Origin of the sequence: Streptomonospora arabica, from assembly GCF_039531585.1 — a bacterium.
GTDB classification, from domain to species: Bacteria; Actinomycetota; Actinomycetes; order Streptosporangiales; family Streptosporangiaceae; genus Streptomonospora; species Streptomonospora halophila.
This window is the reverse complement of sequence record NZ_BAAAQI010000029.1, coordinates 1-40,580: the sequence shown is the minus strand read 5'-3', so window position 1 is coordinate 40,580 and position 40,580 is coordinate 1. Positions and strand designations below refer to the sequence as shown.

The 40,580-nt window shown below is 74.1% G+C and carries 31 protein-coding genes and 1 pseudogene; 17 read left to right on the top strand and 15 right to left on the bottom strand.

The genetic code is table 11. The features are described 5' to 3' along the window. Positions 1–201 (top strand): annotated as a pseudogene (locus ABD284_RS25200) (IS982 family transposase); the annotation flags it as partial. A 213-nt stretch (positions 202–414) separates the two neighbouring features. Beyond that, positions 415–1,617: an MFS transporter gene (locus tag ABD284_RS25195; protein ID WP_344148798.1), complete on the top strand. Its 1,203-nt coding sequence runs from the start codon at positions 415–417 to the stop codon at positions 1,615–1,617. Positions 1,618–1,751: 134 nt separating this feature from the next. Here the strand turns inward: ABD284_RS25195 and ABD284_RS25190 are convergent, their stop codons facing one another. The 4 genes from ABD284_RS25190 to ABD284_RS25175 form a co-directional block, all read right to left on the bottom strand. Continuing rightward, complete coding sequence (locus tag ABD284_RS25190; RefSeq protein ID WP_344148795.1) at positions 1,752–3,116, bottom strand: hypothetical protein; 1,365 nt, start codon at positions 3,114–3,116, stop codon at positions 1,752–1,754. A 128-nt stretch (positions 3,117–3,244) separates the two neighbouring features. Continuing rightward, positions 3,245–5,320 (bottom strand): hypothetical protein, encoded by a 2,076-nt coding sequence (locus tag ABD284_RS25185; protein ID WP_344148792.1) that lies wholly within the window; start codon positions 5,318–5,320, stop codon positions 3,245–3,247. Then, positions 5,317–6,405 carry a hypothetical protein gene (locus ABD284_RS25180; RefSeq protein ID WP_344148789.1) on the bottom strand — a complete coding sequence of 363 codons (1,089 nt, stop codon included), beginning with the start codon at positions 6,403–6,405 and terminating at the stop codon, positions 5,317–5,319. The genes ABD284_RS25185 and ABD284_RS25180 overlap by 4 nt, the downstream gene beginning before the upstream one ends. Before the next feature lie 143 nt (positions 6,406–6,548). Then, complete coding sequence (locus ABD284_RS25175; protein ID WP_344148786.1) at positions 6,549–7,247, bottom strand: Crp/Fnr family transcriptional regulator; 699 nt, start codon at positions 7,245–7,247, stop codon at positions 6,549–6,551. Positions 7,248–7,647: 400 nt separating this feature from the next. Between ABD284_RS25175 and ABD284_RS25170 the strand changes: the two genes are divergently transcribed. Both ABD284_RS25170 and ABD284_RS25165 read left to right on the top strand, forming a co-directional pair. After that, complete coding sequence (locus tag ABD284_RS25170; RefSeq protein ID WP_344148783.1) at positions 7,648–8,403, top strand: dienelactone hydrolase family protein; 756 nt, start codon at positions 7,648–7,650, stop codon at positions 8,401–8,403. 522 nt (positions 8,404–8,925) lie between these two features. After that, a complete protein-coding gene (locus tag ABD284_RS25165) occupies positions 8,926–10,530 on the top strand; it encodes a glucuronyl esterase domain-containing protein (protein WP_344148780.1) in 1,605 nt (534 codons plus the stop codon). 83 nt (positions 10,531–10,613) lie between these two features. Here ABD284_RS25165 and ABD284_RS25160 read toward each other — a convergent pair whose 3' ends face one another. Then, on the bottom strand, positions 10,614–11,741 hold the full coding sequence (locus ABD284_RS25160) for an MFS transporter (protein ID WP_344148777.1): 1,128 nt from the start codon (positions 11,739–11,741) through the stop codon (positions 10,614–10,616). Between the two features lie 779 nt (positions 11,742–12,520). Here ABD284_RS25160 and ABD284_RS25155 point away from each other — a divergent pair. Continuing rightward, positions 12,521–12,724 carry a cold-shock protein gene (locus ABD284_RS25155; RefSeq protein WP_311547695.1) on the top strand — a complete coding sequence of 68 codons (204 nt, stop codon included), beginning with the start codon at positions 12,521–12,523 and terminating at the stop codon, positions 12,722–12,724. A gap of 137 nt (positions 12,725–12,861) precedes the next feature. Here the strand turns inward: ABD284_RS25155 and ABD284_RS25150 are convergent, their stop codons facing one another. Next, complete coding sequence (locus tag ABD284_RS25150) at positions 12,862–13,254, bottom strand: VOC family protein (protein ID WP_344148772.1); 393 nt, start codon at positions 13,252–13,254, stop codon at positions 12,862–12,864. A 427-nt stretch (positions 13,255–13,681) separates the two neighbouring features. Between ABD284_RS25150 and ABD284_RS25145 the strand changes: the two genes are divergently transcribed. Both ABD284_RS25145 and ABD284_RS25140 read left to right on the top strand, forming a co-directional pair. Beyond that, positions 13,682–16,339: a PEP/pyruvate-binding domain-containing protein gene (locus ABD284_RS25145; RefSeq protein ID WP_344148769.1), complete on the top strand. Its 2,658-nt coding sequence runs from the start codon at positions 13,682–13,684 to the stop codon at positions 16,337–16,339. A gap of 182 nt (positions 16,340–16,521) precedes the next feature. Further along, complete coding sequence (locus ABD284_RS25140; RefSeq protein WP_344148766.1) at positions 16,522–17,127, top strand: TetR/AcrR family transcriptional regulator; 606 nt, start codon at positions 16,522–16,524, stop codon at positions 17,125–17,127. 508 nt (positions 17,128–17,635) lie between these two features. On the opposite strand, the gene ABD284_RS25135 is transcribed toward ABD284_RS25140, so the two are convergent. Together ABD284_RS25135 and ABD284_RS25130 are read right to left on the bottom strand one after the other, a co-directional pair. Continuing rightward, positions 17,636–18,826 carry a cytochrome P450 gene (locus ABD284_RS25135; protein ID WP_344148763.1) on the bottom strand — a complete coding sequence of 397 codons (1,191 nt, stop codon included), beginning with the start codon at positions 18,824–18,826 and terminating at the stop codon, positions 17,636–17,638. 221 nt (positions 18,827–19,047) lie between these two features. Beyond that, positions 19,048–19,800: a MerR family transcriptional regulator gene (locus ABD284_RS25130; RefSeq protein WP_344148760.1), complete on the bottom strand. Its 753-nt coding sequence runs from the start codon at positions 19,798–19,800 to the stop codon at positions 19,048–19,050. Between the two features lie 173 nt (positions 19,801–19,973). Between ABD284_RS25130 and ABD284_RS25125 the strand changes: the two genes are divergently transcribed. From ABD284_RS25125 to ABD284_RS25115, 3 genes are all read left to right on the top strand, one after another. Beyond that, positions 19,974–20,726: an SAM-dependent methyltransferase gene (locus ABD284_RS25125; RefSeq protein ID WP_344148756.1), complete on the top strand. Its 753-nt coding sequence runs from the start codon at positions 19,974–19,976 to the stop codon at positions 20,724–20,726. A 287-nt stretch (positions 20,727–21,013) separates the two neighbouring features. Next, positions 21,014–21,346: a hypothetical protein gene (locus ABD284_RS25120; RefSeq protein WP_344148753.1), complete on the top strand. Its 333-nt coding sequence runs from the start codon at positions 21,014–21,016 to the stop codon at positions 21,344–21,346. A gap of 655 nt (positions 21,347–22,001) precedes the next feature. Further along, positions 22,002–23,366 carry a GntP family permease gene (locus tag ABD284_RS25115; protein ID WP_344148750.1) on the top strand — a complete coding sequence of 455 codons (1,365 nt, stop codon included), beginning with the start codon at positions 22,002–22,004 and terminating at the stop codon, positions 23,364–23,366. A 63-nt stretch (positions 23,367–23,429) separates the two neighbouring features. Here the strand turns inward: ABD284_RS25115 and ABD284_RS25110 are convergent, their stop codons facing one another. Then, a complete protein-coding gene (locus ABD284_RS25110; protein ID WP_344148747.1) occupies positions 23,430–24,596 on the bottom strand; it encodes a pyridoxal-phosphate-dependent aminotransferase family protein in 1,167 nt (388 codons plus the stop codon). Between the two features lie 208 nt (positions 24,597–24,804). On the opposite strand from ABD284_RS25110, the gene ABD284_RS25105 reads away from it, so the two are divergent. The 4 genes from ABD284_RS25105 to ABD284_RS25090 all read left to right on the top strand — a co-directional run bounded on the left by ABD284_RS25105 (position 24,805) and on the right by ABD284_RS25090 (position 30,535). Continuing rightward, positions 24,805–27,795, top strand: a complete 2,991-nt coding sequence (locus ABD284_RS25105) for an FAD-binding and (Fe-S)-binding domain-containing protein (protein WP_344148744.1) — start codon at positions 24,805–24,807, stop codon at positions 27,793–27,795. 156 nt (positions 27,796–27,951) lie between these two features. Then, positions 27,952–28,596 (top strand): TetR/AcrR family transcriptional regulator, encoded by a 645-nt coding sequence (locus ABD284_RS25100; protein WP_386699008.1) that lies wholly within the window; start codon positions 27,952–27,954, stop codon positions 28,594–28,596. A gap of 675 nt (positions 28,597–29,271) precedes the next feature. Beyond that, positions 29,272–29,967 (top strand): type 1 glutamine amidotransferase domain-containing protein, encoded by a 696-nt coding sequence (locus ABD284_RS25095; RefSeq protein WP_344148738.1) that lies wholly within the window; start codon positions 29,272–29,274, stop codon positions 29,965–29,967. Between the two features lie 4 nt (positions 29,968–29,971). Beyond that, a complete protein-coding gene (locus ABD284_RS25090) occupies positions 29,972–30,535 on the top strand; it encodes a TetR/AcrR family transcriptional regulator (RefSeq protein WP_344148735.1) in 564 nt (187 codons plus the stop codon). Positions 30,536–30,557: 22 nt separating this feature from the next. On the opposite strand, the gene ABD284_RS25085 is transcribed toward ABD284_RS25090, so the two are convergent. From ABD284_RS25085 to ABD284_RS25070, 4 genes are all read right to left on the bottom strand, one after another. Beyond that, positions 30,558–30,950, bottom strand: a complete 393-nt coding sequence (locus ABD284_RS25085; protein ID WP_344148732.1) for a nuclear transport factor 2 family protein — start codon at positions 30,948–30,950, stop codon at positions 30,558–30,560. Between the two features lie 75 nt (positions 30,951–31,025). After that, positions 31,026–31,814 carry an SGNH/GDSL hydrolase family protein gene (locus ABD284_RS25080; protein ID WP_344148729.1) on the bottom strand — a complete coding sequence of 263 codons (789 nt, stop codon included), beginning with the start codon at positions 31,812–31,814 and terminating at the stop codon, positions 31,026–31,028. 12 nt (positions 31,815–31,826) lie between these two features. Then, the gene (locus ABD284_RS25075) at positions 31,827–32,411 is read right to left on the bottom strand and encodes a PadR family transcriptional regulator (protein ID WP_344148726.1); all 585 of its coding nucleotides are present in this window, start codon (positions 32,409–32,411) and stop codon (positions 31,827–31,829) included. Positions 32,412–32,502: 91 nt separating this feature from the next. Continuing rightward, positions 32,503–33,159, bottom strand: coding sequence for a TetR/AcrR family transcriptional regulator (locus ABD284_RS25070; RefSeq protein WP_344148723.1), 657 nt, complete (start codon positions 33,157–33,159; stop codon positions 32,503–32,505). 116 nt (positions 33,160–33,275) lie between these two features. On the opposite strand from ABD284_RS25070, the gene ABD284_RS25065 reads away from it, so the two are divergent. Beyond that, positions 33,276–34,361 carry a hypothetical protein gene (locus tag ABD284_RS25065; protein ID WP_344148720.1) on the top strand — a complete coding sequence of 362 codons (1,086 nt, stop codon included), beginning with the start codon at positions 33,276–33,278 and terminating at the stop codon, positions 34,359–34,361. Positions 34,362–34,517: 156 nt separating this feature from the next. Here ABD284_RS25065 and ABD284_RS25060 read toward each other — a convergent pair whose 3' ends face one another. Next, a complete protein-coding gene (locus ABD284_RS25060) occupies positions 34,518–35,954 on the bottom strand; it encodes a sulfatase family protein (RefSeq protein ID WP_344148717.1) in 1,437 nt (478 codons plus the stop codon). Between the two features lie 316 nt (positions 35,955–36,270). Between ABD284_RS25060 and ABD284_RS25055 the strand changes: the two genes are divergently transcribed. Continuing rightward, on the top strand, positions 36,271–37,191 hold the full coding sequence (locus tag ABD284_RS25055; protein WP_344148714.1) for a LysR family transcriptional regulator: 921 nt from the start codon (positions 36,271–36,273) through the stop codon (positions 37,189–37,191). Between the two features lie 59 nt (positions 37,192–37,250). Here ABD284_RS25055 and ABD284_RS25050 read toward each other — a convergent pair whose 3' ends face one another. Beyond that, positions 37,251–39,611 (bottom strand): arylsulfatase, encoded by a 2,361-nt coding sequence (locus ABD284_RS25050; protein WP_344148711.1) that lies wholly within the window; start codon positions 39,609–39,611, stop codon positions 37,251–37,253. 827 nt (positions 39,612–40,438) lie between these two features. Here ABD284_RS25050 and ABD284_RS25045 point away from each other — a divergent pair. Beyond that, a partial coding sequence (locus ABD284_RS25045; RefSeq protein WP_344148801.1) for a lycopene cyclase family protein occupies positions 40,439–40,580 on the top strand: 142 nt, incomplete at its 3' end.

Here is a 40,580-nt window from a genome sequence, read left to right as displayed (position 1 = left end):
CTGGCCCGGTTCCGCCAGTGGATCGAAGCCGTCATCGACACCCTCAAGGGCCAACTCGGCCTGGAGTCCCACGGCGGGCGCACCCCGGCCGGAGTCTATGCCCGCACCGGACAGCGGCTGCTGGCCCTGGCTGCGGCGATCCGCCACAACTGGGAGACCGACGCACCCGTCAAACGGTCGCTGATCGCCTACGACCACTGAAGACATCGGACTCACTCATCTAGGAGTGCGGCGTGCGGAGTCCTTGCGCGTCTTCGCTATGGGCAGGCGCGCACCACCGGCCGTTCGGGGGCGGGGTGGAACCGAGGGGCGCTCGCCGGGGCCGTGGCGCGTGGTCCGTAGGATGACCGGACCTACGGTGCCGCGCTTTTCAGGAGGACCCATGGCCGCCTTGCCACCGCACCGGAACCGCCCGTGAGAGCTGCGCCCCGCGCCGCACCGCGGGACCGCTGGCTGTGGTGGCTGCTGGTCACCGTGGTCGCCTCCCAGACCACGCTCAACCTGTGCCGCCCGCTGATCTCCTACCGGTCCGTCGCACTGGGCGCCGACGCGTTCGCGGTCGGCCTGATCACGGCGGCGTTCGCGATCCTTCCGCTGGTCGTCGCGGTCCCCCTGGGGCGGCTCAGCGACCGCCTCCGGCGCACCGCCTGGATCGTGGCCGCGGGCATCGTGCTGATGGCGCTGGCTCCGCTGCTGCTGGCCGGGTCCCAGCGGTTGGCGACCGTCGCCGCGGGCAGCGCCGTCCTGGGGCTCGGGCACCTCACCTTCATGGTCGCCGCGCAGCGGCTCGTCGCCCAGCGGTCGGCCGAAGCACGGCTCGACCGCAACTTCGGCCTGCTCACGGCGTCGGCGGCTCTCGGCCAGCTGGTGGGGCCGCTCCTCACCAGCCTACTGCTCGCCGACGCCTCCTCCGACGCCGGCCTGGAGTCCGCCACCCAGCGGGCCCTGCTCGTGGCGGCGCTGACCGCGGCGCTGGGACTGCCGGCGGTCCTCGGACTCTGGTCGGCCACCCGGCCGCGGACCGGGGACGGAGGCTCCGCGCCGCTGCCGATCGCGAACCTGCTGCGCCGGCCCGGCGTGCCCACCGGCCTGTTCACCAGCCTCGCGCTGCTGGCGGCGGTGGACCTGCTGACCGCCTACCTGCCGCTCATCGCCGAACAGCGCGGGATCACCCCGGCGGTCGTCGGAGCCCTCCTGGCGACCCGCGCGGCCGCGTCGATCCTGTCGCGCCTGCTGGTGGACCGGCTGGTACAGCGCTGGTCCCGCCGCCTGCTGATCATGGCCAGCACGCTCGGTTCCGCCGCCGCTCTCAGCGCCGTGGCGCTGCCGGTGTCGGGGACCGCGGCCATGGGGATCGCGCTCGCCCTCGGCGGCTTCCTCCTGGGCCTCGGCCAGCCGCTGACCATGACCATGGTCGTGCGCGCCGTCCCGCCCGAGACGCGCGGCACCGCCCTGTCCCTGCGCCTGTGGGGCAACCGCCTCGGCCAGGTCGCGATCCCCGCGGCCGCGGCCACCGTGGCGGGAGCCGCCGGCGCGGCCGGTGCCCTCTGGTTCGTCAGCGCCGTCCTCCTCGCGGCCACCAAGGCCGTCCACGGCTCCGCCGGCAGGCAACCGTGAGCCGGCCCCCGCCCAGGCGGTGAACACAGCGGCCCCCGCCTCGCCTGAAGACGCCCGATAGAACGCCGACCCCCACCCACCCCACCCACCCCGCCCACCACCCGCCGCAGCCCCACACCCCCGGCCGCTGACCGTCAGTGAGGAGGCTCCGACCACGGCCCTGCATCGGATCCCGTGCGGTCGGAGCGCTCTGCAAGGCCCTCGGCGGCGCCGCCCGCCGAAACCGGGCCCGGCGGGCCGTCCGGTGCGGCCCCGGTGCGCCCCGGCGGGGTGACGACCGCGTCCGGGCCGACCTCCCAGGCATGCGAGCCGAACCAGCCGCTGTCGGCCCGGTGCTCTTCCCCGGCCACGGGCTCCGCACCGTCCGGTTCGTCGCCCGCTCCCTGATACCGATCTGCGGCGGATGAGTTCGGCGCTTCCTCGTCGCGATCGGCTGCCGAGTCTTGGTCGGAGGGGACGGGCGGGCTGCCGCTCGGGTCAGCCGCTCCCGGCCCACCGTCTCGGTCGCAGTCAGCGGCCCGCAGATACCGGGCGACGTCGCCGCGTCCGGCCTCTTCGAGGAGCCTGGCGAGATCGTCGGTGAAGGCCGTGCGCGCGTCGGGATCGTCCTCTCCAGCAAGCAGGTCTAGGAATCTCTGGGCGGTGCCCCTGGGGCCCGCGTCGCTGCCGTCCTGCCGGTCGTTCACCGTGCCGACGGACGCGGCATTCGGGCCGGTTCCGCCTTCATCGCCGGTGAAACGGTCGAACATCGGAGGGCTGTGGTCCATTTCCTCCGGCCGCGGAGCCGGGTCCCACGGCGGTTCGGAGACGCTGGCACTCGGGACGCCGCCAGCCAGGTCGAGGTAGAGCCGCGGGATCTCGGTGCCGCCGACCGCGGCCGCGAGACGCGACAGGGTGCCGATCTCGCTCACCGTGTCATGGAGGTTCTCAGGGTCGCGGGCAAGCCACCACAGCACCGCCTGGCCGGGGTCGGAGAGCATATCGCTCTTCAGATACCGCCGCAGGCTGCGTTCGGCGGTGCGTTCGAGTCCGCGGATCTCCTCGTCTTTGCGGAGGTCGCGGATCCGCTGGAGACGCTCGGCGTCGTCCTCGCGCAGCTCCAGCCTCACCTCGTCCGCCCATACCTCGATTCCCGACTCGCGGTCGCGGTGCACCTGGCCCAATTCGGCGGCGAGTCGATGGCGCGTCAGCTCATGATCCTCGGGCGCCTCCTGGGAGGTGAGGGCAGCGGACATCTCCACGATCAGGCTCTTGGCGCGGCCGTCGGTGCCTGGGCCCGTGTCGCGCACAGAGCGCCAGCTGACGACCGCCGACAGCAGCACCTCGTACTCCGGGTGCGAGCTGGGCAGCCCCACTTTCGCCAAGTGCGTCCGCCGCGGCGTGACCGGCTCTTCCGCGACAGGGCGCCGGGCCGGTTCATCCCGTTCGGCGGCCCATGTCACCCCCGTCGGCGGTTGCCGACGCGAGTGGCCGCCGCCGACACCGTGCATCAGCAGCACAGCGGCTCCCGCCAGCGCGAACAGCAGGGCGACCCACAGCAGGGCCCACCAGCCCATCAGTGCTCCGACTCCGGCCGTCACCGCAGACGCGACCAGTCCGGCGGCACCCCATACGCGTCCGTCCACTGTCATCGCCCGGCCTCCCCAGCACTACCGCCGGTGCCGCGGGATGGCCGGGGACGGCGCCCCCGTGCAGCATCCAGTTTCGCGGACACGCGCTCGTACACCCGTCGCGGCGCGTCCTCCGGTGACGCGTCGCATTTCCGGCTCCAGCGCACGGCGGTGGCGGCGAGCGTCTGCCAGCGTTCCGCATCCACCGCAGCGCCTACGAGGCTGACGATCGGTTGCGGCAGTGGCGGTGCGCCCGCCCGCTCGACGTTCCGCACGCACTCGTCGAGCCACCGCACCGTGTGACGGCGCACCTCTTCGGCGTCGGCGGCCATCGCGGCGGCGAGGGCGGCGCGCTCGCGGTCGCCCGTCCCGGGCCGGTCCGCATCGTGTGCGGACAGCAGCTCCGGGGCGGTCGCCTCCCAAAGCAGATCGCGGTCCGCCTGGCGACGCTGATGCATGCGCTCCACCAGCACATCCAGCAGTGTCCGGTACACCTCGCCGGTCCTGTCTTCGCGGATCAGTTCGGCAACGGCTTCCCGCGCGGCCGCGGCGACGTCCTCGGCGGAGTTGTTCGAGAGATGTCGCAGGCGAACGATCGCCTGTCGCGGGTGCGAAGGGGCCAGGATCCGCTGGCAGACCTGGATGAGCGGGTGCGCGAAGGGGGAAGGAAGCTTGGGGAGGCTGGCCCATTCGCGGATGCGGCTGCGCGCCATCGGCGCCGCGGCCTCGTCGGTCAGGAGCACCTGCAGGACGCCGAGTGCGAGGCCGGGGCCCGCCTTCGGCTGCGCGACCCCGGTCCAGGTGAACACGGCGTCGAGCAGGCGGCGGGGTCCGCGGGTCCGCAGCTCCTGTTCGGCGAATCGTTCCACGAGCGTGGCCACTGCGGCGTGATCCAGCGTCGTACTCCCCGCGCGTGCCTGCTTGTCGCACGCGAGCACCCACGTCCCGAACGCGTCGCGCATGTCGGGGAAGTCGTCCCAGAAACGGCTGCGCAGCGCTGCCGCGTCGTCCGCGCGCCCGAAATCCACCCTGCGGTCGGGGGAGACAGAGACCGCGCGGTCCCTGAGTTGCTGGGTGAAGCCGCGCCGCGCCAGCGACGGCGAGGACGTTCGTTCAGCTCCGTCTGCACGCGGCATCAGCAGCTCGACCGCATCGAAGACCGCATCGGCGGGGCAGCCCTCGAGCATCGCGGCGGCGAGAAGGACGGCGCGCTGGCGCAGGTTCGTGCACCCGTTGATGCGCTTGCCTGCCGTGTCGTCCCGGTGCTTGATCTCGTTCACGGCTCGATCGAGGCGGGAAGCGTGGTCGGACCGGGAAGGGGAGCCGGCCCGCTTCTCGTCGTCCGCCACGCGCTTCGCGAGGTACGCGATCTCCCGCGCTGCGCAGGACGCGAGCCAGGTGTGCGCGTCGTCGCTCAGCGGCGAGGACGCGACGGTGGAGCCGTAGTACACCAGGTGGCGGTTGAGGAGTGCCGTGGAGTCAGGGCGCTCGATCTCCTCCAGGTGGTATTGATGCCGCAGCTGCGGCTCGTCGCGCTCGGAGCACACGACGACGAGCAGTCCGCCCTGCTTGGCCACCGCCTCGCGGTAATAGGGGAGTTCGTCGACGACCTCGCGAGCGACGGAGCTTTCCACCCGTGTCAGTTCCAGAAGCAGGTGCTTGTGCTCTTCCAAGGCGGTCGTGTCGAGATACGGGTCGCCGTCCCCGTCAGGGAGCAGCCGGATCGACGGAGGCGTACCGGATGCACCCGCGAGCAGCCGGATCGCCGCAGTCCTGCGGCCGCTGCCCGGGCGGCCCGACAAGACCACGGCCCCGCGTTCCGCCAAGCCCCGCTCTGCTTCGATGAAGCGGTGCGGAGGGACGAACACCTTCCGTACGTGCCCGGTCTCGTCGCGATTCACGATTCCTACGACGCGTCTGCGGGGCCGGCGCCGGTCGCGTAGTTCCTGAGCTATTTGCAGGTAGGTGTTGATTTGATTGCCGTCGCCGGTGTGCATCGGAGCGTCGGCCCCGACGGCGACGGTGCGGGCGTCGCCCGCGATCGTGCCGACCTCGCCTGACGGGGGCGGGCCGGTGGTCGGGGGAGTGGTCACCGGCCCACCCCTCCATCCTCTCCCTGCTCCTGGCTGCGGCCGCGTTCTGCGGACCCGCCCCGGTCGGCGCGGGCGCGCCGACTGCCATCGACGTCGTCGTTGTACTGGTCGCCGTCGCCCGTGTGCACCGGCCCGCTCGCGCCTGTGACCAGGGTCCGGACTCCGCCGTCGATGTTCCCGACCCCGCCGTAGCGGTTCCCGCTGTGGTCCCCTGTGTGCAGGCCGCTGTGCACCGTGCCGGCCTGGACCCCGCCGCCGGAGACCGAACCCGCCTGGTTCGCGGTGGAGCCCCGGTCGGCCGATGCGGCCTGTGCCGCTTCCGCGGCGCCGCGGGCCTCGGGAGCTCCCGACTCCCCGTCGTCGACCGGTCCTTCCGGATCCGGTTCCGACTTCCCCGCGGAGGCGCCGCTCACCGGCCATTCACCGGTCAGAGTGGAGGGCCGCGGAATATAGACATAGGCTTCACTGCGGTACTCCTTTTCCGCGATCTCGGCCCGGACGGGACTGAAGTGGCGCGGGTTCAGGGCCGCATACTCGCTCAGCACAGCGTCCTCGTACACACGGCGGGAGACGATGGTGCTGAGCAGCGTGATGTCGGGGACGGACTGGCTCAGCCCGGCGCGAACCGGCGGGGAGTCCAGCAGCCGGTGCACCTCCGTCATCGGGTTGCCCACCCCGTCCAGATGGTCGGCACCGCCGCTGTCGTGCAGCGGTCCGACCTCGACGGCGGCGCGCAGGCGCAGCCGCAGGTCCCGGTCGCGAGCGGCGAGCGGACCCTGCATCTGCTCCAGGGTGTCCTGCAGGTAGGCGAAGAACGGATGGATCAGCAGCGGCAGGTACTCGGGGGCGATGCCCAGCGCGAAGCCGTCCCCGGTGCCCTGCGGGAACCTGGCGTCGTTCCACTGGTCGGCCATGCCGGCCCTGTGGAAGGCCTCCTCCAGCGCGGAGCGGACCGAGCCGCTGATCAGGCGCTGGTCCAATGAGGAGGCGCGGCTGTAGCGCTCAGCGTCCACCGCCAGGATTGCCTGGTACGGCGGCAGCATCGGGCTTTGCGCCGGTGCGGCGCGGCGGAGATCATCAGGCATGGCCGATCGTTCCCTTCGGTCGACGCCGGGTCGGCCGGGACCCAACCGGAGCGGCTCCGGTCCCGCGCACCGACCTTCACAGGCTGGTCCGCGCTACTGTGTTCGAGACCGGACACTGGGCGCCGAATGCGGTGCGGGCTGCGTCACACCGCGCCTTCCGCGATCTCCCGGAGGCGGCCCACGTCCAGGATCGCCACGAAGCGGCGCCCCGTTCGCACCACGCCGATCGATCTCAGGCGGGCGAACTCGGCGGCCACCGATGTGCGGGACAGGCCCACCGAGTCGCCCAGTTCGCGCTGCGACAGCCCCAGCCGGATCGTCACCGCATGCCGACCTCCGTGTCCGGCGGGAGCGGGATCGACGTCGTGTCCGATGAGCGCGACCGTACGGAGCAGCATCGCCGCAAGGCGCTGGGCGGACGGCAGAGTCGCCATCTCCGCTCGCAAGGCCTCGCTCTCGGCCTGCCGGGTAACCACGTGCTGCCACAGAGCGCCCTCGGTGCCCATCTCCCGCGCCAGCGCCCGGAACCTGTCGCTGCTGAGGACCCGCGTGAGGCACGCGCCGCCCGCGGCCACGACGGTAGCGGTGCGAGGCAGACCCGACAGCGCCGAAAGCTCGCCCAATGCCTCACCTGGCCCCCGCAGCGCCAGCAGCACCTGTTCACCGTCGGGGCGCACTGTGGTGATCTTGACCGTTCCCGAGGCGAGCAGGAACACGGCGGTGTCGCGATCGCCCTGGCTGATGATGGTCTGCCCGTCGCTGTAGCGGCGGGTGGCGCCCGCTTGAAGGAGCTTGCGCCACGCGTCGTCCGGCAACCGGCCGCCGAAGCCCTGTCTGGTCAATCCGTTCCCCCTCCGCGCGTCCGGGGACTTCCGTCGGAAGCGTTCCCGTGGCGCGGTGGCGCGGTCACGGTGCGTTGGTGGGTGGCCGGATCCGGACGTGGCGGCCGGTCCGCGGTGGTCGGGGGACTGGGCGGCACGGGGAGCGGGTGGTGTCGGTGGGGTTCCGGCTGTGCCGCGTGCCGGCAGGTGCCGCTCGGCGGCTCGGGGAGGCGGCGGACCGCTTCACGGCCTCGGCGGGAGTAGCCTCCTTGCCGGTGCCGGAGGAGTCCCGCCGGCGCATCCGCGGCGGACGGCGGCCGCGCTCGTGCGGCGAGCTTCCCGCCGTCCGCGCCGGAGCGCGCGCACCGGGGACCGGCCCGGCCCGCCCGCAACCGTCTCCGCGTCTTACCAGGGAGCGCACATGGCCACCGTGTACGGCACCGCCGTGGACATCACCACCGAGGACGGCGTCGCCGACGCCTACCTCGCCCACCCCGACGACGGCGGCACCCATCCCGGCGTCCTGCTCTACATGGACGCGTTCGGGCTGCGCGCTCAGCTCAAGCGGATGGCGACCCGCCTGGCCGCGGCCGGCTACACGGTGCTGGTGCCCAACGTCTACTACCGCCACGGGCGCTCGCCGGTCGTCGAGATTCCGGAGTTCATCGACCCCTCCAACCGCCCGGAGATCTTCGAGAGGCTCGGTCCGATCATGCAGTCGCTCACGCCCGAGCAGGTGGTGCGCGACGCCGGCGCCTACCTGGACCGCCTGGCCGAGGTCCCCCAGGCCACCGCCGGGCCGGCGGGCGTCGTCGGCTACTGCATGGGCGCGATCCTGTCCCTGCGCACGGCCGCCACCCACGCCGATCGAGTGGCCGCGGCGGCCGGATTCCACGGCGCCAACCTGGCCCCCGACGCTCCTGACGGCCCGCACCTGCTTGCCGACCGCATCACGGCCGAGCTGTACTTCGGCCACGCCGACAAGGACCACGCGATGCCGCCCGAGCAGATCGACCGCCTCGACCGGGCCCTGACCGCGGCGGGCGTGTGCTTCACGTCCGAGGTCTACGAGGGCGCGCAGCACGGCTACACCCAGGCCGACACCGCCGCATACGACGAGGCGGCGACCGAGCGCCACTGGAAGGCGCTGCTGGACCTGTTCGGCCGCACCCTCTGAGCGCCCGCTCCCCGCGGCGCCCGCCCCCGGCGGCGCCCGCCCCGGGACCCCGCGCGCCGAGTAGCCGGCGTGCGTGTGCGTCCCGGGGCGGCCGTGTGCCGTCCGCGGCGTGCCGCGGGAGGGGCCGGCCCCGGCGCGACCGGCCGCCCCGCACCGCCGCGTGTTCCGGGTAGGGGAGTGGAGGAGGCGCCCAGCCCGTCCACCCCGGCTCCGGGGCAGGCCAGAGCGCTTTCCAAAACATTCCGGAAATTGAGCCGCGAAAGTTCTGGAAAGCGGCCGAAATTTTTCATTACCATGGAATCGCTTTCAAGCCTGATTCCGGCCCGTGCAACGCACATCCACCCCTACCGGGAGTCAGCATGCGCCTACACACACCCGGCCGCCGCCCTCGCGGCGGTGCCGCGGGCGGGTCGGAACGGCGTACATCCCCCAATCCGGTGCGAACCGGCGGGTACGCGGCCCGGCGCGCCCTTGGCCGCCGGGCCGCCGCTCTCGGCTGCGCGCCATCCCATGGAGGTCCGAATGCGCTTCCGCCGATACGGGCCGCGGGCCTGGGCGGGCGCGGCCTGCGTCACCGCCCTGACCCTGGCCGCCACCCTCACGCCCCAGGCCGGCGCCCTCGCCGACGAGGACGACGGCGCCGACTGCCCGGTGCCCGATCCGGGGCAGACGTCCGAGGCCCTGCTGCCCGACCCCTTCACGAAGCTGGACGGCACCCGGATCAGCACCACGTCCGAATGGCGGTGCCGCCGCGCCGAGATCAAGGAGCTGGCGGAGAGCTCCGTCTACGGCCAGAAGCCCGCGCCGCCGGACAGCGTCAGCGGCACCGTCTCCGGCTCCGGCATCACCGTGAACGTGACCGACCAGGGCCGCAGCACCAGCTTCTCGGCCGGCGTCGACCTGCCGAGCGGCTCCGGCCCGTTCCCCGCCGTCGTCGTCCTCGGCGGGCTCGGAGCCGACACCCAGACGATCACGTCCTCCGGCGCCGCCGTAATCGACTTCGACCCCTTCGCGGTCGGCGCCGAGGGCACCTCGCGAAACAGCAAGCAGGGCGCGTTCTACGACCTCTACGGCTCCTCCAGCGGCACTGGGCTGCTGATGGCCTGGTCCTGGGGCATCAGCCGGATCATCGACGTCATCGAGCAGTCCGGCGGCAGCGTCCTGCGCGCCGACGGCACCGGTGTCACCGGCTGCTCCCGGTTCGGCAAGGGCGCCTTCGTGGCCGGCGCGTTCGACCAGCGCATCGACCTGACCATGCCCGTAGAGTCGGGCACCGCCGGCGTCCCCGCCTTCCGCTCGGTCGCCCAGGAGGACGGCGCGCAGCCGCTGAGCAGCGCCTACGGTGAGCAGCCCTGGCTGGGCGACGCTTTCAGCTCCTACACCGGCAACCCGGCCGCCCTTCCCGTGGACACGCACGAGATCGTGGGCATGGTCGCGCCGCGGGGCCTGCTCATCATGGAGAACCCGCACGTGGACTGGCTGGGCGCCACGTCCGGCAGCGTGGCCGCCCTGGGCGGGCGCGAGGTCTACCGGGCGCTCGGGGCAGGGGAGAACATCTCCTACATATCCGACGTCCAGGACGGCACCCACTGCGCCACCAGGTCGCAATGGCAGGGCCCGATGCGGCAGAGCATCGAGCGGTTCCTGCTGGACTCGGGCAGCGCGCCGGGCGCGTTCCGGATCTCGCCCAGCGAGTCCGGCGACCTCTCCGCCTGGCGGAACTGGCAGACGCCGACACTCACCGACGACGGCGGCGACCCCGGCGACGGGGGAGACCCGGGAGACGGGGGAGACGACCCCGGTGACGGCGGCGATCCGGGCGGCAGCGGCACCTGCACCGCCGCCTACCAGACGGTCAACTCCTGGTCCGGCGGCTACCAGGGCGAGGTGACGGTGCGCAACGACACCCCCGGTGCACTCGACGGCTGGAGCGTCGACATGTCCCTGGCGCCCGGGCAGTCCCTCAGCAACATCTGGAACGGCGAGAGCTCCGGCACCAGCGGCGACATCACGGTGACCAACACGCAGTGGAACGGCGCACTCCCCGCCGACGGCAGCGTCACCTTCGGTTTCGTCGCCTCCGGCTCGACCACCGAACCCAGCGGCCTCAGCTGCTCCGGTTCCTGACCGGCTGCGACCGCGACGGCGGAGTCCCGACTCGGCGCCGCACCGGCCGCCGGGGCGGGACCCCGGTTCGCACCCGCCCGCGGCTACCGGGCGGGTGCGCGCCGGGCCGCCGACACCCCTGCGACCGCGCCCCAGAACAGCACCGCGACACCGGTGAGCACGGCGGCGACCGCCGGATAGCCGGTGTCCGCCGCCAGCCAGGCGGCGCCGACCGGCCCGGCGAGGCCCACGGCGCCCCACCCGCTGAACACCAGCCCGTAGGCGGCGCCGAACCTGTCGGCGGGCACGGCTTCGGCGACCGCCATCGGCGTGAGGACCGAGACGGCGCCGTACTGGGCGCCCAGGACCCCCAGCGCCGCGAGCGTGCCGCCGGGACCGTCGGCCAGGGCCAGCGTCAGGCACGCCCCGACGAGCACTGCCGCCGCGGCGTGCAGGGCCGGGACATGGCCGATCCGGTCGGCGATCGGCCCCGCGGCCAGCCGCCCGGCGAAGTTGCCCGCGTTGAGCAGGGCCACCGCCGCCACCGCGAGCTCCGGCGCCCCGGCGAATCCGCCCGCGTGCCCGAACGCGACCAGCGCCGGCGCACTGCCCAGCCAGAACATCGCCCACGCCGCGAGGATCGGTCGGCTGTAGGGGCGCAGCGCCGGGGGCCGCGGCGCGCCCGGTGCTCGCGGCGGCGCGGAGCGGGCCGGCGGCACCGCTCCGGGCAGCAGGGCGCTCGCGCACGCCGTCAGGCAGCCGAGCAGGACCGCGAGGGCCGCGAACATCCCGGTGCGCCCCACCGTCTCCAGCAGGACGCCGACGACCGGGGCCAGCACGACCGCGCCGGCGGCGTAGGCGCTGACCACCACCGCCACCGCACTCCCGCGCCTGGTCGCGGAGGTCCCGGCGACGCGGACGGCGGTGGCGTAGCCGAGTCCCGTCGATCCGCCCAGCACGACGCCGAAGCCGAGCACGAGGACCGGCAGCGACACCGCCAGCCCGGCCGTCGCCAAGCCCACGACCACCCCCGCGCCGACGGCCAGGGCGAGCCGCCGCGGCGCCACCGCGTCGGCGACCCGCCCGCCCGCGAGCACGCCGGCGGTGAAGGACGCCAGGCCGACGGCATAGGCCAGGCTCAGCTGCGGGCCCGGCACGCCCAGCTCGGCGGAGAGCGTGCGGCTGAAGGCGTCCCAGAGGAACAGCGGGCCGACCGCGAAATCGAGCAGCACCGCTCCGGCCAACGCCCGCCGCGCCGGGCTCACCACGTCCCACAACCCATCCGTCGCTCCGGCCCGCCGCTCCCAGTCTCGGAGCCGCCGTCCCAGGCCGCAAGGATGCCGCCGCGCGGCGTCCGGAGAACAGGCCGGCCCCGGCCGAGTCCGGGTGGAGAGGTGAGAGGCCCGCGCGGATGGTCGGCCACCGTCGGCGGCGGTGTCCGCGGGGCGCCGCCCGCGGACCGCCCACCGCGGCCGGCCGGCGCGCGGTCTGGAGACGAAGGACACATTCCCGGGGGGTACGCGGGCGTTTAGCGCGCGGTTCCCGCGGTCGCGGCGCCGGAGAAGGCACGGCACACGGGCCCCGGACCGCTGCGGCCCGCGGCCCCAGGCGACCGCCCGGCGGCCGCCGCTGTGGCGGCCGGTCCGTCCGTTCCGCGCAGGTCGGAGCGGGTGCGGGGTGGTTCCGGGGTGCCGGTGCGGGCGGTGCGCCCGGCGCCCGGCGAGAAGGCACCGGTGCCCTTCTGCGGCCGCCGGCCGCTCCGAGCGGCGCCGCCCCTCCGGTGCAGCCCGGACACTCCGGATGCGAAGAACCGCGCGGGGGGAATACCTGATGCTGTAGGTTGTTCTACTGAGCGATCGTGCGTTTTCGTTGTACGAATTTGACTTCGTGTATTGCGCTCGCAGTCTTCAACGCGAGTGATCCTGCAGCCAGGGATGGTGGGTGGGCGCTCTGAAAGCGATCGCGGATCCGGAAAATCGGATTCGACCCGTCGACCTGCCAGGAGGCAGTCATGGCTCAGGGAACAGTCAAGTGGTTCAACGGCGAAAAAGGCTTCGGCTTCATCAGCCAGGATGAGGGCGGCCCGGACGTCTTCGTCCACTACAGCAACATCGACGGCAGCGGCTTCCGCAACCTCGATGAGAACCAGCGCGTCGAGTTCGACGTCACGCAGGGCCCCAAGGGCCCGCAGGCCGAGCGCGTCCGCGCGGTGTAGTGGCGGCGCGGCCCCGGTAGACCGGACGCTCCGCGCCATCCAGCACTGACACTGCCCCCGCCGTCCGCGGCGGGGGCAGTCGTCGTTTCACCGGGCCGCCGCACCGCTTCGCGCTCTGCGCGGGGGCGGCGGCACGGTCAGCCGGACTCGGGGGCGAACGGCTGGAACAGCTCCACCGCGTTGCCGGCCGGGTCCTCCACGAGGACCTGCGTGCCGCCGCGGCCGGTGACGACGTCGCCGCGGAACCGCACCCCGGCGGAGCGCAGCGTTTCGACCACCGCGGCGAGGTCCTCGACCCGCAGCTGGATGCGGTTCCACCCGCCGGGCCGGGGCGTTCGGCCGTCGGGCACCGGCTGGGCCGCACCGCCCGGACCGGACGCGGCGCTGGCCAGCAGCCGCAGGTCCCCGCGCGCGAGTACCGCGAAGCCGGGCCCCGGCCTGGCCTCCACGGTGAACCCCAGGTGCAGGCGGTAGAACTCGACGGCGGCGTCGACGTCGTCGACGATGTAGCGCACGTGGACCGTCGCCATGGCGACCCCCTCCCACTCGCAGCCGCGGAGCGCGCGACGGTCACGCACCTACCCGGCCTGTGCTCAGGCGAACCGGCGGCGGTGGGTGATCCTCCGCCCGCTCCCGCCCCCTCGCCCGCCTTCCCCGCCGCCCCCGCCCGCGGGAACCGCGGAGGACGCGGCGTGCGACGGCTCCCCTCGTGCATCCGCTGCGGTGCCGCGGGCGCGCACGGGTGCGGGCATTGCGCGGAGCCCCGGTGACGCCTACGCTCATTAGAGGACGGAACGTGCTCTAAGATTCGGCGAGTCCCGGCGGGGCCGCTCGCGGCCACCGGCGCGGTGCTCCCGCCGGGCGAGACCCCTCGCCGAGGTGGCGTCCGCCCCCGCGGGGGAGTTCGGGGCCGCGAGGGCGCCCGAGCCGGACGACCTCCCGACCGAGGAGTGGATGATGACGACCCCGCAGCAGGACCGCGCCACGCAGGGGGGCGAGCCGCGGCGCGCCGCCGGGCAGGCTGCCGGGCAGCAGCGGCCGCGCCCCGCTCCGCGGGACGGCGCGCGCGGCGGGCGCGGTGACGTGCCGGGTGGGGTCCGGCCGCTGAGCGCCTTCGGCGCCGCCGATCTCGACAGCGCCGGCGGCAAGGGGGCCAACCTCGGCGCGCTGCTGCAGGCCGGATACCCGGTGCCCGACGGGTTCGTGGTCACCACCGCCGCCTACGCCCGGGTGCTGGAACGCGGCGGCCTGGCCGACCGCATCGCGGCCCGCCTCGCTGAGGCGCAGACCGCCGACGGGGTGGACGCCGCGGCGGCCGGGGCCGCCGTCCGCGCGGAGATCGCCGCCGCGCAGGTCCCCGCCGAGCTGCGCGCGGCCGTTACCGCCGCCTACTCCGCCCTCGGCGGCGGCCCGGTGGCTGTGCGGTCCAGCGCGACCGCGGAGGACCTGCCCGGCGCCGCATTCGCGGGGCAGCAGGACACCTACCTCAACGTCGCCGGCGCCGACGCGGTCGTCGACGCGGTCCGCGACTGCTGGGCGTCGCTGTGGACCGACCGCGCCATCGCCTACCGGCACCGCCTGGGTCTGGAGTCCGCGCAGGTGCGCATCGCGGTGGTGGTGCAGGCCATGGCCGAGGCCGAGGCCGCCGGGGTCATGTTCACGGCGAACCCGGTCACCGGGTCCCGGGAGGAGCTGGTGGTCGACGCCAGCCCCGGCCTGGGCGAAGCCGTGGTCTCCGGCGCGGTCACCCCCGACCACTACGTCCTGGACCCCGGCGGCGCCGTCCGCACCTTCAGGCCCGGCCGCCGCGAGGTCGTCGTCCGTGCGGCGCAGGGCGGCGGGACCGTCGAGGAAGCCGGGACGGGGGCCGCCGACGGCCGGCGGAGCCTGCCGCAGGAGGCGCTCACCGAGCTCGCCGCCCTGGGGGCCTCGGTGGCCGGCTTCTTCGGCCGCCCGCAGGACACGGAATGGGCCTACGCCGACGGCCGGATCGTGCTCCTGCAGTCGCGGCCGCTCACCGCGCTGCCGCCGGCCCCCGTCCGGATGAACCGCTTCCAGCGCTTCATGGCACCCACCCTCTACGAGATGTTCACCGTGCGCCCCTACCCGCTGGACGTGACGGCCTGGATCCTGCCCGGCCCCGGGCGCATGGTGCAGGAGATGATGACCGAGCTGCCCGGCGCTCGCCTGGACTTCGCGGCCATACTGCCCGAGGTGGACGGCGTGGTCGACCGCTTCGCCCCGCCCGCGCCCCGGCCCACGTGGCGCACGCTCACCGCCCCGGTCCGCCTGGCCTCGCGGATCCGCCGCTACGACCCCGCCGCCTGGCGCGGCGATCCCCGGCTCGCGGAGTTCGAGCGGCGCGTGGCCGACCTGGAGTCCGACCGCCTCGCGGACCTCGCTTGGCGCGACCTGATGCGGATCCCGCACCGCGTGGCCGCCGCGGTGGATCTGGCCACCGCCCTCCGGGTGGACTACCTGCCGGCCGCCGGACTGGCGCTGGTCCGGCTGCGGCTGGCGCTGCGCCGCCTCGGCCTGAGCGCACTCTTCGCCGACCTGGTCGCGGGCTCGCGCACCCGCACGACGGACTGCAACCTCGCGCTGAACGAGCTGGCCCGGCGGGTCGACGCCGATCCCGTGCTGGCCTCGTCGTTCGCCGCCGGAGATCCGCAGGCCCTGGTGGAGCGCGTGCGCGAGGCCCCGGAGTTCGCCGGGTTCCGGGAGGCGCTGGACGGCTTCCTGGCGGAGTACGGCCACCGCGAGACGGCGAGCGCGCTGCTGCTCTCTGCCCCGACCTGGATCGACGCCCCCGCGGTCGTCCTCGGCGCCGTCCAGGGCCTCGTCGGCGGCGGCGCGGACCCGCGCCCCGTCGATCCGCCGCGCCGGGCCGTGGAACAGGTGCTCGACCACCCGCGCCTGCGCGACCGGCCGCGCGCCCGAGCGCGGATGCGGCGGCGCGTGGAGGCCGCCCGCACCGGAACAGCGTTCCGGGAGGACACCCACTTCGAGTTCACCCGGGTGCTGCCCGTGCTGCGGCGCGCGGTGCTGGAGGCGGGCCGGCGCCTGGCCGCGGCGGGGGTCCTGCCCGCGCCCGAGGACGTGTGGCATCTGCGCCTGGAGGAGCTGGAGCGGCTGGACGCGCCGGAGCGTGTCGCCGCCGACAGGGCCGGGGCGCTGCGCGAGCGCGTGCGGCTGCGTGCGGCGCGCCGCTCGGAGTACGCCGGGGCGCCCATGATCGCGGCGACCACGCTGTTCCCCGACTCCGCGGACCCCGGCGACGCCCTGGCGACGGGCACGCCCGGCGGAGGCGGCCGGGCGACCGGCAGGGTCCGGGTCGTCCTCGACGGTGACGCGTTCGGGAGCCTGCAGGCGGGGGAGATCCTGGTCTGCCCCTACACCAACCCGTCATGGACGCCGCTGTTCCAGCGCGCCGGCGGGGTCGTGGTCGACACCGGAGGGCCCGCCTCCCACGCCGCGATCGTGGCCCGGGAGTACGGCATACCGGCGGTGCTCGGCACCGGCTCGGGGACCGCGGCGCTGGCCGACGGGCAGGCGGTGGCGGTGGACGGCGACCGCGGCCGCGTGACGGCGGCCGGCGGGCGGGAGTCGCCGTGACGGTGCTCCGGCGCCGGTGCCGCACGCGCCCGGCTGAGCGGCGGGCGCGCGGGTGCGGCGCCCGGGGGCCGGTATGCGAGCCGCCGCCCGCGGCGCGCCGCGACGCCGGGGCATGGTGCAGGATGGCGGTGATCCGGCCCCACAGGCCGACCGCGCCGTCCCGCACGGAAGGAGCGAGGAGCATGGAGTCCGCGGCCTCCGGCACCGACCACCGCAGGCGCCCGCGGCGCCGCGGCGCCGCGCTGCACGACGCGATCGTCCAGGCGGTCGTGGCCGAACTGGCGGAGGTCGGCTACGCGGGACTCACCATGGAGGGCGTCGCCGAACGGGCCCAGGCGAGCAAGGGCTCGCTGTACCGCCGCTGGCCCGGGAAGCTGCAACTGGTGATGGACACCGCCTACCACCTTCTGCCCGAGCCCGCCGACGTCGCCGACACCGGCACCCTGCGCGGCGACCTGCTCGCGATGCTGCGCCTGGTCAACGACAACCTCGCCGGCCCTGCGGGCCAGGCGATGCGCGGAGTGATCAGTGAGGTGCTCCAGGACGACACCCGCGCGGCGCAGGTGCGCGCCCGCGCCCGCGGCACCAGCGTCGCCGCTGTGCGCGAGGTGGTCCGGCGCGCCGACGCCCGCGGCGAGATCGACGGCCGGGCGGTGACGGAGCGCCAGCTGGAGACCGGCCACGCCCTGTTGCGCTACCACTTCCTGTCCCACGGCGGCCCCGTCGCCGACGAGGTCGTCACCGGCATCGTGGACGAGGTCCTGCTCCCCCTGTTCCGGGCCCGGTAGCGTCCGCGCGTCCGCACCTCCGGCGGGGTCATCGGGCCGGCCGGCGTCGCCGCGCGCACGGGTGCGCCGCCGTGGGAGCGCCGGGACCACGCGCACCGGCGCGCCCGCCTGGCAGGTCTCGGCGCCGGTCGGCCACGGCTTCGCGCGAGGGCGGCCGGTGCGGCCCGCATCCGCCGCTGCGGGACCCCTGTGCCAGGGGTGCGCCGGAACGACCACGACGGCGGACCGATGAGGACCGGTGCGCATCCGGCGCGGCTTCGCCACGGTGAGCGGCGCGCCGCTCCCGCCGAGCGCGGCCACCGCCCCCGTGCTGATGGGGCGCGCGGTTTGTGCTCGTGCCGGGCCTGTCACCGGCGCGGGCGCTGCGCGGCCCCCTTTGTGGACGGGCGGGGGCGTCTCGTCTTTCTTCGCTTGTTGTGCGCTTTGCGGAGTCGCTGCATGGTGGTGGCGGCTCGGTTCGCCGGGTCGGCGGTGCCGCCACGGGGCGGCTGGTGTCCTCTGTGGCGTGTCACCAGGTGACGGGCACCGTGGCGGGGCCGCCGTCGGTCTGGCCGCGGACCCAGACCAGCTCCTCTACCGCGGCTCCCAGCCGGAGGCCGGGCAGGCGCCGGGCGAGGGAGGCCAGCGCCGCCCCGAGCTCGATCCGGGCCGGCGCCGCACCGAGGCAGTGGTGCGGACCGCGGCCGAAGGACAGGTGCGGGCTCGCGGACCGCCGCTCCGGCAGGAAGCGGTCCGGGTCGGAGAAGTGCGCCGGATCGCGGTTGGCCGCCTCCAGCCGGACCAGGACCGCGTCTCCCGCCGCGATCGCGACGCCGTCCAGTTCGAGGTCGGTGTGGGCCCAGCGCGGGAACGGCTCGGCGATCACCCCGGCCTCCAGGCGCAGGATTTCCTCCACGACGGCGGCCACCTCCTCGGCCCCGGCATCGGCGAGCCCGGCCAGCCGCCCCTCGGTGAGGAGCTGGATCACGCCGACGGAGATGGCGTTGCGGGTCGTCTGGTAGCCCGCGGCGACGAGGGTGGTGGCCATCGCGGTGAGCTCTTCGCCGCTGAGCCGGCCGTCGTCGGCGTCGCGTACCGAGATCAGGGCGCTGAGCAGGTCGTCTCCGAGATCCTCGCGTTTGGCGGCGACCAGCCCGGAGGCGTAGCCGGTGAGGTCGTCCCACGCCTTCATCGCCGCGGCCGCCTGCTCCTCGTCGTCCAGGGAGAAGAAGTCCACGGAGCCGGCCGCCTCGGCCAGCGCGCTGAAGCGCTCGCGCTCCCCGATCTCCACGCCGATCAGTTCGCCGATCACCGCCAGCGACAGCGGGGATGCCAGTCCCGCGACGAGGTCCGCGGGCGGGCCGGCGTCGGCGAACGCGTCGACGTGCGCGGCGGCCAGCTCCTCGATGCGCGGACGCACGGCCGCGACGCTGCGGGGCGTGAAGGCCTTGGCGACCAGTCGGCGCAGGCGGGTGTGGGCATCGCCGTCCTGAAACAGCGTGTCGTTTCCGGGTTCGGCGGCGCCGGACGGGGTCATCCCCAGCCGCGGGTCGGCCAGCGCCGCGGCCACGGCCTCGTAGGAGGTGACCAGCCACGCGCGCCGCCCGTCGGGGGCGGTCACCCGGGCGACGGGCTCGCTGCGGCGCAGCTCGGCGTAGGCAGGCGGCGGGTCCAGCGGGCGGGGCCGGTCGAAGGGCAGCCTGCGGTCGGTGTCAGACATGGCAAAAGCCTCTCTGGTGACGGCACGGGTGATAGGCGGGCGCGCTCGGCGATGCCGCGGCACCGCCGCACCGCCGCACGCGTTGGGGATTCTGGCGCCGGTCCCCGGCGGGGCGCGGCGCACGGGAGGTGGGCCGGCCGGGGCCTGCCGCGAGCGGCGGCGGGAGGCTCCGGCCCGCGCCCCGAGGACCGCAGGAGGTGTCCCGCGCACGGTTCGCGGGATCACACCCGCTCCCGCAGCAGGGCCACGACCTGCCGGAACACCTCGGCCTGGGCGGCGGGCAGCTCACGCGAGAGCGCGTCCAGCCACCGGCCGTGCTCGCTGTCGTCGAGGCTCGCGACCATGGCCGAGGCCAGCTCGCCGGGCAGATGGGCGGCCAGGTCGCGGGCGAGCGCGGCGACGCGGGGGTCGTCGGTGTCGGCCTCGGCGATCTCGTCCAGCCGCGTGTAGATCGCACGCGTCCGCTCGGCCGCCTCGGGCTCGGCGAGCAGGCGGAACAGGTCACCGAGCGCGGCCCGGTCGGCGGGGTCGGCGCCGGTGTCGACGACCCCCAGGAACCCGCGGTCGAACTCGGCGAAGTCCGAACCGCTCGCGGGCAGCCCGCGCAGCACCTCCGCCATCCGGGGCGACACCGCGGAGTCCGGACCCAGGTCCGCCTCCTGCAGCAGCTCCGCCAGCCGCTCCCGCTTGGCCGCGATCGCCCGCTGCTGGCGCGCCAGGTCGGCGTCCAGCTCCGCGAGCACCTCCCGCAGCTCACGGCCGCGGTCGTCGGCCAGGACGTCGCGGATCTCGTCCAGGGACAGGCCCAACTCGGTCAGGCGGCGGATGCGGGCGAGGGCGACCGCGTCGCGCAGGCGGTACTCCCGGTAGCCGTTGGACAGCCGCTCGGGCTCGGGAAGGATTCCCTGGTGGTGGTAGTGCCGCACGGTCCGGGTGGACACCCCGACCAGCGCGGCGAGCTCGCCGATTCGCATGCGTCCATTAGAGGCGTTGACGCCGCGTCAAGGTCAACGCGCGACGCGGCCGGGGGAGGGAGGCGGGCGCGCCGCCGCCCCGCGGCGGCCGGCAGCGCCTGCCGGCCGCCGCGGCATGAGCCAGGCGGGAGAACCGGTTGGACGCCCGCCCGCGGGTGCGGCAGGCTCGGCGGATGGTCTCTCCCGAGGTGCCCGCCCCGTACCGCCGTCTCGACTTCAACGGCCCGCTCTCCGGCGAGCGCGCCGGCCGGTTGATCCGCTCGCTCGGCCCCCTGGCCGGCTGCCGGGTTGTCGACCTCGGCTGCGGGTGGGCGGAGCTGCTGCTGCGTACGCTGGAGGCCGAGCCCGCGGCTACAGGGGCGGGGGTCGACCTCGACACGGACCTCGTCGCACGCGGCCGGGCCAACGCCGCGGCGCGCGGCCTGGCCGACCGCGTCGAGCTGACCGCAGGCGACGCGGCGGCGTGGACCGGCCCGCCGGCGGATGCGGTGTTCAACGTCGGCGCCGCCCACGTGTGGGGCGGCGAGCCCGAGGCCCACACGGGCAACGCGCTCGCCGCGGTCAGCCGACTGCTGCGGCCCGGCGGGCGGCTGCTGTTCGGCGAGTGCTTCTGGCTGCGGGAGCCGACCGCCGCCGAGCTGTCGGCGATGCCGGTCCCGCCGGGCCAGTACCGTACGCTGCCCGACCTGGTCGACCTCGCCCTCGCGCACGGGTTCCGGCTGCTCGCGCTCTCCCAGGCGAGCCTGGACGAGTGGGACGACTTCGAGTCCGGCCATGCGCGCAGGTGGGAGGACTGGCTCGGGGAGAACTCCGCCTCACCCGACGCGAGCGAGGTCCGGGAGAAGGCGGACTCCCACCTCAGGGCCCGGCTGCACAGCATGCGCGAGACGGTGGGGTTCGCCTACCTCACCCTCGTGCGGGTCTGAGTCTCGGACGGGCCGGGCGTGGAAGGGGCGGTGGCCAGCTCGGCCGATGCCGATGCAAGGCCGCCGACCAGAAAATCTACATCGTAAAGGCGATGGCTTCGCACTCGGGTGAACACAGACGCGATCCGGTCACGGATCACCCGCACCTGCATTTCGACGTCCCCACCTCCACAAGGCCGTGTCCGATGAACGCCTTGACGAGAGCGCGGTCGGGGTTCGCGCAGAGCACCGGTTTTGGCCCCGGCCGAAGAGGTCTCCCGTCCCGCGTGGTCGAGGAGGTCTGCGAGATGCACGCGCACGACCGGGGCTTCACCGACGCCTTCATGACGGCGTTCCCCGACGCGATGGACTTCGCCGGCGACCGCGAACGCGCGCTGAGGTCGATCGCCGAGCTGGCCCGCCGCGCCAAGGACGCCGGCCTCCTGCGCCGCGACTTCGTGCTGGACGACCTGGTCCTCGTGCTCATGGCCAACCGGGGCGTCCACGCCGCTTCGGCCGCCGGGCGGGTCGCGGCCTCCCGCCGCTTCGCCGCGCTCGCGATCGAGGCGTTCCGCGCCTCCCCTGATCACGCGCCGCTGCCGCCGGCGACCCGGTTGGCGCCCGCGCCGCCCCGCGCGTAGGCCGGCTCGCAAGGTGTCGTCGCGCGATCGCGCGGCCGGATGTCGATCCCGCGGTGTGGGCCGCGGCCCATAGCGCAGGGCGAGCCTGGCGAACCGGATGGCCGGCGTGTGATCGCCCCGGTGCGTGTGTTCACCGGAGACCTCGCCTGTGCGCGGCCCGTATGCCGGGCAGTCCCCGACCGACCGGGGCTTCTCGGACCGGGCCTCGCCGCAGCCGTCCGGGAAGCGTCCGTCGCGCCTCAGGGGAGTGCCGGGTCGGCTCGGCGGGCACTCCGGGTCCGGTCGGCGGGGCGGTCGTTCCTGCGCCGACGCCCTTTGTACTGTGCGGCCCTATTTCGGTCGTCGTATTCGGGTCGAAAAGAGGGGTTGACGTGGACCGGGTTCAACTTTAGTGTCATATGTCGCGATGCGAATTAGAAATTTCGCAATACGAAATACAGATAATTCCCGATATCTGGTCGCCCTCCATTCGCCGACCACTTAGCGCTGCCCTGCCTTCGGTCGATTCCCCAATCTCGCCTCCCGGGGCCACGGGGCGCCGTCCCGTCCGCCGGCCCCCGCATTCCCCCGAGGTTTCGGGCTCTGATCCGCGCGCCTAAGACCAGTCAACCGACGCGGTGCTGACACCGCTCGGCTCCCCGAGAGGACTGGACAGTTGGAAGAAGCGATCACGGACCGGCCGGTCGTCGCTCTGGTCGGATTCGTCGCCGTAATCGTCGTCCTGCTTTTCCTTATCGCCCGGTACAAATGGCACGTGTTCGCCGCGCTCCTGGTGCCGATCGTGCTGCTGGGTTTCGCGCCCACCATCGACCGGACCGTCTTCATCGAGGCGTTCGAGAAGGGGTTCGGCAGCACCATCCAGTCGATCGCGGTCGTCATCGTCCTCGGGACCCTGATCGCCGAAGCCCTTCGCAACACCGGCGCCGTCGAGCGCATCACGCGCTCCATGCTGCGCCTGGTGGGCAAGCGCAACATGTCGCTGGCGCTCACCCTCGCCGGCTTCGTCATCGGGCTGGCGGTCTTCTCCGACGTCGGCTACGTCATCCTGAACCCGCTGGTCCACGTGGCCGCGCTGGAGACCGGCGTCACCATGAGCGCCATGGCCACCGGCCTGGTCGGCGCCATGCAGCTGACCCACGCCGTCGTGCCGCCGACGCCGGGGCCGCTGGCCGCGGCGGCGGTGGTCGAGGCCGACATCGGGGTGATCATCCTCTACGGGTCCGTGGTCACCCTCTTCGGCTCGCTCATGGGGTGGCTGTACGCGCGCCTGGTCGGCCCGCGCATCACCTCGCCTCCGTCCGAGGAGTACCGCGGCCGGGGAATCGACGCCGACAGCGAGCGGCGGCTACCCCCGCTCGGCTGGTCCTACGCCCCCATCCTGGTCCCCCTGGCGCTGATCGGCGGGAGCAGCGCCGCCGACTTCGCGCTGTCGGAGGACAACCCGGTCCACGGCCTGGCCGTGTTCCTGGGCTGGCCCGTCTTCGCCCTCGGCGTCGGCGTCGTGCTCGCCTATGTGCTGGCGTGGCGGTCCGGCAGCATCGAGGACTCCCGCACGCTGCGCGAGACCTGGGTGGAGAACGCCCTCAAGGGGTCGGCGATGATCATCATGGTCACCGGTCTGGGCGGTGCGCTCAGCGAGCTGCTGCAGGCCACACCGACGGTCGACGTCATCGCCGAGAACACGCTGGACCTCGGTATCCCCTCGATCCTGCTGCCGTTCATCCTGGGCGTCCTCGCCAACGTGATCACCGGCTCGACCACGGTCGGCGTGATCACCGCGTCCTCCCTCACCGCGCCGATGCTGCCCACGCTCGGCCTGTCGCCGGAGGCGGCCATGCTCTCCGCCGCGAGCGGGTCGGTGATCATCAAGTACTTCAACTCCAGCTACTTCTGGGTCTGCACGACGCTGTCGGGCATGTCCCTGCGCGCCGCGCTGCTCTCCTACGGGGGCGTGACCCTGGTCGGAGGGGCCTCGTCCATGGTGGCCGTGGTGATCCTCTGGAGCCTCGGGCTGATCTGAGGCGCCACCGGGCGCCCGGGGCACGGCCTGTGCCCCGGGCGCCCCGCCGGTCGCACCGGGGCGCTACCCGGAGGTGTCGGCCAGATACTCCGCCGCAGCCGTGACGCCGCCGGGGCGGTGGGCCGTGCCGGTCAGCCGCAGCCCCGCTTCGATCGCGCCCAGCGTGCCGAGCAGCCCCGGCTCGTTGAGGTGGCCCAGGTGGCCGATGCGGAAGACGCGGCCCCGCAGCCTGCCCAGCCCGGCGCCGAGCGAGACGTCGAAGCGCTCCAGGATCGCCGCGCGGAGCTTGTCGGCGTCGTCCCCCTCGGGCATCGCCACCGCGGTGAGGACCGGGCTGTACTCCTCGGGCACCCGGCACACCAGCTCCAGGTCCCACGCCTCGACAGCGGCGCGGGTGGCCGCCGCGAGCCGGCGGTGCCGGGCGAAGACCTGTTCCAGGCCCTCCTCGTGCAGCATCGCCACGGCCTCGCGCAGCCCGTAGAGCAGGTTGGTCGCCGGCGTGTAGGGGAAGTAGCCCCCGGCGTTGGACTCCAGCATCGGCGCCCAGTTCCAGTAGGAGCGGGCGAACCCGGCCGACTCCGACGCCCGCCGGGCCTTGGCGCTGATGCCGTGGAAGGACAGCCCCGGCGGCAGCATCAGGCCCTTCTGCGAGGAGCCGATCGTGACGTCGGCGCCCCACTCGTCGTGCCGGTAGTCCACCGACCCCAGCGAGGAGATGGTGTCGACGAGCAGCAGCGCGGGGTGCCCGGCGCGGTCCATGGCCGCGCGGACCTCGGGGATCCGGCTGACGACCCCGGTGGAGGTCTCGCTGTGGACCACGGCGACGGCCGTGATCCGGTGGCCGGGGTCGGCGCTCAGCCGCTCCTCGACCACCGCCGGGTCGACGCCGCTGCGCCAGTCGCCGGGGACGAACTCGACGTCGAGCCCGAGGTCGCGCGCGAGGTTCGCCCACAGGGTGCCGAACTGGCCGGACTCGAACATCAGGACCCGGTCGCCCGGCGAGAGGGTGTTCACCAGGGCCGCCTCCCACGCCCCTGTGCCGGAGGACGGGTAGATGACGGCGTCGGCCCCGGTTTTCAGCACCGACTTCAGCTTGTCCAGGGCGTCGAGCCCGAGGTCGGCGAACTCCGGGCCGCGGTGGTCGATGGTCGGGTAGCTGATGGCGCGCAGCACCCGGTCGGGGACGTTCGTAGGTCCCGGGATCTGCAGGAAATGACGGCCGCTTGACATGCCCCTCCATTTTTCCGCATTCCGGAATTCACTTACCGAATTGTGGAATCGTGGTTTTCGCTGTCCGTTCTTCAGGCAACGGAGCTTTCCGAAACCTGGCGTCAGTGTACGTTCGTGGTTTCGCATTACAAACTCTTGATATCGCCATATGGAAGTGCCTAGGGTCGAGGCGCCCCTCTCTCCGGAGCGTGGAAGGTGGAGTGCTGCCGTGGCCGAAACCCCGGAAACGATGACGCCGGAACGCGGAAACAGCGATGATCTCGAAGCGGAACTGCGCCGGGCCGTCAGCGGGGAGGTGCGGTTCGACGCCTACACGCGCCACATGTACGCCACCGACGCCAGCATGTACCAGATCACCCCGGTCGGCGTGGTCGCGCCCCGCGACGCCGACGACGTCGCCGCCGTCGTGGAGACCGCCCGCCGGTTCGCGACACCGGTACTGCCCCGGGGCGCGGGCACCAGCCACTGCGGGCAGACCGTGGGCGAGGCGGTGGTGCTCGACTTCTCCCGCCACATGAACCGGGTCCTGGAGATCAGCCCCGAGCAGCGCCGGGCCCGCGTGCAGCCCGGACTCGTCCAGGACGAGCTGAACGCCGCGGCCGCCCCGCACGGCATGTTCTTCGCCCCCGACACCTCGACCGGCAACCGCGCGACCCTCGGCGGGATGATCGGCAACAACTCCTGCGGGTCCCGCTCCGCCGCCTACGGCATGACGATCGACCACGTGCACACCCTCGACGCGGTCCTGGCCGACGGCGCACGCGTGCGCCTGGGCCCCGCCGCGGCGGGCGTCGTCGAGGCCAAGGCGGCGCAGAGCGACCTCGAAGGACGCATCTACCGCGAGCTTCCCGCACTCGCCGAACGCAGCCGGGCGGCCGTCGACGCCTGCCCGCAGACCTTCTGGCGCCGAGCGGGGGGCTACCGCCTGGACCGGCTGGCCCACGGGCCCTTCGACCTCGCCGCGTTCACCGCGGGCTCGGAGGGGACGCTCTCGGTGGTCACCGAGGCGGAGGTCGCGCTGACTCCCAAACCCTCCGCAACGGTCATGGTGATCGGGCACTTCGCCTCCACCGCCGAGGCCATCGCGGCCACCGACGACGCCATGGCCGCGGGCGGCGCCGCCATCGAGCTGGTGGACGGCTTCATCCTGGACCTGTCCCGAAGGTCGCCCGAGCACCGCCATCTGGCCGCCCGGCTGGAGGGGGAGCCCGCCGCGCTGCTGTTCGTGGAGTTCTACGCCGACGAGGCCGCCGAAGCCGACGCGGGCGCGGTGCGGCTGGAGACGCTGTGGCGCGCCGGCGGGCACGGCTACGCCGTGGTCCGCGCCGCGACGGCCGAGCAGCAGAAGCCGTTCCGGGCCCTGCGCAAGGCCGGGCTCGGCCTGCTGATGGCGGCCGGCCGGCCCGAGGAGCGCTCCATCGCCTTCGTGGAGGACACGGCGGTGCCCCCGGAGCACCTGGCCGAGTACACCGCCCGCTTCGCCGAGATCCTCGACCGCCACGGCCTGCGCGCGGGCTTCTACGGGCACGCGTCGGCCGGATGCCTGCACGTGCGCCCGTTCATGGACCTCAGCCGGCCCGAGCAGGTGGTCACGATGCGCGCGGTCGCCGAGGAGGTCTGCGACCTGGCCCTTTCCTACGGCGGGGTGAACTCCAGCGAGCACGGCGACGGGCTGGCGCGCAGCGAGTTCAACGAGCGGATCTTCGGTCCCGAGCTCTACCAGGCGATGCGCGAGGCCAAGGCCGCCTTCGACCCCGACCGCCTGCTCAACCCGGGCAAGATCGTGGACGCTCCCGCGATGACGGAGAACCTCCGCACGCCGAACCTGCCCACCGCGGTCGACGTGCCGACGCGCTTCGACTTCAGCGGGCACGGCGGCATGCGCGGCGCGGCCGACCGGTGCATGCGCATCGGGGCCTGCCGCAAGCCCGCCGGGTCGGGCGGCACCATGTGCCCCTCGTTCATGGCCACGCGCGACGAGGAGCACTCGACCCGCGGGCGCGCGAACGCCCTGGTCAAGGCGCTGTCAGAGCCCGACCCCCGCGCCGCGCTGGCCGGCGAGCGCCTCCACGAGGTCCTGGACCTCTGCCTGGAGTGCAAGGCGTGCAAGAACGAGTGCCCGATGTCGGTCGACATGGCCACGTTCAAGAGCGAGTCGCTGGCGGCTTACCACAGCGAGCACGGGACACCGCTGCGGACGCGGGTATTCGGCATGATCCGCCGGCTCAACTCCTGGGGCTCCGCGGCCGCCCCGCTGTCGAACCTGCCCGGGCGGATCACGCCCCTGCGTGCGCTCATGCACCGCCTCCTGGGCATCGACCGCCGCCGGCCGCTGCCGGCGTTCCGGCGCGACAACCTGATCCGCTGGTTCCGGCGCCGGGACCGGCGCCGGCCCCGGCGCAGTGCCGCGGCCGCGCGGCCCGCCGGCGAGGCGGTCTTCCTCGCCGACTCCTTCACCAGCTTCACCGAGCCGCACATCGGAAAGGCGGCCGTGGAGCTGCTGGAGGCGGCGGGCTGGCGGATCCGGATGGAGCCGGACCTGTGCTGCGGCCGCGCGCAGATCTCCAAGGGCCTGCTCGACGACGCGAAGAGGACGGCGGCCGGCCTCGTCGACCGGCTCGCCGGCGACGCCGAGCGGGGCGCCGTCGTCGTCGGCTGCGAGCCCTCGTGCGTGGCCACCCTCCACGACGAGCACGGCCGGCTCGTGGGAGGAGGCCGCGCCGCCGCCGTCGGCGCCCAGGCCCGCCTGGTGGAGGACCTGCTCGCCGACGCGCTCGACGACGGGCGCCTGCGGATAAGTGAGGCGAAGGGCGACGGAGGCGACGGAGCGCCCGCGGAGCTGCTGTTCCACGGGCACTGCCACCAGAAGGCGGCGTTCGGCACCGACGCGAGCATGCGCCTGCTGCGGCACCTGCCCGGCGCGGCGGTGCGCGAACTCGACGCCGGCTGCTGCGGAATGGCGGGGTCCTTCGGGTTCGAGGCCGAGCACTACGACCTGTCCATGTCCATCGGCGCACAGCGCCTCTTCCCGGCCATCGACGCCGCTCCCCGGGCGGAGGTCTGCGCGACCGGGGTCTCCTGCCGCCAGCAGATCGCCCACGGCACCGGCCGCCGGGCGCGCCACCCGGTGGAGCTGCTGCACGAGGCGGTCTTCGGGCCGGGCACCGGCGCAGCCCGCGAGGCGGGTGCGGAGAGGTGACGCGGGCGCACCGCCGGAGCCCGCTCGGCCTTCGCCGGCCCGCATGAGGCCCGCCGCGCGCACAGCCGGGGGCGCCGCGGCCGGGACGGGGCGGCGGCCGGGTTGGCGGCCGAGGCGGGCCCTGGCACTATGGGGAAACGGAACCTGACTCCGAGAATGGCCGGGGGAGTCGTTCCGGGTGTCGTGTTCGGCCGAGGCGGGAGCGGCGCGGTGAACGACAGCGACCAGGGCGCGGTGCGCGCCGCGCGGCCCAAGCGGGCCGACGCCCGGCGCAACGAGAAGACGCTGCTCGACGCGGCCGCCGCGGTCTTCGTCGCCTCAGGCGTGGACGCCCCGGTCCGCGACATCGCGGCCAAGGCCGGTGTCGGGGTCGGCACGATCTACCGGCACTTCCCGACCCGCGCGGACCTCATCATCGCCGTCTACCGGCACCAGGTCGAGGCCTGCGCCGAGGCGGGGCCGACGCTGCTGGAGACGAGCGCGACGCCCTACGAGGCGCTCCGGCGGTGGATCGACCTCTTCGTCGACTTCCTGGTCACCAAGCACGGACTGGCCGCCGTCCTGCAGTCCGACGACGCGGGATTCGACGCGCTGCACTCCTATTTCCTCGACCGCCTCGTGCCGGTGTGCGGCCGGCTGCTCGACGCCGCCGCGGAATCCGGCGAGATCCGGCCCGACCTGGAGGCCTACGGGCTCATGCGGGGCGTCGGCAACCTCTGCATCGGCGCCGACCACGACCCCCGCTACGACGCGCGCCGCCTCGTGGGACTCCTCGTCGAGGGACTGCGCCGACCGGACTGACCGCTCCGGGGCCCGGCCGCGCGCCGCACCGGGCGCTTCGCGTCCGGTCCCGGCCTGCGCGGGGGCCGAGCGCCCGCCGGGTCGGTGCCCGGTGCGACCCCCGGGCTGCGCCGGCCGCGCCATCCGGCGACGCGACCGCCGCCATCGGGGCGCGGGTGCGCCCTGCGCTGAACGCGCTGCGCCTCCGCGGCTCGGGGGCGCTCGACGGGCCGTGCGCGCCGGGGCCGTGCTCCGCTGCCACGCCCGACGGCCGCCGCGCCTGCTCTGCCTGCTCTCCGAGACGGTGAGCGGGCTGAACGCGCAAGAACGGAAACCATGCTCTGCCCCGGTCGCGAGCGTGCGCCCCGCACGGCACGGACGTGCCCTGCGACTCGCGGGAGCCGCCGGCGCGAGAGCGCCCGTGGCGGACGGGCGAGCGCGGGCGGCGCCGTGCAGGCCGCACCGCTTAACCCGCCGCGGTCCGCCCGCCGCCCGCGTCCCTAGACCCGTTCAGCAGCGCCGGTCCGCGGCGGCCGCGCCGCGGGGTTGGACGCCGGGATGCCGCAATCGCTAGCATCGGAGGCGCCGCCGCACTGACGATCAATGTTCAAAGTGTCAGTGCGTGCAGGACGTCAGGGTGTGGCGACGGCCGACCGCCGCGATCCGCACCGACCCGCTCGCCGGAGGAAGCACACCATGCCGGAGATCCTCTTCGTGATGACCGGAGTCGACCACTGGACGCTGGACGACGGTACCCGCCACCCCACCGGCTTCTGGGCCGAGGAGGCCGTCGCCCCGTACGAGGCCTTCACGGCGGCCGGGCACCGGATCACCGTCGCCACCCCGGGCGGGGTCGTCCCGACCGTGGACCGGGGCAGCCTCGCACCCGGGGCCAACGGCGGCCAGGAGGGCGCCGACCGAATGAGCGCCGCCCTTGAGGCCATGACCGAGCTCCGGCACCCGATCAAGCTGGAGGAAGCGGACCTCGCCGACTACGACGCGGTCTACTACCCCGGCGGCCACGGCCCGATGGAGGACCTGGCGGTCGACGCCGACTCCGGTGCGCTGCTCACGCACGCGCTGGAGAGCGGCAAGCCGCTCGGCGTGGTCTGCCACGGCCCCGCCGCGCTGCTCGCCGCGACGGGGGCCGACGGCTCCAACGCCTTCGCCGGCTACGAGGTCGCCGCGTTCACCGACGAGGAGGAGCGCCAAGGCGGCCTCGCCGACAAGGCCCGGTGGCTCCTGCAGGACCGGCTGACCCGGGCCGGTGTGCGGGTGCGCGAGGGCGAGCCCTGGGCGCCGAACGTGGTGGTCGACCGCACGCTGGTGACCGGCCAGAACCCGGCCTCCTCGGCTCCGCTCGCCCGAGAGATGCTCGACAGGCTGGCCTGAGCCGATGGGCACCGACCGGCTCGACGAGGTCCTCGACGCCGCCTACACCTGTCTGACCAGGTACGGCGCGCGGCGCACCACGATGGACGACATCGCCTCGCAGATGGGCGTGTCCCGGTCGGCGGTCTACCAGTACGTCCGGGGCAAGGACGAGGCCTTCCGGCTGCTGGCCGAACGCCTCCATCAGGAGGCGCTCGGCCGGGCCCGGGACGCGGCGGCCGACGCCGGCGCGCCGGCGGCCGAGCGCATCCGGGGCGTGCTGGCCGCCAAGCTCGACCTGGCGTTCCGGGTCGGCGGGGCCTCGCCGCACACCGCCGAACTGCTGGACGAGCGGAACCGGCTGTTCGGAGGGATCTGCGGCACGTTCTCCGCCTCGCTGCACGACCTGCTCACCGACCTGTTCACGCGCGCCGGCACCGTCGAGGGGGTCCCGCCAGATCAGGCGGCCCGGATGTGCCTGGCGCTGGCCGCCGGCCTGGAGACCGCGCGCGAGGGCGAGGCCCTGGTGGGGCCGGCGACCGCCGCCCTCGTCGGCGGCCTGCTCGACGAGCGCCGCGCGCCGCGCTGAGCCCTCTCCGCGCCGAGGCCCCTCAGCCGCCCTCCGCCTCGCGGCGGATGCGCTCGAACTGCGCGCCCATGGCCTCGGCCAGCGCCTGTGCCCCCGACAGCGGGCGGACCATGACCCTGAGGTCGTCGATCCGGCCGTCCTCGTCGACGTGCAGGAAGTCGCAGCCCTCGACCCTCGTGTCGCCGACCCTGGCGGTGAACAGCAGGCCGAGGTCGCGGCCGTCGGCGTCCGCGATCTCGCGCACGTAGCGGAAGTCCTCGAACACGCGCGCCGCACCGCGCAGAATCGCGGCGGTGATCGCCCTGCCCGAGTAGGGCTTGAAGGCGACCGGGCTGGTGAAGACGACGTCCTCGGCCAGCATCGCCTCGATCGCCTGGTGGTCGTCGGCCTCGACGGCCCTGCGGAACGCGTGCATGCCGCCTCCGTTGTGCGTGGTCGGACAGGTGCGGCGGATTCGGCCGCTTCGGAACGGCGGTAGCCGGCCGGCGTGTCAGCGGCCGCCGTCGGCGGGCAGCGGCAGCAGGCCGGGACGTTTTGCGCTGCGGCCGTCGCCCGACGAGCGTCCGCGCAGCCGGCGCAGCAGCCAGGGGCCGAGGAAGGCCGCCGCCCAGGCCGCTTCGGCCCCGGCGCGCCGCCACGGCTCCAGGGCGGGCAGCGGCGGCAGCGGATCGGCCCAGGAGCCGTCGCTGCCCGGGACGCCGAGCGCGTGCGCGGTCGCCGCCGCGATACGGGCGTGGCCCAGCGGCGCGGCGTGGATGCGGTCGGCGCTCCACAGCCGCGGGTCGGTGGTGACCGGGTAGGGGAAGGTGTCGACCAGCACGGCGCCGCGGCGGTCGGCCATGGTGCGGAGGCGGTCGTTGAAGTCCAGCACGCGGGGACGCAGGTGCCGAACCAGAGGGGCGAGGCTGCTGACGTCGGGGAAGGTGAAGGTGACCGTGGTCGCGCCCGAGTCGGTGAACGCGGCCAGCATCGCGTCCAGCTCCGCGGCGGTGGCGGCCGCGTCGTAGCCCGGCCGGACCAGGTCGTTCATGCCCGCCATGACCGTGACCAGGTCCGGCGCGAGCGCGAGCGCGGGAGCGGTCTGCTCGGCCCGGACGCCTGCGGCCCGCCGCCCGCGGACGGCGAGGTTGGCGTAGGTGAACCCGGGTTCCTGCGCGGCGAGCGCTTCGGCGAGGCGGTCGGCCCAGCCCCGGTAGCCGGTCGTCTCGTCGCCGTCGTTGAGGCCCTCGGTCTGGCTGTCGCCGACCGCGACGTATCTGCGGTATCCGCGGTATCCCATCCGGGCAGCCCCTCAGTCCGGCTCGGCGCCGGTGCCGGCGGTGGAGGGGGTGCGGCGCCCGAGCACGTCCAGCACCCGTTCGCCCCAGCGCGGGTACTCCCGCTCGAACTCCGGGCCCCGCCGGAGAGTCAGGTGGGGGCCCACGCGCTCGGCGCGGGCCAGGTGGTCCTCCTCGCTGCGGCCGCCCGGAAGCCGGTTGCGCAGCCGCTCGTAGCGGGTGATCTTCCCCCGTGCCCACACCATGCGCTCGGCGGCCGCCTCCCGTACGGCCCCGACGTCGCCGGTGTCCACCGCCGGCACCTGGACCAGGAGCTCCTCGCGGACGGCGCCGGGACGCGGCGGGGCGGAGGTGAACGCGTACAGGGCGCGCCGCCCGGATGCGGTGAGGGAGAACAGCCGCTTGTCGGGACGCTTCTCCTGCTCGACCGTGCGCGCCTGGAGCAGGCCCTCGGCAGCCATCCGCTCCAGTTCCCGACAGAGCCGCTGGGGCGTGGCCATCCAGAAGTCGGCCACCGAGGCGTCGAAGCTCCTGGCCAGGTCGTAGCCGGACGCCTCCCCCTCGAGCAGGGCGGCCATCACCGCGTTGCGAAGTGCCATGGGCCGATACTAAACGGGTTGGTTAGTCACATGCGCGAGTACTTCCCCCTGCATCGCGCGCCGAGGGGCGGCCCCGTCCCCGAAGGAGTGTTCAGGGCCGTTGGCCGGGGGCCTCGGGCGCGGGGCGGGCCGGGCGGGCGGGGCGGCGTGCCGACGTCGCGTGGTCGAACAGGGCGGCCAGTTCGTCGGCGTAGCCGGAGAGGTCGAGGTCGGGCTCGGACTGCAGCAGGAACGGGATGCCGTCGACGGCGCGCTGCACCGTCGCGGCCATGACGAAGGTGTCGAACTCCCGGAACAGGCCGGCCCGCTGGCCGCGGCCGAGCATGTCCTCGATGGCCCCGAGCACGCCGCGCTCGGTGCCGGCGTTGTAGGTGCGTTCGGCGCCGGGGTCGTCCTGGAGGTGGATGAGCAGCAGCGCCCGCATCTCGGTCCGGTGGGCGTCGACGAACTCCACGACCGCGCGGATGTAGGTCAGCAGTTCGCCGCGCGGGTCGGCGGCGCCGGCTATGCGGTCGGCGACGTGGGCCCCGATCATCCCGTGGACGTGCAGGACCGCGGCCCGCAGCAGCTCCCGCCGGTGCGCGAAGTGGTACGAGATCAGCCGCGTACTGCTGAGCCCGCCCCGCTCGGCGATCCGGGCGAAGGTGGCCTGCTGGAGTCCCAGCGCGGCGATGGTCTCGATCGTCGCCGCGACGATCTGGCGGCGGCGCTCCTCAGGCGGCAGCCGCCGGTTCGCACGCTCGGGCATCTCCCCCCACTTCCCTCGGCGGCGCGGTCGCCGAAGTATCCTCCCAGCGGCTCAGCGGGTACATTGGCGTCCCACGCTTATTACTTAGTTGAGTAACAACTGTACGGAGGAGAGCCGTGGAGAACACGGGGGACCCGCCGGACGCCGACCGCAGCCCCGGTCGCGGCAGGCTCAAGGCGGCATGGGCACTGGTGGTCCTGGCGCCGCTCAGCGCGGAGGTGACCTTCAGCGGCGTCGGCATGCCCCTGCTCTGGGTCATCCTTCCGCTGCTGGTGCCGATGTACGGCGCGGGCGTGCTGCTGATCCGGGAGCTGGTGGCGCGCGCGGGCGCCGGCTGGCCCGGCCTGCTGGTGATGGGCGCGGCCTACGAACTGGTGGAGGACGGGATCGGCCTTCAGGCGCTGACCAGCCCGAACCTCTACAACGCCGCGGAATGGGGCCCGCGGGTGCTCGGCTTCAACACGACGTACTGGGAGAGCCAGCTCGGCTACCACATGGTCTTCAGCGTCCTCGTCCCCGTCGTGCTGACCGACCTGCTGTTCCCGCGGTTCGCGGGCCGGCCGCTGCTGCGCCGGGGCGGGCTGATCGGCGCCGGGGTCGCGGCGGTCGCCGGGGTCGCGCTGCTGCGCCTCCTCATCGCCGGGGTGGAGGACCCGGGATACCAGGTACCGCTGCCGGTGCTCGCCGGACTGCTGCTCGCCGTGGCCGCCCTCGCGGTGATCGCACTGCGCATCGTCCCGCGCATGGGGCGGGGGCGTCCCGGCACGGTGCCGCCGACCGAGACGGGCCCTGCGCGTGCCCCCGGCCTCGTCGCGGCGTGCCTGCTGCCGGGTGCGGCCGTACTCGTCTTCCTCGGGCTGCTGGTGCCGCCCGGGCATCCGCCGACCGGCCCGGCCGTCGGCGGCGGGTGGGTGGTGGCGGCCATGGCCGGCGCCGCCGCCGTGGCGGCCGCCGCGGCTTGGCGTATCGCCACCTGGACGCGGACGGCGGGCTTCACCCATCGGCACCGGGTGGCCGTGATCGGCGGCGCACTGGTGGGCCACACGCTGTTCGTCGTCCTCAGCGCCCTGGTTTTCGAGGAGGGCACCGGCGCGGTGTTCCCCGCCGCCGTCGGGACGGCGGTGATGGCCGCGACCGCTGCCGCACTCATCTGGCTCGCCCGCCACCCCCGCCACCTTCGCCACCGCGCCGAAGCGGCCTGAAGCGCCGCGCGCCGCGACCGGGGCGGGCCGCCCCTCTGCTTCGGGGCGTCGCCTGCGCCTGCCGGTTGCGCGGGGACGGCGTCCGGACCGCGTATGGCGCCGAGACGGCGGTCGGCGGGCTCGATCCGGGCGCCGGCGCCTCCTCAGGGCGCCCCCTCAGGGCGCCGCGTCGGAGGGGGCGCCGGCGAGGTGGTCGGAGGTGTCGCCGTACTCCTGCTGCAGGGCTTCGAGCCTGGCGGTCAGCTCTGCCGCGACACCGGCGTAGGCCGGGTCGGCGTAGCGGTTGCGCAGCTCGTCGGGGTCCTCCTCCAGGTCGAACAGCTCCCACTCGGGTTCGCGGCGCTCCTCGGCGGCGCCCGGCCGGCCCGAGCCGTGGCCGGGGTAGTGGATCAACTTGTGCGTGCGGGTGCGGACCCCATAGCACGCCGCGACGTTGTGGTTCACGTCCAGGTGCTCGAAGTAGCGGTAGTAGACGGCGTCGCGCCAGTCGCCGGGCCGCTCTCCGCGCAGCAGCGGGGCCAGGCTGCGGCCCTGCATCCGCGGGTGCGGTCCGACTCCGGCCAGGTCCAGGATCGTGGGGGCGTAGTCGACGTTGGCGACCAGGTCGCCGCGGCTGCTGCCCGCGGGGGTGACGCCCGGGTGGCGCACGACCAGCGGGATCCGCAGCGCGGGCTCGTACATGAACCGCTTGTCGAACCATCCGTGCTCACCCAGGAAGAAGCCGTGGTCGGAGGTGTAGACGACCACGGTGTCCTCGGCGAGCCCGGCGACGTCCAGGTAGTGCAGGACCCGCCCGACGTTCTCGTCCAGGGCGGCGACCACGCGCAGGTAGTCCTTGATGTAGCGCTGGTAGCGCCACTCGAACTCCGCGTCCTCGGTGAGCCCTTCGGGGACCGGCGCCTTGAGGTCCTCCGCGGTGAGGTCGGACATGCGCATGCGCGCCTCGCGGGCGGCCGAGGCCCGGCCGGAGAGGTCGTCGTGCAGGGTCGCCGGAGCGGGGATGTCCACGTCCGCGTAGAGGCGGCGGTGCCGATCGGCCGGTTCGAACGCCCGGTGGGGCGCCTTGTGCTGGACCAGCAGGCAGAAGGGGCGGTCGGCCTCGCGCCGGTCGAGCCAGGTCAGGCCGAGGTCGGTGATGATGTCGGTGACGTAGCCGGAGTAGGTCCGCTCGCCCGCGGCGGTGAGGAAGGCCGGGTCGCGGTAGCAGCCGTGCTCGGGCAGGACCTCCCAGTAGTCGAAGCCGCGGGGGTCGTGCCCGGGCCCGTGGCCCAGGTGCCACTTGCCGACGATGGCGGTCTGGTAGCCGGCCTGCTGCAGCATCTCGGGAAAGGAGGGCTGGTCGGCGCGGAACCTCTGCCCGGGCTGCTCCAGCGTGGTCATGCCGTGGACGTGGCTGTAGGTGCCGGTGAGCAGCGTCGCCCGTGCGGGCGAGCAGATCGCGTTGGTGCAGAAGGCGTTGTCGAAGCGCATGCCCTCGGCGGCGAGGCGGTCGACGGCGGGTGTCCGGTTGATCGCGCTGCCGTAGGCGCCGATCGCCGGGGCCGCGTGGTCGTCGGTCATGATCACCAGGATGTTGGGACGTCCGTTCGGCACGCGGTGCTTCCTTCCGGGCGGGGCGAGCGCGGCGGGTCGGGGGTGGGCGTGGCGCCGGGAGCGCCGCGCGGGGCGCGGGCGCGCAGGTCAAGCCTCTCAAGGGCTTCCGGCCGCGCCCCCGGCGGGCCCGGGCCGCGGGGCCGCGGGCCGCCGGACGCCGCGCCGCTGAGCAGCTGAAAGGGCAGTCAGGTATATTTCGCCATAACCGGACATGCGGCCCCGGACCGGGGCGGCCGCGCCGGTGAGGGCCGTGGCCGACGAGCGCCGGATCCGGTGCTCGGGGGTGCCTCCCCTCCGGCTGTCGTAGGAAGGTCGTGTGGAGCGCAAGCACCTCGAGTACTTTCTCGCCATCGCGAGCCACGGGAGTTTCACCGGCGCCGCGAACGCGCTGCGGATCGCGCAGCCGTCGCTGTCCTATGCCATAGGCGTCCTGGAGCGCGAGGTGGGGGCTCCGCTGTTCCGCCGCATCGGCCGGGGCGTGGTGCTGACCCCCGTGGGCGAGGCCCTGCTCAGCCCCGCCCGGCAGGTGCTGCACGACTTCATGCGCGTGCAGACCGCGGCGCAGCGGGTCTCGGGCCTGGTGTCCGGCCGCCTCGACATCGCCGCGGTCACCACCCTGGCCGTCGACCCGCTGGCGGCGTTCGTCGGCGAGTTCCGAAGCCGGCACCCCGGAGTGGAGTTCCGCATCCTGGATGCGGAGAACGCCGCCGCGATCGTCGACTCCGTGCGGCGCGGGCGGTGCGAGGTGGGGCTCACCGCACACGGTGTCGCGACCGCGGGAATGCGGGTGCTCGACCTTCCCCAGCAGGAGGTCCTGGCCGTGCTCCCGCCCTCGGCGGACCGCCCCGCGGACCCGATGCCGCTGCAGAAGCTCGCCGAGCTCGACCTCGTCACCACGCCCAGCGGCACCACCACGAGAAGCGCGCTGGACAGCGCGCTGGCGCTGAGCGGGACCCCGCCCCGCATCGCGGTCGAGACCACGCACCGCGCCGCGATCGTCCCCCTGGTGCTGGCGGGCGCCGGCGCGACCCTGCTGCCGCACCGGCTCGCGATGGAGGCGGCCCGCGGCGGTGCCGTGGTCGTCAGCGTCGCACCGCCGCTGGCGCGCCGGGGCCATCTCGTCTGGCCGCCCGAACCCCTCTCGCCCGCCGCCCAGGCCTTCGTCGACCTCGTCTCGGGTTGGGAGCCCGGCGGCGACGAGGGCCCGGGACCGATGGAGGGCGCCCTTCCCGGCTGAGGCGGGCGCCGCGCGGCACGCGCCCTTCCGGCACGGGCCGCGCGGCGCCGCGGCGCCCGTCAGTCGTGGGCCGCCCGGAACCTCTCGCGTCCGCTCTCGCTGTCGACGTCGCTGCACTGGTCGTCGCCGAGGTCGAGGCGCACCCGGTCCAACCGCCCGGTGAACTCGTTGTCGAGGGTCGGGTAGTCGTCCGTCACGGGCGAGGCGCGGTCGACGCCGAGGTCGAAGGTCTCGTCGAAGGCGAAGTAGTAGGGGATCGTGGCGTCCACCCGGCCTTCGGCGGCCTTCTCCCCGTCGACCAGCAGAGTCACGGACCCGCCGCGGCCGACGCCCCCGCCGTCGTAGTCGAACTCCATGCGCACCTCGTGCTCGCCGCGGGAGAGCCGCTCCTGCGCCGACACGGTGTGCACCTGCAGCCCGAAGTAGTTGTAGGCGTAGCGCAGGCATCCCTCGTGGACGTACAGCGACCATCCGCCGAAGCGCCCGCCCTGCGCGACGATCACGCCCTCGCCCCCGCCGGGCGGTGCCTCGACGACCGCCGTGATGGTGTGCGACCGGTTCTTCACGTTGGGCGCGGTCTCCTCCGTGAGCCGCAGCCCCGCGCCCGAGAACGTGACCGTGCTGCGGTCGCCGAACAGGTCGAGCCGGCCCGCCTCGCGCGGGTTCTCCCGTTCCGTCATCCGGTCGTCCAGCGGGAACACGTTGAACCGGGCGGCTTCGACGAGGAACAGCTGCTGCAGCTCGCGCAGCTTGCCGGGGTGCTCCGCCGAGATGTCGCGGGCCTGGGTCCAGTCGACGTTGGTGTCGTAGAGCTCCCACACGTCGTCGTCGAAGTAGCGGCGACCGGACTGCACCATCTCCCACGGCGTGCCGTGCCGGGTGACCGCCATCCACCCGTCGCGGTAGATGCCGCGGTTGCCGACCATCTCGAAGTACTGGATGCGGTGCCGGTCGGGCGCCTGGGCGTCGTTGAAGGTGTAGAGCATGCTGGTGCCCTCGATCGGCTGCTGGCCGATCCCGTCGACCGTGGCGGGGTGCGGGATCCCGGCCGCCTCGAGGACGGTCGGCAGCACGTCGATCACGTGGTGGAACTGGTTGCGCAGCCCGCCGCGCTCGCTGATCCCGTTCGGCCAGTGCACGATCATTCCGTCGCGCGTTCCGCCGAAGTGCGAGGCGACCTGCTTGGTCCACTGGTAGGGGGTGTTCATCGCCAGCGCCCATCCGACGGGGTAGTGGGCGTGCGTCGTCTCGTCGCCGAGCGCGTCGGCGTGGGCGTTGATGAACTCCGCGCTGTCGGGGATCCCGCTGGCGAAGCGGTGCTCGTTGAGCGTGCCGCCCAGGCCGCCCTCGGCCGAGGCCCCGTTGTCGCCGAGGATGTAGATGAACAGCGTGTCGTCCAGGACGCCCTGCTCCTCCAGGGCGTCCATCAGGCGCCCGACCTGGACGTCGGTGTGCTCGGCGAAGCCGGCGTAGAGCTCCATCAGCGAGGCCGCGGACCGGCGCTCCTCGTCGGACAGCTCGTCCCAGTGCGGCACGCCCTCGGCCCACGGCGCCAGTTCGGCGTCCTGGGGCACCACGCCCAGCTCCTTCTGGCGCTGCAGCGTGATCTCGCGCTGGCGGTCCCAGCCGTGGTCGAACCGGCCCCGGTACTTGTCGCGGTACTGCCTGGGCACGTGGTAGGGCGCGTGCGTGGCGCCGAACGGCAGGTAGGTGAAGAACGGGACGTCGGGATTGAGGCTGCGCTGCGTGCCGATCCACTCGATCGCCTGGTCGACGAGGTCCTCGGAGAGGTGGTAGCCGTCCTCCGGCCGCTTCGACGGCTCGATCGGCGAGGTCCCGTCGAAGAGGACCGGGTACCAGTGGTTCATCTCGGCGCACACGAACCCGTAGAACTTCTCGAAGCCCTCGCCGGTGGGCCAGCGGTCGAACGGCCCGGCCGGGCTCACGTCGCGTGCCGGGGTCTGGTGCCACTTGCCGAAGGCACCGGTGTTGTAGCCGTTGGCCCGCAGGGTCTGCGCGATCGTCGCGGCGCTGCGCGGGCGGATGCCGCTGTAGCCCGGCGCCGCGCTGGCCATCTCGGTGGTGACTCCCATGCCGACCGAGTGGTGGTTGCGCCCGGTCAGCAGCGCCTGGCGGGTCGGCGAGCAGATCGCGGTGACGTGGAACCGGTTGTAGCGCAGGCCGTTCTCCGCGAGCCGGTCCGCGGTCGGGGTCTCACACGGGCCGCCGAAGGCGCTGGGCGCTCCGAAGCCCATGTCGTCGACGAGGACGAGCACCACGTTGGGCGCTCCGCGGGGCGGGCGCAGCGGTTGGGCCGGCTGGAAGGACGGGTCCTGGTCGCGGGCATCGAGCGAGGTGGCCGGAGCGTGCCGCCCGTCCGCGATCGGCAGGTTGTACCGCTCGGGCTGCGAGCTGCTCATGGGTGTCTCCTTCACGTATCCGCAGGGGATGGTGCGTACCGGTGCTTCGGGCGGTGCGGAGCGCTGAATCGGTTCCTATCCCGCGCATCCGTTCCAGGAGCGAAGAAGTCGCGCACGTGGACGCTTCATGCCATTCCCTGGCGGACGCGGTTCCGGTTTCCACCTCGTTTCCGGGAGCGAAGTGCCGCGCTCCCGTTCTGCCGTCGACGCACGCCTGGCCGGGTTTCCGTGTTGAATGATGGTCGACCCGCGGAGCCGAGTCAACGGGCGGCAGGAAACGAGCGATACCGATAACTGCTCGTACGTATAGAATGATTCTATCTCCGGAGCCGAAACAGCGCGCGGAGCGCACGGCGCCGGGGCGTCGCGGCGCTCCCCGGCGGGCGCCACGCCGACGCCCCCACGCGCCGCCGCCGGCGCGTCGCAACCCGTTGAGCTGCTTCGATGTTCTGCCATCCGCGTCTCCTGCGAACACCTCGCGCGGGGGTTCGCGGCCCGCTTCCGGCGGCCGGCGCATGCGGCGCCGGAACGCGCCGAACACCGGCGCCGATACCCGCCGCATGGGATTCCCCATCTCCGGACGGCTTGATCCGCCGCACTTCCGCTGGTTGTATACATATTCGGCCGGTGCCGGAGAAAGCAGAAAAGGGCAAGGTTTCGCGGCCGCTTTTCGGGATCCGGGCGCCTGCCGGGCCGGAAGGCCGCGGGCCCCTCCGGGAAAGCCCCGGTCGCGAGCGGAAACGGCGGCCGTCCGCCCGCAACCGCTTCCCGCACGCCTGCGGGCGCGACGAGGACGAGACGGGCACAACGCCCGAAAGGAGCTCCACGTGTCTTCAGCGGATTCCGTCTACGACTATGTGGTCGTGGGCGGCGGGACCGCGGGCTCGGTGATCGCCAACCGCCTCACCGAGGACCCCGGCACCAGCGTCTGCGTCATCGAAGCCGGCCCCAGCGACCGCGACCAGGAAC

Bases quoted from the DNA above. Each gene is read 5' to 3' on its own strand.
- ABD284_RS25180 (WP_344148789.1), bottom strand. From the start codon at position 6,405: ATGCCTGATGATCTCCGCCGCGCCGCACCGGCGCAAAGCCCGATGCTG.
- ABD284_RS25170 (WP_344148783.1), top strand. From the start codon at position 7,648: ATGGCCACCGTGTACGGCACCGCCGTGGACATCACCACCGAGGACGGC.
- ABD284_RS25165 (WP_344148780.1), top strand. From the start codon at position 8,926: ATGCGCTTCCGCCGATACGGGCCGCGGGCCTGGGCGGGCGCGGCCTGC.
- ABD284_RS25155 (WP_311547695.1), top strand. From the start codon at position 12,521: ATGGCTCAGGGAACAGTCAAGTGGTTCAACGGCGAAAAAGGCTTCGGC.
- ABD284_RS25150 (WP_344148772.1), bottom strand. From the start codon at position 13,254: ATGGCGACGGTCCACGTGCGCTACATCGTCGACGACGTCGACGCCGCC.
- ABD284_RS25145 (WP_344148769.1), top strand. From the start codon at position 13,682: ATGACGACCCCGCAGCAGGACCGCGCCACGCAGGGGGGCGAGCCGCGG.
- ABD284_RS25140 (WP_344148766.1), top strand. From the start codon at position 16,522: ATGGAGTCCGCGGCCTCCGGCACCGACCACCGCAGGCGCCCGCGGCGC.
- ABD284_RS25135 (WP_344148763.1), bottom strand. From the start codon at position 18,826: ATGTCTGACACCGACCGCAGGCTGCCCTTCGACCGGCCCCGCCCGCTG.
- ABD284_RS25130 (WP_344148760.1), bottom strand. From the start codon at position 19,800: ATGCGAATCGGCGAGCTCGCCGCGCTGGTCGGGGTGTCCACCCGGACC.
- ABD284_RS25125 (WP_344148756.1), top strand. From the start codon at position 19,974: ATGGTCTCTCCCGAGGTGCCCGCCCCGTACCGCCGTCTCGACTTCAAC.
- ABD284_RS25120 (WP_344148753.1), top strand. From the start codon at position 21,014: ATGCACGCGCACGACCGGGGCTTCACCGACGCCTTCATGACGGCGTTC.
- ABD284_RS25110 (WP_344148747.1), bottom strand. From the start codon at position 24,596: ATGTCAAGCGGCCGTCATTTCCTGCAGATCCCGGGACCTACGAACGTC.
- ABD284_RS25100 (WP_386699008.1), top strand. From the start codon at position 27,952: ATGGCCGGGGGAGTCGTTCCGGGTGTCGTGTTCGGCCGAGGCGGGAGC.
- ABD284_RS25095 (WP_344148738.1), top strand. From the start codon at position 29,272: ATGCCGGAGATCCTCTTCGTGATGACCGGAGTCGACCACTGGACGCTG.
- ABD284_RS25090 (WP_344148735.1), top strand. From the start codon at position 29,972: ATGGGCACCGACCGGCTCGACGAGGTCCTCGACGCCGCCTACACCTGT.
- ABD284_RS25085 (WP_344148732.1), bottom strand. From the start codon at position 30,950: ATGCACGCGTTCCGCAGGGCCGTCGAGGCCGACGACCACCAGGCGATC.
- ABD284_RS25080 (WP_344148729.1), bottom strand. From the start codon at position 31,814: ATGGGATACCGCGGATACCGCAGATACGTCGCGGTCGGCGACAGCCAG.
- ABD284_RS25075 (WP_344148726.1), bottom strand. From the start codon at position 32,411: ATGGCACTTCGCAACGCGGTGATGGCCGCCCTGCTCGAGGGGGAGGCG.
- ABD284_RS25070 (WP_344148723.1), bottom strand. From the start codon at position 33,159: ATGCCCGAGCGTGCGAACCGGCGGCTGCCGCCTGAGGAGCGCCGCCGC.
- ABD284_RS25050 (WP_344148711.1), bottom strand. From the start codon at position 39,611: ATGAGCAGCTCGCAGCCCGAGCGGTACAACCTGCCGATCGCGGACGGG.